At 72.3% G+C, this 55,849-nt stretch carries 52 protein-coding genes, 1 tRNA gene and 1 pseudogene (1 of these 54 cut by a window edge); 35 read left to right on the plus strand and 19 right to left on the minus strand.

Going from position 1 to position 55,849, the window contains the following annotated elements; translation table 11 throughout:
- Positions 1–649: 649 nt before the first annotated feature.
- A complete protein-coding gene (locus tag ACZ6R6_RS37405; RefSeq protein ID WP_470101552.1) occupies positions 650–1,240 on the minus strand; it encodes a TetR/AcrR family transcriptional regulator in 591 nt (196 codons plus the stop codon).
- A 78-nt stretch (positions 1,241–1,318) separates the two neighbouring features.
- On the opposite strand from ACZ6R6_RS37405, the gene ACZ6R6_RS37410 reads away from it, so the two are divergent.
- Complete coding sequence (locus ACZ6R6_RS37410) at positions 1,319–2,326, plus strand: hypothetical protein (protein ID WP_470101554.1); 1,008 nt, start codon at positions 1,319–1,321, stop codon at positions 2,324–2,326.
- Positions 2,327–2,457: 131 nt separating this feature from the next.
- On the opposite strand, the gene ACZ6R6_RS37415 is transcribed toward ACZ6R6_RS37410, so the two are convergent.
- Entirely contained in the window at positions 2,458–2,676 is a 219-nt protein-coding gene (locus ACZ6R6_RS37415) for a hypothetical protein (protein WP_470101556.1), read from the minus strand.
- Positions 2,677–3,149: 473 nt separating this feature from the next.
- On the opposite strand from ACZ6R6_RS37415, the gene ACZ6R6_RS37420 reads away from it, so the two are divergent.
- From ACZ6R6_RS37420 to ACZ6R6_RS37430, 3 genes and pseudogenes are all read left to right on the plus strand, one after another.
- Positions 3,150–3,584: a VOC family protein gene (locus tag ACZ6R6_RS37420; protein WP_470101558.1), complete on the plus strand. Its 435-nt coding sequence runs from the start codon at positions 3,150–3,152 to the stop codon at positions 3,582–3,584.
- Between the two features lie 351 nt (positions 3,585–3,935).
- Complete coding sequence (locus ACZ6R6_RS37425) at positions 3,936–4,442, plus strand: nucleotidyltransferase domain-containing protein (RefSeq protein ID WP_470101560.1); 507 nt, start codon at positions 3,936–3,938, stop codon at positions 4,440–4,442.
- Between the two features lie 193 nt (positions 4,443–4,635).
- Positions 4,636–4,908: pseudogene (locus tag ACZ6R6_RS37430) on the plus strand (HNH endonuclease); the annotation flags it as partial.
- Between the two features lie 201 nt (positions 4,909–5,109).
- Here ACZ6R6_RS37430 and ACZ6R6_RS37435 read toward each other — a convergent pair.
- Positions 5,110–6,378 (minus strand): ADP-ribosylglycohydrolase family protein, encoded by a 1,269-nt coding sequence (locus tag ACZ6R6_RS37435; RefSeq protein WP_470101562.1) that lies wholly within the window; start codon positions 6,376–6,378, stop codon positions 5,110–5,112.
- Positions 6,379–6,673: 295 nt separating this feature from the next.
- Between ACZ6R6_RS37435 and ACZ6R6_RS37440 the strand changes: the two genes are divergently transcribed.
- The 10 genes from ACZ6R6_RS37440 (at position 6,674) to ACZ6R6_RS37485 (ending at position 16,035) form a co-directional block, all read left to right on the plus strand.
- Positions 6,674–7,183 (plus strand): cupin domain-containing protein, encoded by a 510-nt coding sequence (locus tag ACZ6R6_RS37440; RefSeq protein ID WP_470101564.1) that lies wholly within the window; start codon positions 6,674–6,676, stop codon positions 7,181–7,183.
- A 194-nt stretch (positions 7,184–7,377) separates the two neighbouring features.
- A complete protein-coding gene (locus ACZ6R6_RS37445; protein ID WP_470101566.1) occupies positions 7,378–8,052 on the plus strand; it encodes a DUF998 domain-containing protein in 675 nt (224 codons plus the stop codon).
- 120 nt (positions 8,053–8,172) lie between these two features.
- The gene (locus ACZ6R6_RS37450; protein WP_470101568.1) at positions 8,173–8,544 is read left to right on the plus strand and encodes a DUF1801 domain-containing protein; all 372 of its coding nucleotides are present in this window, start codon (positions 8,173–8,175) and stop codon (positions 8,542–8,544) included.
- Between the two features lie 485 nt (positions 8,545–9,029).
- Complete coding sequence (locus ACZ6R6_RS37455; protein ID WP_470101570.1) at positions 9,030–10,070, plus strand: ABC transporter substrate-binding protein; 1,041 nt, start codon at positions 9,030–9,032, stop codon at positions 10,068–10,070.
- Positions 10,071–10,138: 68 nt separating this feature from the next.
- Positions 10,139–11,005 carry an ABC transporter permease gene (locus ACZ6R6_RS37460; protein ID WP_470101572.1) on the plus strand — a complete coding sequence of 289 codons (867 nt, stop codon included), beginning with the start codon at positions 10,139–10,141 and terminating at the stop codon, positions 11,003–11,005.
- Positions 11,002–11,721, plus strand: a complete 720-nt coding sequence (locus ACZ6R6_RS37465) for an ABC transporter ATP-binding protein (RefSeq protein WP_470101574.1) — start codon at positions 11,002–11,004, stop codon at positions 11,719–11,721. The genes ACZ6R6_RS37460 and ACZ6R6_RS37465 overlap by 4 nt, the downstream gene beginning before the upstream one ends.
- A gap of 37 nt (positions 11,722–11,758) precedes the next feature.
- The gene (locus tag ACZ6R6_RS37470; RefSeq protein ID WP_470101576.1) at positions 11,759–12,853 is read left to right on the plus strand and encodes an ABC transporter substrate-binding protein; all 1,095 of its coding nucleotides are present in this window, start codon (positions 11,759–11,761) and stop codon (positions 12,851–12,853) included.
- On the plus strand, positions 12,853–13,995 hold the full coding sequence (locus ACZ6R6_RS37475; RefSeq protein ID WP_470101578.1) for an LLM class flavin-dependent oxidoreductase: 1,143 nt from the start codon (positions 12,853–12,855) through the stop codon (positions 13,993–13,995). The genes ACZ6R6_RS37470 and ACZ6R6_RS37475 overlap by 1 nt, the downstream gene beginning before the upstream one ends.
- Entirely contained in the window at positions 13,985–15,136 is a 1,152-nt protein-coding gene (locus ACZ6R6_RS37480) for an LLM class flavin-dependent oxidoreductase (protein ID WP_470101580.1), read from the plus strand. Before ACZ6R6_RS37475 ends, ACZ6R6_RS37480 begins: the two co-directional genes overlap by 11 nt.
- Complete coding sequence (locus tag ACZ6R6_RS37485; RefSeq protein WP_470101582.1) at positions 15,133–16,035, plus strand: ABC transporter substrate-binding protein; 903 nt, start codon at positions 15,133–15,135, stop codon at positions 16,033–16,035. Before ACZ6R6_RS37480 ends, ACZ6R6_RS37485 begins: the two co-directional genes overlap by 4 nt.
- Positions 16,036–16,304: 269 nt before the next feature.
- On the opposite strand, the gene ACZ6R6_RS37490 is transcribed toward ACZ6R6_RS37485, so the two are convergent.
- Positions 16,305–17,066, minus strand: a complete 762-nt coding sequence (locus ACZ6R6_RS37490) for a hypothetical protein (RefSeq protein WP_470101584.1) — start codon at positions 17,064–17,066, stop codon at positions 16,305–16,307.
- 126 nt (positions 17,067–17,192) lie between these two features.
- On the minus strand, positions 17,193–17,996 hold the full coding sequence (locus ACZ6R6_RS37495; RefSeq protein ID WP_451931545.1) for a helix-turn-helix domain-containing protein: 804 nt from the start codon (positions 17,994–17,996) through the stop codon (positions 17,193–17,195).
- 179 nt (positions 17,997–18,175) lie between these two features.
- On the opposite strand from ACZ6R6_RS37495, the gene ACZ6R6_RS37500 reads away from it, so the two are divergent.
- From ACZ6R6_RS37500 to ACZ6R6_RS37520, 5 genes are all read left to right on the plus strand, one after another.
- Positions 18,176–18,574: a TOBE domain-containing protein gene (locus ACZ6R6_RS37500; RefSeq protein ID WP_470101586.1), complete on the plus strand. Its 399-nt coding sequence runs from the start codon at positions 18,176–18,178 to the stop codon at positions 18,572–18,574.
- Between the two features lie 113 nt (positions 18,575–18,687).
- Entirely contained in the window at positions 18,688–19,458 is a 771-nt protein-coding gene (gene modB, locus ACZ6R6_RS37505) for a molybdate ABC transporter permease subunit (protein ID WP_470101705.1), read from the plus strand.
- The gene (locus ACZ6R6_RS37510) at positions 19,455–20,483 is read left to right on the plus strand and encodes an ABC transporter ATP-binding protein (protein WP_470101588.1); all 1,029 of its coding nucleotides are present in this window, start codon (positions 19,455–19,457) and stop codon (positions 20,481–20,483) included. The genes modB and ACZ6R6_RS37510 overlap by 4 nt, the downstream gene beginning before the upstream one ends.
- Positions 20,484–20,586: 103 nt before the next feature.
- The gene (locus tag ACZ6R6_RS37515; RefSeq protein ID WP_470101589.1) at positions 20,587–20,865 is read left to right on the plus strand and encodes a type II toxin-antitoxin system Phd/YefM family antitoxin; all 279 of its coding nucleotides are present in this window, start codon (positions 20,587–20,589) and stop codon (positions 20,863–20,865) included.
- Positions 20,862–21,137 (plus strand): type II toxin-antitoxin system RelE family toxin, encoded by a 276-nt coding sequence (locus tag ACZ6R6_RS37520; protein WP_470101591.1) that lies wholly within the window; start codon positions 20,862–20,864, stop codon positions 21,135–21,137. Before ACZ6R6_RS37515 ends, ACZ6R6_RS37520 begins: the two co-directional genes overlap by 4 nt.
- A gap of 60 nt (positions 21,138–21,197) precedes the next feature.
- Here the strand turns inward: ACZ6R6_RS37520 and secA2 are convergent, their stop codons facing one another.
- Positions 21,198–23,411, minus strand: a complete 2,214-nt coding sequence (gene secA2, locus ACZ6R6_RS37525) for an accessory Sec system translocase SecA2 (RefSeq protein WP_470101593.1) — start codon at positions 23,409–23,411, stop codon at positions 21,198–21,200.
- 162 nt (positions 23,412–23,573) lie between these two features.
- Here secA2 and ACZ6R6_RS37530 point away from each other — a divergent pair, with 162 nt between their 5' ends.
- On the plus strand, positions 23,574–24,725 hold the full coding sequence (locus ACZ6R6_RS37530; protein WP_470101595.1) for a lactate 2-monooxygenase: 1,152 nt from the start codon (positions 23,574–23,576) through the stop codon (positions 24,723–24,725).
- Positions 24,722–25,513, plus strand: a complete 792-nt coding sequence (locus tag ACZ6R6_RS37535) for a class II aldolase/adducin family protein (RefSeq protein WP_470101596.1) — start codon at positions 24,722–24,724, stop codon at positions 25,511–25,513. The genes ACZ6R6_RS37530 and ACZ6R6_RS37535 overlap by 4 nt, the downstream gene beginning before the upstream one ends.
- A gap of 125 nt (positions 25,514–25,638) precedes the next feature.
- Here ACZ6R6_RS37535 and ACZ6R6_RS37540 read toward each other — a convergent pair whose 3' ends face one another.
- Both ACZ6R6_RS37540 and ACZ6R6_RS37545 read right to left on the minus strand, forming a co-directional pair.
- Positions 25,639–26,046, minus strand: a complete 408-nt coding sequence (locus tag ACZ6R6_RS37540) for a hypothetical protein (RefSeq protein WP_470101598.1) — start codon at positions 26,044–26,046, stop codon at positions 25,639–25,641.
- 197 nt (positions 26,047–26,243) lie between these two features.
- On the minus strand, positions 26,244–27,137 hold the full coding sequence (locus ACZ6R6_RS37545) for a DMT family transporter (protein ID WP_470101600.1): 894 nt from the start codon (positions 27,135–27,137) through the stop codon (positions 26,244–26,246).
- A gap of 311 nt (positions 27,138–27,448) precedes the next feature.
- On the opposite strand from ACZ6R6_RS37545, the gene ACZ6R6_RS37550 reads away from it, so the two are divergent.
- Positions 27,449–27,811: a VOC family protein gene (locus tag ACZ6R6_RS37550; RefSeq protein ID WP_470101602.1), complete on the plus strand. Its 363-nt coding sequence runs from the start codon at positions 27,449–27,451 to the stop codon at positions 27,809–27,811.
- 73 nt (positions 27,812–27,884) lie between these two features.
- Here ACZ6R6_RS37550 and ACZ6R6_RS37555 read toward each other — a convergent pair whose 3' ends face one another.
- Complete coding sequence (locus ACZ6R6_RS37555) at positions 27,885–28,931, minus strand: aldo/keto reductase (protein WP_470101604.1); 1,047 nt, start codon at positions 28,929–28,931, stop codon at positions 27,885–27,887.
- 94 nt (positions 28,932–29,025) lie between these two features.
- Between ACZ6R6_RS37555 and ACZ6R6_RS37560 the strand changes: the two genes are divergently transcribed.
- Positions 29,026–29,463, plus strand: coding sequence for a MerR family transcriptional regulator (locus tag ACZ6R6_RS37560; protein WP_470101606.1), 438 nt, complete (start codon positions 29,026–29,028; stop codon positions 29,461–29,463).
- A 185-nt stretch (positions 29,464–29,648) separates the two neighbouring features.
- Positions 29,649–30,509 (plus strand): DMT family transporter, encoded by an 861-nt coding sequence (locus ACZ6R6_RS37565; RefSeq protein ID WP_470101607.1) that lies wholly within the window; start codon positions 29,649–29,651, stop codon positions 30,507–30,509.
- Here the strand turns inward: ACZ6R6_RS37565 and ACZ6R6_RS37570 are convergent.
- Positions 30,506–31,660: an FAD-dependent oxidoreductase gene (locus ACZ6R6_RS37570; RefSeq protein ID WP_470101609.1), complete on the minus strand. Its 1,155-nt coding sequence runs from the start codon at positions 31,658–31,660 to the stop codon at positions 30,506–30,508. The two genes, ACZ6R6_RS37565 and ACZ6R6_RS37570, sit on opposite strands and share 4 nt — an antisense overlap.
- A gap of 73 nt (positions 31,661–31,733) precedes the next feature.
- Here ACZ6R6_RS37570 and ACZ6R6_RS37575 point away from each other — a divergent pair, with 73 nt between their 5' ends.
- Positions 31,734–32,306, plus strand: coding sequence for a TetR/AcrR family transcriptional regulator (locus ACZ6R6_RS37575; RefSeq protein WP_470101611.1), 573 nt, complete (start codon positions 31,734–31,736; stop codon positions 32,304–32,306).
- A gap of 24 nt (positions 32,307–32,330) precedes the next feature.
- On the opposite strand, the gene ACZ6R6_RS37580 is transcribed toward ACZ6R6_RS37575, so the two are convergent.
- The gene (locus ACZ6R6_RS37580) at positions 32,331–32,912 is read right to left on the minus strand and encodes a GNAT family N-acetyltransferase (protein WP_470101613.1); all 582 of its coding nucleotides are present in this window, start codon (positions 32,910–32,912) and stop codon (positions 32,331–32,333) included.
- A gap of 182 nt (positions 32,913–33,094) precedes the next feature.
- Between ACZ6R6_RS37580 and ACZ6R6_RS37585 the strand changes: the two genes are divergently transcribed.
- The 3 genes from ACZ6R6_RS37585 to ACZ6R6_RS37595 all read left to right on the plus strand — a co-directional run bounded on the left by ACZ6R6_RS37585 (position 33,095) and on the right by ACZ6R6_RS37595 (position 36,753).
- On the plus strand, positions 33,095–34,309 hold the full coding sequence (locus tag ACZ6R6_RS37585; RefSeq protein ID WP_470101615.1) for an acyl-CoA dehydrogenase family protein: 1,215 nt from the start codon (positions 33,095–33,097) through the stop codon (positions 34,307–34,309).
- Positions 34,310–34,353: 44 nt separating this feature from the next.
- A complete protein-coding gene (locus ACZ6R6_RS37590; protein ID WP_470101617.1) occupies positions 34,354–35,529 on the plus strand; it encodes an acyl-CoA dehydrogenase family protein in 1,176 nt (391 codons plus the stop codon).
- Positions 35,530–35,661: 132 nt separating this feature from the next.
- Positions 35,662–36,753, plus strand: a complete 1,092-nt coding sequence (locus ACZ6R6_RS37595; protein ID WP_470101618.1) for an acyl-CoA dehydrogenase family protein — start codon at positions 35,662–35,664, stop codon at positions 36,751–36,753.
- 132 nt (positions 36,754–36,885) lie between these two features.
- Here the strand turns inward: ACZ6R6_RS37595 and ACZ6R6_RS37600 are convergent, their stop codons facing one another.
- Together ACZ6R6_RS37600 and ACZ6R6_RS37605 are read right to left on the minus strand one after the other, a co-directional pair.
- Positions 36,886–38,328: an MFS transporter gene (locus tag ACZ6R6_RS37600; protein WP_470101620.1), complete on the minus strand. Its 1,443-nt coding sequence runs from the start codon at positions 38,326–38,328 to the stop codon at positions 36,886–36,888.
- Between the two features lie 607 nt (positions 38,329–38,935).
- Positions 38,936–39,526 (minus strand): TetR/AcrR family transcriptional regulator, encoded by a 591-nt coding sequence (locus tag ACZ6R6_RS37605; protein ID WP_470101621.1) that lies wholly within the window; start codon positions 39,524–39,526, stop codon positions 38,936–38,938.
- A gap of 207 nt (positions 39,527–39,733) precedes the next feature.
- Between ACZ6R6_RS37605 and ACZ6R6_RS37610 the strand changes: the two genes are divergently transcribed.
- Entirely contained in the window at positions 39,734–40,474 is a 741-nt protein-coding gene (locus tag ACZ6R6_RS37610) for a nuclease-related domain-containing protein (protein WP_470101623.1), read from the plus strand.
- A gap of 16 nt (positions 40,475–40,490) precedes the next feature.
- On the opposite strand, the gene ACZ6R6_RS37615 is transcribed toward ACZ6R6_RS37610, so the two are convergent.
- Both ACZ6R6_RS37615 and ACZ6R6_RS37620 read right to left on the minus strand, forming a co-directional pair.
- Positions 40,491–41,861 carry a vWA domain-containing protein gene (locus ACZ6R6_RS37615; RefSeq protein WP_470101624.1) on the minus strand — a complete coding sequence of 457 codons (1,371 nt, stop codon included), beginning with the start codon at positions 41,859–41,861 and terminating at the stop codon, positions 40,491–40,493.
- A 130-nt stretch (positions 41,862–41,991) separates the two neighbouring features.
- On the minus strand, positions 41,992–42,843 hold the full coding sequence (locus ACZ6R6_RS37620; protein WP_470101626.1) for an AAA family ATPase: 852 nt from the start codon (positions 42,841–42,843) through the stop codon (positions 41,992–41,994).
- Positions 42,844–42,944: 101 nt separating this feature from the next.
- On the opposite strand from ACZ6R6_RS37620, the gene ACZ6R6_RS37625 reads away from it, so the two are divergent.
- Positions 42,945–43,021, plus strand: a tRNA-Lys gene (locus ACZ6R6_RS37625).
- Between the two features lie 178 nt (positions 43,022–43,199).
- Here the strand turns inward: ACZ6R6_RS37625 and ACZ6R6_RS37630 are convergent.
- Genes ACZ6R6_RS37630 through ACZ6R6_RS37640 form a run of 3 tightly spaced genes read right to left on the minus strand, consistent with a single transcriptional unit; the run spans position 43,200 to position 47,955 of the window.
- Positions 43,200–45,506, minus strand: a complete 2,307-nt coding sequence (locus ACZ6R6_RS37630; protein WP_470101628.1) for a hypothetical protein — start codon at positions 45,504–45,506, stop codon at positions 43,200–43,202.
- Positions 45,503–46,525, minus strand: a complete 1,023-nt coding sequence (locus ACZ6R6_RS37635) for a hypothetical protein (RefSeq protein WP_470101630.1) — start codon at positions 46,523–46,525, stop codon at positions 45,503–45,505. The genes ACZ6R6_RS37630 and ACZ6R6_RS37635 overlap by 4 nt, the downstream gene beginning before the upstream one ends.
- Positions 46,522–47,955 carry a hypothetical protein gene (locus ACZ6R6_RS37640; protein WP_470101632.1) on the minus strand — a complete coding sequence of 478 codons (1,434 nt, stop codon included), beginning with the start codon at positions 47,953–47,955 and terminating at the stop codon, positions 46,522–46,524. Before ACZ6R6_RS37640 ends, ACZ6R6_RS37635 begins: the two co-directional genes overlap by 4 nt.
- A gap of 261 nt (positions 47,956–48,216) precedes the next feature.
- Here ACZ6R6_RS37640 and ACZ6R6_RS37645 point away from each other — a divergent pair, with 261 nt between their 5' ends.
- A complete protein-coding gene (locus ACZ6R6_RS37645) occupies positions 48,217–49,617 on the plus strand; it encodes a DUF4407 domain-containing protein (protein ID WP_470101634.1) in 1,401 nt (466 codons plus the stop codon).
- A 9-nt stretch (positions 49,618–49,626) separates the two neighbouring features.
- Positions 49,627–51,165, plus strand: a complete 1,539-nt coding sequence (locus ACZ6R6_RS37650) for a protein kinase domain-containing protein (RefSeq protein WP_470101636.1) — start codon at positions 49,627–49,629, stop codon at positions 51,163–51,165.
- 74 nt (positions 51,166–51,239) lie between these two features.
- Here ACZ6R6_RS37650 and ACZ6R6_RS37655 read toward each other — a convergent pair whose 3' ends face one another.
- Positions 51,240–51,848, minus strand: coding sequence for a TetR/AcrR family transcriptional regulator (locus ACZ6R6_RS37655; RefSeq protein WP_470101638.1), 609 nt, complete (start codon positions 51,846–51,848; stop codon positions 51,240–51,242).
- Between the two features lie 52 nt (positions 51,849–51,900).
- Between ACZ6R6_RS37655 and ACZ6R6_RS37660 the strand changes: the two genes are divergently transcribed.
- From ACZ6R6_RS37660 to ACZ6R6_RS37670, 3 genes are all read left to right on the plus strand, one after another.
- Complete coding sequence (locus ACZ6R6_RS37660) at positions 51,901–52,857, plus strand: GNAT family N-acetyltransferase (RefSeq protein WP_470101640.1); 957 nt, start codon at positions 51,901–51,903, stop codon at positions 52,855–52,857.
- Between the two features lie 122 nt (positions 52,858–52,979).
- Positions 52,980–53,435, plus strand: coding sequence for a S26 family signal peptidase (locus tag ACZ6R6_RS37665; RefSeq protein ID WP_470101642.1), 456 nt, complete (start codon positions 52,980–52,982; stop codon positions 53,433–53,435).
- A gap of 60 nt (positions 53,436–53,495) precedes the next feature.
- Positions 53,496–55,849 carry the 5' portion of an AfsR/SARP family transcriptional regulator gene (locus tag ACZ6R6_RS37670; protein ID WP_470101644.1) on the plus strand. Its footprint extends 658 nt past the window's final position, so only the first 2,354 of its 3,012 coding nucleotides appear in the window; the start codon lies at positions 53,496–53,498; its stop codon lies off the right edge, out of view.

Below are 55,849 nucleotides of genomic sequence, written 5' to 3' on the forward strand. Positions count from 1 at the left end.
CCAGGCCAGCCATCCATGCCTGAAGGTCCTCGGCGGTCACCACGCTCGACATACGGTCAGACTAAGGCATCACAATATGTTGTTGTAGTACTAGGCCTGGTCCCGTTGCCGGGTCTAAGCCGAGCGCACAGAGACGGTCATCACCAGGCCCGAGGGCTGCGTCTGCCCGCTGCAGGTGGTCATCTCCAGCTACGGTCACCAGGGCCACCGCCGGACGCTGCCCGAGCGGGGCCGCCTGGCGCCTGACGTTAGCCGGCTGTAGCACCCGGCCACCGTGCGGCCGCAGCAGCGGGAGCGCCGGGCCGACCTCAGCTCACCCCTGGGGCAGAGGTCAGGTGCTCATCATCGAGAGGCGCAATCTATCTGCTGGAACGCAACAGATGGCGGCTGGTGGGGACATCCTTACCGACAGGCCGTATTAGGCATATGGCGTGGCTCCACTGCATCCCGTGATTCCAGGGGCCCTTCGCTGGCCGGCGGCTGAACGCGTGCGTAGGTGGCGTGCACAGCCGCCGGTCAGGCCGCCCCCACGACCAGGACGTCCACTGTCTGCATACCCTGCGACGCTGGGCGCGCCGTGCCCGCCGGGGCGACCGTTTGCACGGTACGCGCCCGATACCTCCACAGCACCGCCACGCCCAGGACCGTCTCAGACCCGGGTCCCGGCGCCGATACCGCCGACGATCAGGTCGGTCAGCGCCGTGACCGCGTCCGCGACGGTGACCCGCCCCCGGTTCAGCTCCGCGGCGATCGCCTCGGCCGCGCCGAGTGCGCCGGCGCAGCGCAGCCGGAGAGCTTCCGGCGTGAGGCCGGAGTAAGGCAGCAGCGCGGCGGCCATCAGGTTCGTGTAGTCGTCGAGCAGTTCGCGCTCGATCGCCTCCATCTCCGGGTTGCCCTTAAGCGCGGCGGAGACGGCATTCCACTCCGGCATGTCGGTGGCGCAGGCGAAGTAGGCGGCGCTCAGGACGCGGGCGATCTCGCCGGGCACGGCCGGGGCATCTCGCAGGGCCTCCTCCGACGCGGCCCGGTGTCGTTCGTCGAGCCGCTGGTAGAGCGCGATCAGCAGGCCGGGACGGGTGCCGAAGTGGTCGTAGACGATCGGCCTGCTCACTCCGGCCGCCTCCGCCAGGCTGAGCAGTGTGAGGCTGTCGGTGCCCTGGGCGCGCACGATCGTCAGTGCGGTGTCGAGCAGCTGCTCCCGCCTGGCTTGCTTGGACAGCCGGGCCGATCCCGTGGTCATCGTCCTCCCTTGCGTTGCCACCCAGCATAAGCTACAAAATGTAAGTTACAGAATGTAGGTTAGCGAGAGGACATCACCGTGGAGCACTCGGTACTGATCATGGGCGGCTCGGGGCAGGCGGGCGCGGGAACCGCCGCCGTCCTGCGCCGGTGGTATCCGGAACTACCACTGACGATCGCGGGCCGCGATCTCGGCCGCGCCCGCCGGGTCGCCGGCGAGCTCGGCGCCGCGACGGCCGTGACCATCGATTTGCAGCGGAGCGACCTCGGCCTCCGAGGCGCCGACGGCTACTCGGCCGTCGTCGCGGCGCTGTGGGACAGCCATCTGCACGGACTGCGTTACGCCCAGGACCGCGGGCTGCCGTACGTCAGCATCTCCAGCGGTCTGATCGACATCGGCCCCGAGGTCGTCGCGGGCGGTCAGCGGGCCGGCGCGGCGCCGATCCTGCTGGCCAGCCACTGGTATGCCGGGCTCGTCGTCCTCGCGGTGCTCGGCCTCGCCAGGGAGTTCGACCGGCTCGACACCATCGAGGTCGGTGGCGTACTGGACGAACAGGACAGCGGGGGGCCCGCGGCGATGACGGACATGGCACGCCTGCTGGCCGCCACCTCGGCGGGACACGTCCGCCGCGACGGCGTCTTCCGCTGGGTCAGCGGCGCCGACGCGCGGACGGAGGTCACCAGCGTCGACGGCACCGTCCTGCCCGCCCAGATCGTCCCCATCCTCGACGTGCCGAGCCTGGCTGTCGCGACGGGCGCGCCGAACGTCCGCTTCGCGTTCGCGATCGGCGAATCCGCGGGTCGGCGCCGCGGCGGACCCGCTTCCACTGAGATCAGGATCGACCTCGAAGGCGTGGATCGCGCGGGCGCGCCGCTCAGGACGAGCCGCTACCTCCTTCACCCGGAGGGGCAGCGCCCCCTGACGGCACTCGGCGTCGCCCTCGGCGTCGAACGGCTGCTCGGCCTGCGCGGGGACGCCGTGCCGCCCGGCATCCACACCCCCGAGGCGTTGATCGACCCCGCCTACGCGGCCGAGCGGATGACGGAGATCGGCGCCACCTTCGCCGACGCACGAGACGATCGCTGACTCCGCAGATCGAGATTCGCGGACGGCGCACCCATGAGATGATCTAGTTCATGATGGGTCTGTCAGGCACGGGTCGCCCTGCCGGGCCCCATCGGGGTGGATGAGGCCCACACCCGGCTGATCTTCGGCGATCAGCCGGCCAGCGCCTGCAGCGGACGTTCTCGCTGTTGCTTGGTCAGTCCGCCGACCCGGCGCTTCTCAACCACCCTCGACACGGCCATCAGCGCCGCGACCCGCGCCGACTCGTAACCGGGAACTGCTCGAAGGACCTGTGCCACCCGGGTCTTCTTCACCAACTCCTTGCCGCTACGGCCGAACACCTCCGCCACGCTGGTCGTACCGGACTTCACAGCGGCCAACAGCGCGCTACGCGCCGTGTGTTCGCGGACATTCAACTTGAGGACGAACGCGTCATTCAGGGTGAGGACGTGTAGGGGTCTCGGTAGTAATGGCGGCATATCCGTTGGAAATTTCTTCATTGCTACCGGAACCCCAGGGGGCGCGGCAGCGCTATGCCCGCTCAACGACCGTGGCGGGAGGTGGCAGGGCGCTGGAGCTGTTGCTCGGCTACTGCGGCGTCGACGTCGCTGCTCGAAGCGTGGATCCCCCGAGGGGGGACGCGGGTCTGGACATTGCAGGAGATGGAGCATCTTCGGGCCACGTGGATCGTGTCCGGCTTTACCGGCCGCAGAAGCTCGTGAACCGGCTCTGAACTGCGACGATTCATAGAATTCATGTCCACGACGGTCGGTCAACGTTCTTCGGGTGATCACGAGCACTGGTGACGGCGGTAGCTGTCAGCGGTGTGCAGTACGGTCCTGTCATGGCAGCCAAAATCGATCTGACCCTCGATTGCGCTAACGCACAACTCCTCGCCGATTTCTGGAAGACGGCACTGGGCTATATTGACGAGCCGCCGCCTGCTCCCTTCAAAACCCGCGAGGAGTGGCTCGCGCAGTTTGACCTGCCGGAGGACGAATCCGAGGACGACGGGGCGTGGCTCTGCGATCCCGACGGCGTCGGCCCCCGCCTCTCCATCCTCAAGGTCTCCGAACCGAAGACGGCGAAGAACCGGCTTCATATCGATGTTCGGGTGCCGGGACACGGCAGTGCCGGTGAGCGGTGGGCGCGGATCAAGGCGGAGTCTGAGCGGCTGGTGAAGGCGGGCGGGGCCGTCCTGCAGGAGTTCGACGGGCACCACGTTGTGATGGCCGACCCGGAGGGCAACGAGTTCTGCGTCGCCGTAGCCTCGGCCTGAGGCTGGCAGAGGCAGGGAGACTCCTCCAGCACGGGCGCACATGTCCCGAATCGCTCCGCAGCATACTGACCTCGATCGCTTTCTCGACCAGCATCACGAGATGATGAAGCGCTGTGATTTTGTTGGTGCGAACGGGCAGCGCTTGTAGGTGAGTTCTGGCAGCGGTTGAAGATCAACAGCGGACGAAATGTTGGTGAGAGATAACAGCGCCCGTTCCGCCGTGATCAAGCGGAAGCGGGCGCTGGGCGGTCTTTAGCCGATGCGATGGTGGGTAACAATGCGGGATCTAGCGCGGCCCTCGAAACCTCCCAGGGCCCCAGCCCAGGTCGGCGTGCCCATTACGCTGTACACGTGAACGCCGACGAAGTCCTCGCGATCTACAGCGACCTCGCCGCCGAGAATGTCCCTGTCTGGATCGATGGCGGGTGGTGTGTTGACGCACTTCTCGGCAAGCAGACCCGCGAACACGCTGACCTCGACATCGCCGTCGCCCGTGAGCACGCGCAGCGTCTCAAAGAGTTGTTCGCACGGTGGGGTTACGTGCTGCAGCCACGACAGGACGCGACTGACTGGAACTACGTCGTTGCGGCCGGCAGCGGCAGCACGGTTGATGTCCACGTGTTCGAGTTCGACGACCAGGGCAACAACACGTACGGGATCGAGTACCCCAAGGACTCCCTGACGGGCACGGGTGTCATCGCCGGGCAAGAGGTGCGGTGCATCGCTGCTGAATGGATGTTCAGGTTCAAGACGGCGTACACGCCCAAGGATAAAGATCTTGAGGACGTTCGTGCTCTCGGCGAAAGGTACGGGTTCGGGGTCCCTGCCACACATCGCCGCCCTGCGCCCCGGCTCTGAACCGCGCGCGTACGCTTCGGGTAGCCAACGCCCGTTCCACCGTGATCAAGCGAAAGCGGGCGCTGGGCGGTCTTCACTGGACAGAGCTGATGTTGTGTCTAGTCAGCCCGTCAGCCCGTCAGCGCTGAGATTCCATGATCGTTCTCAGTGCTAACGGCTGTCCGCAGGTTCCTCAACCCCGTACTGGGACCCCGCCTTTGAGGGCCCCGACGACCTGGCCAACGGGCTGTGCCTGTGCGCCATCCACCACAAGCTGTTCGACAAGGGCGTGCTGGGCCTGACAGCAGAGCGCACCATCACCGTCTCGGCCAGGTTCGTCGGCCGGTCGGCCTCGGCACGGGACATGGTGCTGTCTCTGGCCGGACGGCCCGCCCGCGACCCGCAGCCGGGCATGGACGCCGTGGAGCCCGGCCACATCGACTGGCACGGCCGCCAGGTCTTCCGCGCGCCCGCCCGGAGCGCCTGAGCATCGGGCGCGTCGGCAGGAGCCTGGTCGGCTTCACGGTTCACACCGTCGAGGAGCCCGGCACGTCGGCGGAGAACCGGCTCGACCGGATGCGGTACCGCCCCGGACCGATCACCGTGACCGGCCGGATCTCCCTCCACGGCCGCGACCTGCGGAGCTCGCACGGCCGCAACCCGCGGAGCTCGCCGGCCGCGGTCGGGGTCAGCCGCCGGGATACTTCTCCAGCCACGCGTCCGTGACCCGGTGCCCCTCGGCGGACCGGGCCACGAAGTCGTCGGCGAGTCCGGCGATGGTCTCGCGGCCTTCCAGGTGGGCGAGCCAGTCGGCGGGGAGGGCGGTTTCGCCGTGGAGGGCTCCCAGGAGGTTGCCGCAGACGGCTCCGGTGGAGTCGCTGTCGCCGGAGTGGTTGACCGCGAGCAGCAGCGCCTGCCGGAGGTCGGCGGGCCCGGGGTGCACCAGGGCGCAGTAGACCGCGATGGCGAGGGCCTCCTCGGCGACCCAGGCTCCGCCGAGCGACTCGACCTTCTCCGGGCTCGGGTCGCCCTCCGCCGCGAGGGCCACCGCGGCGCGCAGCGCCCGGCTGGTCTCCTCGTGGCCGGGGTAGGTCTCCAGCAGGTCCGTCGCCTTCCGTACGGCCCGCGGGAGGGGCTCGCCCTCCATCAGGAAGTGGACGGCGGCGGCGAAGGCGCCGGCGGCGAGGTAGCCGGTGGGGTGGCCGTGGGTGATCTGGGCGCACCGGGCCGCCAGCTCGAAGGCGTGCCGGGCGCCGCGCGGACGGAGCCCGAAGGGAGCCGAGCGCATGACCGTCCCGCAGCCCTTGGAACCGGAGTTGACCGGTCCCGGCTCGCCGAGGGGCGCGGGGACGGCGGCCCGGCCGTGCCGCAGGCCGGACAGGCAGGCGTTGCCCGGGGCCCGCCGGGAGTAGAGCCACCTCTGCTCGCGCAGCCGGCCGGTGCGGAACCCGCCGTCCCTCGGGGAAGCGCCGTTCACCGGGGAGACGCCATCCGTCGGGGAAACGTCGTCCGCCGGGGGAGGGGAGGGGTGCTGCTGGGTGTCCAGCCAGCGCAGGTAGGCCCGCCGGACGGCGGCGACCTCCTCCCGGATGGACGGCTCTTCCATGGTGGTCCCGTCTCCGTGGGCCGGTCTGCCTGCGGCGGTCCCGCCTCCGCGGGCCGGCTCTTCCACGGTGGTCTCGTCTCCGTGGGCCGGTGCGCCTGCGGCGGTCCCGCCTCCGCGGATCAGCCCCTCCACGGTGAACAGCGTCATCTGCGTGTCGTCGGTGATCAGGCCGATCCTGCCGCGCCAGTCGGCGACGGGCCCGGTCAGGCCCGCGGCGCCGTACTGCCTGCGGATCCGCTGGATCGACTCGAATTCGACCGGGGCTCCCAGCGCGTCGCCGAGGGCGCCGCCCAGCAGGCAGCCCCGCACCCGGCCGCGGTAATCCGGCAGGTCATCGCTGGAACGGTGCACGGTCGCAGTCCTCCGGCTCCCGCCGGGGACGGGCGGGGCGTCTGTCGTCGGTCAGGGGATAACAGGTTGAAAGTGATCGGAGTAAATCGGCGTATGTGCGGAACTCTACGGCCGGAGTGGTGTTCACGGTGTTGGACTGGCCGACCTGTGAACGGCTGAACCCGCGGCGCTCTGTGAACGGCTGAGTCCAGACGGACCGGTGAACCGTTGAAGTCGCCGCAGCCCGCACATTCCACGCCGGGCGCCGTATCAGGCGTGCCGCGGGCCGTACTCCGGATGAGTCCGAGGAGCTGAGATGTCCTATCCACCACCCCGCTACTCCGGCGACAAGGGCGAGGTCAACGCGGTGTTCAGGCCCGCCGGTACCCCGCCCGACCTGGTGTCCGAGCGCATCGTGACGGCCGGACCGGCCGTGAGCGCGGGTACGGCGACCCACTACCTGGCCACCACCGCGTCCACGGGCGGCGAGTTCGGCCTCTACCGGGTGGACATGGGGCCGGAGCCGGGCGGGCCGAGCACCCACTTCCACAGGACGATCTCCGAGTCGTTCTTCATCCTGTCCGGGACGGTGCGGCTGTTCGACGGCGAGCGCTGGACCGACGCGACCGCCGGGGACTTCCTCTACGTCCCGGTGGGCGGGCTGCACGCCTTCCGCAACGAGTCGGGCGAGCCGGCGTCGATGCTGATGCTGTTCGCGCCGGGCGCGCCGCGCGAGGGGTATTTCGAGGGGCTCGCCGGGCTGGCGCAGCTCGGCGAGGAGGAGCGGGCCGAGTTCTTCGTCCGGCACGACAGCTACTGGGTCTGAGGGACGGGGACGGCGCGACCCCGGTCATGAGCGCGCCGGACGAGGCCAGGCGGCCGGCCGGGCGGGCGCTGTCGGAGGCGGCGACGGGCCGGATGGCTTATGCGACAGGGAATGGTGGCATTCCCTGTCGCATCTCCGGATCGACGTATGGGTGAGAACCGAACAAGACGGACCCGAGAAAGGCACCGGCCACCATGACCGCCATCCAGATCCCCGCCGCCACCCCCACCACCGCGTCGGCCGCCTCGGCCGCCACCGGTTCCCTGCTCACCTGCGCGGCCGTCGCGGCCCCCCTGTGGACCATCGTCTCCCTGGCCCAGGCCGCCACCCGCGAGGGCTTCGACCTGACCCGCCACCCCCTGAGCGCGCTGAGCAACGGCTCCCTCGGCTGGCTGCAGATCACCAACTTCATCCTCGCCGGCATCCTCACCGTCGTCGGAGCCGGCGGTTTGCGCCGCGCCCTGCCCGCCACCTCCGCACGCACCTGGGCACCCCGGCTGATCCGGATCAACGGCATCGGCATGATCGCCTCGGGAATCCTCGTCATGGACCCCGCCGACGGCTTCCCCACCGGCACCCCCTACGGCATGCCCACCGCACTCACCTGGCACAGCTACGGCCACATGGCCGCCGGCTCCATCGCCTTCGCCGCACTCATCGCCGCCTGCTACATCCTGGGCCGCCACTTCAACCGCACCGGCGACCGCGGCCACGCCATCGCCTCCCACCTCGCCGGCACCGCTCTCCTCCTCGGCAACGGCTGGGCCATGACCGGCGGCAAGGCCGGCTCCCTGACCCTGGCCGTCGGCGCCATCACCGCCATGCTCTGGATCTCCACCGTCGCCGCCCGCTACCGCCGCAGCCTTTGAATCCCCTGCCGGAGAGCCCGCGGCAGCCTCTGGATCCCCTCGCCGGACAGCCCGCCGCAGGCACCGCCGGCACCGGCCGCACCAGCCCCTGAATCCCGCATCACCAGGAAGGACACCGACATGGCCAAGTTCGCCACCGTGCAGGACTACCTCGCCTCCCTCCCCGAGGCCCAGCGCCAGATCACCGACAAGCTCCTGCCGCTCATCGAGGCGGCACTGCCGGGGGCCGGCGCGGTCTGGCAGGGGCACCCGGTGTGGAGCCTCGGCTCGGCCCCGGGAAAGTCCCCGGTCTGCTACGTCAAGGCGTACTCCGCCTACGTGACCTTCGGGTTCTGGCGAGGCCAGGAGATCGCCGACCCGTCCGGCCGCCTCGAATCCAACGCGCGAGCGATGGCCGGTGTGAAGCTCCGCACCCCGGCCGACATCGACTCCGACCTGTTCACCGCCTGGCTCCACGAGGCGCGCGACCTGGAGGCGCCGACCGGCGACTGACTCGGAGACCGACTCGGAGACTGACCCGGAGACGACCAGCGACCGCCCGGAGACGGGGTGGCGGCGGAAGAGCGCCGGATGAACGGGAGGACCGTTCATCCGGCGCTCTTCCGCGTCCGGGTTCAGGCGGTGGACACGGGCGGGCGACGGCCGGGGACGGTGTCAACATGCGGGCCGGGACTTGACTTGGATTAAACCTACCTGAAATATAGGAAATGTGCCGCATGTCCCCCTGACCCTCCGGCGGGTCGTCGACTTCATGCGCCTGGACAGCAGCCTCTGTCCGTGAGGGCGCTCCGTCTCCCGCGCCGAGCCTCCGCCTCCACCGTTCCCGCGTGCTCCGCACGCGTCCCGCACCTCCTCAGCGCGTGCTCCGCAGGTCTCCTGCCTGCTCTCCGCACGTTTCACCTCGCACGCCCGCAGCACGTCAGCACCGTCCCGGGCATGCGCGTCCTCACTCTCGGATCTTTAAGGGGCCAATCATCATGTGGACATCTCGTCGACGGACGCGCGCCGCCGTCGTGGCCGCGGCGCTCTCGCTCACAGCCCTCACCGCGGCCTGCGGGGGCGCCGACACCGGCAGGACGACGGCGGTGGCCGCCGCGGGAGGCAAGGCGGGCGGGGCCGTACTGAAGATCAAGGATCCGGGGAACGCGGGGCCGCTGGCGGTGGCGAAGAAGGAGGGGATCCTCGAAAAGCGGCTGGCCGAGGTGGGGGCCACGGTGGAGTGGGGTGGATCGTACGCCTCGTTCACGGCGACGATCGACGCGGTCCGCTCGGGGTCGGTGAACGTGCTGGAGGGGGCCATCTCGCCGGTCCTCGGCTACCTCGCCAACAGCAAGGACATCAAGATCTTCTCCTTCACCGACCCGGTGACCGACCCGGCCGCGCCGCAGACCGACGGGCTCGTCGTCAGGCCCGACAGCCCGGTCCGGAGCGTCAAGGACCTGGTCGGCAAGCAGGTCGCCGTCAACAAGGGCGGGCGCGGGGAGTATCTGCTGCTGCTGGCCCTCCAGGAGGCGGGGATCCCCGCAGACCAGGTCAAGCGGGTATACCTCAACCCCGACCAGGGCGCCTCGGCCTTCGCCACCGGCAAGGTGGACGCCTGGTGGGCCATCGTGCGGGCCTACCCCGAGGCGGTGGCCAAGGGGGCGCGGGTCATCGTGCACGGCCGGGACCTCAAGGACCAGGACCTGAACATGCAGGCCGCCCGGACCGAGCTGCTCCAGCGGCACCCCGAGGCGGTGCGCGTCTACCTCAAGGTCCTCCAGGAGCTCACCGCCGAGGCCAAGCAGAACCCGGAGAGGTTCCAGAACGTCTTCCTCACCCAGGGGCCGACCGCCGTCTCCGGACCCCGGCTGGCCGAGGAGGTCGCCAAGGCCAGGTACGCCAACGTGCCGCGGCCGGCCACCGCCGCCGACGGCGCGTTCGTGACCGACGTGGCCGGGATCTTCCAGAAGTACGGCGTGCTGCCCACCGCGGTGAACCCCGGCGACGTCATCTTCACCCTGAAGCCGGCGGCATGACCCTCGAAAAGGTCCCCCGGCCGGCCCCCGCACCCCTGACGGGAGAAGCCCCCGCCCCGGAGGCTCCCGTGCGGGCAGGGGCTCCCGCCGGGCGGCGGGCCGTCGTGGAGCGGGGGCGGCAGGCGCCGTCGGCGCTCGAAACGCCCCGCTACCTGGGGGCGCGCCGCCGCCACCCCGGTGTCTCCGTCGCCATCAGGGCCGCGGTCCCGCTGCTGCTGGTCGCCGCCTGGTGGTACGGCACGGACAGCGGGGCCATCCCGCCGGTCGTCCTCGCCGGACCCGGCGCCGTCCTGGGCGCGCTGGGCGAGCTGGTCGCCACCGGCCAGCTCGGCGACTACCTGCTGGCCTCGGCGCGGCGGGCCGGGCTGGGCGTCCTGGCCGGCGGCGGCCTCGGCCTGCTGCTCGGCGTGGTCGCGGGCCTGTCGGTGCTGGGCGAGGAGCTGGTCGACCCGGTCATGCAGATGAAGCGGGCGGTGCCGTTCCTCGCCCTGGTCCCGCTGTTCATCTCCTGGTTCGGCGTGGAGGAGACGTTCAAAGTGGTGCTGATCGCGGTCGCCGCGGCCGGTCCGATGTACGCCTACTCCTATCTGGGCGTCCGCGGCGTGGACCGCAAGGTTCTCGAGGCCGCCCGGGGATTCGGGCTCACCGGTCCCCGACTGGCCCTCGGGGTGATCATCCCGACCGCGCTGCCGAACATCCTCATGGCCCTGCGCATCTGCCTGTCGGTCTCGCTGACCGGCCTGATCGCGGCCGAGCAGATCGGCGCCACCGAGGGCATCGGCTATCTCGTCACCCTCGCCCAGCAGTACTACCGCAGCGACTACATGGTCCTGTGCATCGTGATCTACGCGGTGCTCGGTCTGGCGATCGACCTGGCCATCCGGGGCGTCGAACGGCTGGCCATGCCGTGGCGCGGGCAGGTGGCGGCCCGATGAGCGCCTCCACGGCCACCGGCGCCGCCGTCGGGATCAAGGGACTGCGCAAGGCGTTCGGCGTCAAGACCGTCCTGGCCGGGATCGACCTGGAGATCGGGCGCGGGGAGTTCTTCGCCCTGCTGGGGCCGAGCGGCACCGGCAAGACCACGCTGCTGAGGATCCTCGCCGGGCTCGAACTGCCCGACGCGGGGACCGTCCTGGCCCCGCGCCGCCGTACGACCGTCTACCAGGAGCCACGCCTGGTCCAGGCCCGCAGGGTGCTGGCCAACGTCACCCTCGGGCTGCCCCGCTCGGCCCGCGAGGCGGGTCTCGCCGCGCTGGCCGAGGTCGGTCTCGACGGGTACGGCGGGGCGTGGCCGGCCACGCTGTCCGGCGGGGAGGCCCAGCGGGTCGCCCTGGCCAGGGCGCTCGTCCGGGATCCGGAGCTGCTGCTGCTCGACGAGCCGTTCGCCGCGCTCGACGCGCTGACCCGGCTGCAGATGCAGGAGCTGGTCGCCGAGCTGTGCGAGCGGCACCGGCCGGCCGTCGTGCTCGTCACGCACGACGTGGACGAGGCCGTACGGCTGGCCGACCGGGTCGTGGTGCTGCGGGAGGGCTCCTTCGCGGTGGAGCAGCCGATCGACCTGCCGCACCCCCGTGACCGCAACGACCCCGATTTCATCGCGCACCGGCGCCTCTTCCTGTCCCACCTCGGCGTCACCGGCGCCCCGCACTGAAGCGCTCGCGAGCGCTTCCGAAGCACGGAGGAATCACATGTCAACGATCGAGAAGATCTGGTTCACCCGCTGCCCGGTGCCCACCGCCAGCGGCCTGGCCTACAACCTGGGCTGGCTCCACGAGGAGTTCGGCGAGGTCGGGGTCCTGCAGGACGCCGGGCCGGAGCTGGCCGAGCACCACTTCGACCACCGTCTCCTGGGGCTGTTCCGCGAGGGCGGGAACGTTCCCGCGCTGGCCGCGCGCTCGGAGGGGGCGAGGACCCGGCTGATCGGGCTGACCTGGATCGAGGAGTGGCAGTCCATCCTGGTCCGCCCGGACTCCGGCATCACCGGCGCGCGGGGCCTGCGCGGCGCGCGGATCGCGCTGCCGCGCTGGGCGGGGACGCGGGCGCGGAGCTTCCCCCGGGCGATGGCCCTGCACGGGATCAAGGGGGCGCTGTCGACGGCCGGGCTCACCTTCGACGACGTGACGTTCGTCGAGGTGGACCAGCCGGAGTCCGAGGTCGGGCGGGACGGGGCCGGCCGGGCCTGGTCCTGGCCGGGGATCAGGGAGCTGGCCGGCGGCGAGGTCGACGCGGTCTACGTGAAGGGGGCGCGCTCGGCCGAGCAGGCCAGGGAGGTGGACGCCGTGGTCGCGGTGGACCTGGACGCGCACCCGGACCTCCGTACCCGGGTCAACAACGGCACCCCGCGGCCGATCACCGTGCACGAGGACCTGCTGGCCGACCACCCGGACCTGGTGGTGAACTTCCTGACCCAGACCCTGCGCGCCGCAGACTGGGCGGGGGGCAACCTGGAGGCGGTGCGGGGCTTCCTGGAGGCCGAGACCCGCTCCGGAGCCCGGGGCGTGGCCACCGCCTACCGGGGTGACTTCCACAAGAGCCTGCACCCGGACCTGTCGCCGGAGCGGCTGGGCCTGCTGAAGGTCCAGAAGGACTTCCTCCTGCTCCACGGCTTCCTCGCGGCCGATGTGGACATCGACTCCTGGGTGGCGCACGAGCCGCTGGCCGCCGCCCGGGAGCGGCTGGCCTGGCAGTCCGGCGAGCTGCCGGACGGGCTGTCGGTGCCGTCCCAGGGCGGGGGCGGCCGCGGGCCCGGCGCGGCCCCCGAACTCGACGGGGCGGCGCTCTGATGGCCAGGTTCCTGATCACGCTGCCCAGCCGGGAGCACGGCGGGCGCGGCGCGCGGCCGGACTTCCCGGGCCCCGTCACCGACCTGCGGCGCGCCTACGGCCCGTTCGACCACCTGGCCCAGGTGGGCAGGGCCGCGGAGATCGCGGCCTTCCACGGGGCCCTGGCCCCCTTCGACCCCGCGGGGGAGGAGTCCCTGGTCGTGGCGGCGGGGGTGCTCCGGCAGAGCCGCTGGCTCCGGGCGGTCGCCGAGTTCCACCCCGGCATCGCCACCCCCGTCTACGCGGCCAAGGTCTCGGCCTCCCTGCAGCGCTTCTCCGCCGACCGCCTCGACTGGAAGCTCGCCGTCGACCTCGACCGGGGCACGGCCCGCGCGCAGGGCGACTTCCTGGAGGGACCGGACCGCTACGCGCGGGCCGAGGAGTTCCTCACCGTGGCCAAGGGCGTCTGGTCCGAGGAGGGCTACACCTACGAGGGGCGCTTCTACCAGGTGCTCGCGGGCGGGTTCCAGCCGCCGCTCGCCGGACGGCTCTTCCCCAGGATCCACCTGTCGGGCACCTCGAAGGAGGCCCTCGAACTGTCCGCCCGCCACGCCGACGTGCACGTCTTCGACCCGGAGGACGACATCGAGGCCGCCGGGCTGCCCGGGGTCGCCTACGGCCTGCGGATCCCGGTCCTCGCCAGGGACGACGACGACGAGGCGTGGGAGGCGGCCCGCCGCCTGTGGCGGCGCGACGGCGGGACGGTGGCCACCCTGCCGGACCCCGACCCGCGGACCCGGCTGTGGCGGGGTTTCGCGCCGTCGCGGCCCGCCCGGGAGGCCGGGCCCGCCGGGCCGTCCGGGGCGTCCGGGCCGTCCGAGGCGGAGGCGGCCGGTTCCCTCGGGACGGCGCTCCTCGGCCCCTTCACCACGGGGGCCACCCGGTACACGCCGGCGGAGACCGCCGGGCTCCCGGGGACCGGCGGTCCCTTCCGGAGCGGGCTGGTGGGGTCGTTCGAGACCGTCGCCGCGGGGATCCGGGACTACATCGACCGGGGTGTCGGCGTCTTCTTCCTGGAGGCCGCGCCGTACATCGAGGAGACCTACCGCCTGGGCGAGCGGCTGCTGCCGCTGCTGGCGAAGGAGAGCGCTCATGTCCGTTGACATCTACTGGCGCATCGGGACGCACGGCGACCAGCCGTCGCTCCGCAGACGGGTCGCCAGCCGGGGGGAGTGGGCGCGGGTGGTGCCGGGCAGTCTGGCCCCCGGCGTCCGCGACGGGCAGCGGGACGGCTACAGCTACGTTGAGCACATGGGCGACGTCGCCCGCGCCTCGGAGCTGTCGGGGTTCGTCGGCGGGCTGCTGCCGTCCTTCCCCAACACCGACGATCCCTGGGCGGCGGCGGCGACCCTGGCCAGGGAGACGACGACCTACCGGTTCATGATCGCCTTCCAGCCCGGGTTCCTCCACCCGGTGCAGGCCGCGCGCATGTCGGCCAGCCTGCAGCGGGCCACCGGCGGCCGGGTCGTCTACAACGTCATCTCCGGCGGCGGCGGGCCCGACCAGCTCTGGTGGGGCGACAAGGTCGGCCACGACGACCGCTACGCGCGGACCTCGGAGTTCCTCGACGTGCTCAGGGGCGTCTGGGACGGCGGACCGTTCGACTTCGACGGGCGCTTCTACCGGGTCGAGGGGGCGGGGCTGCCGGAGGGGCTCGCCGGGCAGCCCTTCCCGGAGATCTACTTCTCCGGCTCGTCCAGGGCGGCCATCGACGCGGCCGGGCGGCACGCGGACTACTACCTGTCCTGGCTGGAGCCGTTCCAGCCGCTGGCCGAGAAGTTCGACCAGGTCAGGGCCAACAGCGACCGCACGCCCAAGTTCGCCGTCCGCGTCGACGTGCTCGCCCGGGAGACCGAGGAGGAGGCCTGGGACGAGATCCGCCGGGGCTGGGACAACATCGACCCCACCGTGCTCCGCGGCGCCACCGGCGACTCCATCGGCTGGCAGCGCAGCCAGTCGTTCGTCACCGGGACCATCGGCGGCCCCCGCGACCTGGAGGTCACCCCCAACGTGTGGGGCGGCTTCCACCTGCTGCGCGGCGGGCCGGCGTTCGGCCTGGTCGGCAGCTACGAGCAGGTCGCCGAACGGCTGGACGAGCTGATCGGCCTCGGCGTCGGCGCCTTCATTCTCGCGGGCGTGCCGCACCTGGAAGAGGCCTACCGGGTCGGCGAGAACGTGCTCCCGCTGCTGCGCGGCCACGACCTCCGTATCGGATCACCACTACTGGAAGGGACCCCCTCATGAGCGTCCGAGTTGGATATTTCCCCCACAACAACTCCCTGTGGGTGCTGCGCCACCGCGGCATCCTGGAGCGCGCCATCCCCGACGTGGAGTGGGTGGACCTGCGCTCCCTCCCGGACGGCGACAGGCCCGCGCCGACCGACGGGCTGCCCTCGGTCCACGGCGACCACCTGTTCGACGGCGGCTACGACTTCATCGGCACCGGCTCCACCCCGCCGGTCACCGCCCAGGGCAAGGGGCACGACATCGTCTACGTCGCGGTCTCCGGCTCCCGGCACGAGAACGGCAGGCTGGTGGTGCCGGAGGACTCGCCGATCACCTCCCTTGAGGACCTGAAGGGCAGGAGGGTCGCGCTCGGGCACGGCTCCTGGCAGACCACGCTGCTGCTGTTCGCCCTCGACAGGGCCGGTCTGAGCTGGAAGGACATCGTGCCCGTCGACGCCGGTACCGACGCGGGGGCGCTGCTGCTCAACGGTGAGGTGGACGCGTGGGTCGGCTCCTACCCCTCGCTCAGCAAGGTCGAGGCGCAGGCGCCGGTCCGCGAGCTGGTCGCCACCGACGGGCTGTTCAGCCACCGCTCGCTCTGGTTCACCCGGCGTGACTTCGCCGAGGGACGGCCCGCGGAGCTCGCCGCGATCGTCGCCGCCCTCCAGGAGTCCGACGCCTGGGTCCAGGAGAACTACCGCGAGGCGGCCGAGCTGTTCGCGGCCGACGACGGCGGCGACGTCGACCACTGGGAGAACGCCCTGCGCAAGCGGCCCTTCGGGCTCAACCCGGTCACCGAGGAGTTCGTCGCCGAGCAGCAGCGCGCCGCCGACCTCTTCCACGCCAACGGCCTCATCGACCGCGAGGTCACCGTCGCCGACGCCGTCGACCCGGAGCTCGCCAAGCTGATCAAGTGACGGGCTCCGCCCCGGGCCGGTGGACCCGGACCGACACGTCGGCCGGTCAGCGGCACCTGGACCCGTTCGTGCACGGGCCGGTAGCGGAAGGAGGGCATCGCGCCGACGCGCACGCGTCCCTGGTGGAGGCCGTACGGCGGGGCGACGCCGAGCAGGCGGCCAGGGTCATGGGGCAGGAGGTGAACCTGATCCTGGGCCTGCTCAGGAAGGCCGGAGCCACACCCGGCTGGCTCCGGGCCGGCGGGTGGGAGGTCCGCCGGCGGGCCGGCTCACGGTCTGGCCGACGGGCGGCCGGCCACGAAGTTCTGGAAGCCGATCTTCACCCGCTCGATCGGGTCCCGGATCTTCTTCTCCCGCCACTCGGCCCTGCGCAGCTTCCGCGAGCCGGGCCGGTAACGCCGCCGCGCCCAGGGCGAGCCGGGGCGGGCCAGCCGGACCGCGCCGACCATGGCCAGCGGGGTGAGGTAGATCCCGAGCAGGCCGGTCCAGATCTTCCCCTTGGCCAGGCTGACGAGCGACAGCAGCGTGTTGCCGCCGACGATCAGGGCGATCTCGGTGCGGGACAGGACCTTGCCGTCCGGGCCGGGGGTGAGCACGTCGCCGAGCTCCAGGGGGCTCGCGCCGAGCAGGGCCAGGCCGCACAGCGCGACGGCGACGAACACGGCGTCCACCGACAGGCGGCCCTGCTGCGTCCAGTAGACGTCTTCGAGATGGAGCACCAGCGCGAACTCGTCCAGCACGAGCGAGGTCCCGACGCCGAAGAGCGCGGCGAGCAGCCCCGCCGAGACCGAGGTGCTGTCCTCCACCGCCAGCCCGCTGATCCCGCCCACGCACATGAGGACCAGGCCGAACACGACGTGGTGGATGTGCATGCCGCCGGGCGCCACGTTCCCCGGCCACCATCTGACCTGGGCCCGGATCAGGCGCACGCTGATCCGGATGAACAGGAACGTGACGATGAAGGAGACGAAGAAGCAGAACAGCCGGAGCTTCCCGGCCGCCACGATCTCCGTCGAGAACCATGCCCACATGGCGCCCCCGCAGTCGTGAAAAGGGGGACTCCGGGCAGGTTATCAACCTCCGGCCGGGGTCCGGCCCGTCCGGGGCGGCGGGGAACCGGGCCTCGTCGCCGACGGCCCGGGCCCCGGTGGGGGCGCCTAGTCCGGGTGGTGCTGGTGCTGCAGGTAGGCGGCGGTCTCGGGGTTCGCCGGGAAGTACGCCTCGATGGCCAGCTCGGCGACGGTGATGTCCAGCGGGGTGCCGAAGGTCGCCATCGTGCTGAAGAAGGCGAGCTCCCGGTAGCCGCGGCGCAGGCGCAGGGGGATCACTATGTCCCCGGGGCCCGGCCGCTCTATCTCGGGCTCCGGCTGGTCGCAGGGGTAGCCGTCCAGCTCGCGCCAGAGCGCGTCCAGGTCGGGGTCGGCGGTGAGGCTGATCTGGCGGCGCAGCCGGTGCAGCAGGTGGGCGCGCCATTCGCCCAGGTTGATGATCCGCTGGGCCATCCCCCGGGGGTGCAGGCTCAGCCGGAGCACGTTGACCGGCGGGACGAGCAGCTCCGGTGCGACGCCGCGCAGCAGCACGCCGGTGGCGGCGTTGCGGTCCACCAGGTTCCAGCCCTGGTCCACGACCACCGCCGGGTAGGGCTCGTGACCGCTCAGCACCTGGCCGAGCGCCTCCCTGACCGACGCCATCTGCGGCGAGTTGAGCGGCGTCTCGGCGTAGACCGGCGCGAACCCGCCGGAGAGCAGGAGGTGGTTGCGCTCGCGGAGGGGGAGGTCCAGCTCCTCGGCGAGGTGCAGGATCATGTCCCGGCTCGGCTTGGACCGGCCGGTCTCCACGAAGCTCAGGTGCCGGGTGGAGATGTCGGCCTGGATGGCGAGATCCATCTGGCTCATCCGCCTGCGTTCCCGCCACTGGCGCAGAAGTTCACCGACCGGCCGGGACGCGCTGGTGGAGGTCACGAATCACACGATAATCGGCGTTGATCTGTAAAACCATTACCGTCCATGTAATGGGAACCGTGATGCCCCCGGTCCGGATCCGCCATGGCAGATGCGAGCCGCCGGCAGCGGGATGCCTCACACCTTCTGAGGTATGCGCCGGTCAGGGGTGGAAACTGCGGGGGATAGGGTGATGGACTGTGATGACGTTCCGGATCAGCGAGGCGGCGGCACTGCTCGGGGTCAGCGCCGACACGGTGCGCCGCTGGGTCGACGCCGGACGGCTGCCCGCGCGGCGTGACGAGCACGGACACCGCCTGATCCCCGGCACCGAGCTGGCCGCCTTCGCGCGGGCCCAGTCGGGCCGCGACGAGCAGGGCGGCAGCGCCTCCTCCGCGCGCAACCGCTTCAGGGGGATCGTGACCGAGGTGGTCAAGGACACCGTGATGGCCCAGGTGGAGATCGCCGCGGGGCCGTTCCGGGTGGTGTCCCTGATGAGCCGCCAGTCGGCCGACGATCTCGGGCTGGAGCCGGGCGTGGTCGCGGTCGCGGTCGTGAAGTCGACCACCGTCGTCGTCGAAGTGCCGGAGACCCCCTGACCACTGGAGATCGCGTTGAGACTGACCCGGACGGCGCCGGCCGGGGAGAGGGCCGGGCGGTCCGCCGCGCCGGGCGGGAGAAGGGCCCGGTGAGGGAGCGGGCGCCGGGGCGGATGCCGTGGGTGCTGGCGGTCCCGGCGGTCGCGGGGCTGGTGTTCCTGGTCCTGCCGCTGGCCGGGCTGCTGGTGCGGGCCCCGTGGCCGACGATGGGGCGGCGGCTGGCGCAGCCGCAGGTGCTGGAGGCGCTGCGGCTCTCGCTGGTCACCGCGACCCTCGCGACCGCGATCTGCCTGCTGCTCGGGGTGCCGCTGGCCTGGCTGCTGGCCCGGGGCGACCTCCCCGGCCGGCGGCTGGTCCGGGCGCTGGTGACGGTGCCGCTGGTGCTGCCGCCGGTGGTCGGGGGCGTGGCGCTGCTGCTGGTCCTCGGCCGCAACGGGCTGGTCGGCCGGTGGATCCACGAGACGCTGGGGTTCTCGCTCCCGTTCACCACGGCGGGGGTCGTGGTGGCCGAGGCGTTCGTGGCCATGCCGTTCCTGGTCATCAGCGTGGAAGGCGCACTGAAGGCCGCCGATCTGCGGTTCGAGGAGGCGGCGGCGACCCTCGGTGCCTCCCGCTGGCGGGTGTTCACCCGGGTCACCCTGCCGCTGGTCGCGCCGGGCATCTCGGCGGGGGCCGTGCTCTGCTGGGCCAGGGCCCTGGGCGAGTTCGGGGCCACGATCACCTTCGCCGGAAACTTCCCCGGCCAGACCCAGACCATGCCGCTGGCGGTCTACCTGGCGCTGGAGACCGATCCCGAGGCCGCGATCGTGCTGAGCCTGGTGCTGCTGGCGGTCTCCGTGGCCGTGCTGGCCAGCCTGCGGGAACGGTGGGTCGGCGCATCATGATCGGGAGCAGGTTGGTCGTCGAGAGGCAGCGGTTCCGCCTCGACGTCGAGCTGGAGGCCGCCCGGGGGGAGACGGTCGCCCTGCTCGGCCCCAACGGCGCGGGCAAGACCACCGCGCTGCGCGCCCTGGCCGGGCTGCTGCCCCTCACCGGCGGGCACATCGACCTCGACGGCGAGCCGATCCACCGGCTGCCCGCCGAGCGGCGGCCGATCGGCATGGTGTTCCAGGACTACCTGCTGTTCCCGCACCTGTCGGCACTGGACAACGTGGCCTTCGGGCCGCGCTGCCAGGGCGTGCCGAGGAAGCGGGCCCGGCAGCTCGCCCAGGAGTGGCTGGAGCGGGTCGGTCTCGGCGAGCACGCCGCCGCCCGGCCCCGCGAACTCTCCGGCGGCCAGGCCCAGCGCGTCGCCCTCGCCCGGGCCCTGGCCGTACGGCCCCGCCTGCTGCTCCTGGACGAGCCGCTGGCCGCCCTCGACGCCCACACCCGCCTGGACATCCGCGCCCGGCTCCGCCACCACCTGGAGGATTTCGAGGGGGCGGCCGTCCTGGTCACCCACGACCCGCTGGACGCGATGGTCCTGGCCGACCGCCTCGTCGTGATCGAGAACGGCCGTGTCGTCCAGCAGGGGGCGCCCTCGGCCGTGGCCCGCCACCCCCGCACCGAATACGTCGCCCGCCTGGTCGGGCTGAACCTCTACCGGGGGGTCGCCGACGGGCACGCCGTACGGCTGGAGGGCATCACCCTCAACGCGGACGAGTCCAACGCCGGCCCGGTCTTCCTCGCCTTCCCGCCGTCCGCCGTGGCGCTCTACCGCAGCCGCCCCGACGGCAGCCCGCGCAACCTCTGGGAGGCGACGATCGCCGGGGTCGAGCGCCACGGCGACCACGTGCGGGTGCTCCTGGCCGGCCCGGTCGAGGCCGCCGCCGACGTCACCGCCGCCGCCGTCGCCGAGCTGGACCTGCGCCCGGGCGGACGGGTCTGGGCGGCGCTCAAGGCCACCGAGACCCACGCCTACCCCGCCTGAGCGCGGGTGACGGCCTGCCCCCCGCGCCGTCCACGCCCTCACGGTTGGCGCGATCAGCGTGGTCGCCTGACAGTGAGGCCATGTGTTGCCTATAATTATGTACATGACTGTTCTTCCTCTGGCCGACGCCCGCGCCCGGCTGTCGGGCATCGTGGAGTCCGCCGTCAGCACCCACGAGCGGTTCGAGATCACCCGCAACGGCGTCCCCGCGGCCGTGCTGCTGGCCGCGGACGACTACGAGATGATGCGCGAGATGATCGAGATCCTCGCCTCCGCCGAGACTGTGGCCGCCATCCGCGAGGGGCTTGCCGATCTGGAGGCGGGACGCACCCACTCCCAGTCCGAGGTGGAGGCCCTCCTACGCCGGACCGGTCGCCTGTGAGCGAGCGGTACGCACTCCACCTCACCCGCCGCGCCAGGCAGGATCTCGCCGAACGCCTGCCGGCGAAGGTCGTGCCCGCGGTCTGGGAGTTCATCACCGGTCCGCTGCTGGACAATCCTCACCGGGTGGGCAAGCCCCTCGACGAGCCCCTCGCACCCCAATGGTCCGCGCGCCGGGGGGACTACCGGGTCCTGTACCTGATCGACGACGGCCGGATCGTGGTCCAGGTGATCACTGTTCAGCACCGGGCGGACGCCTACCGATCGCGTTAGCCCGAGCGCCCTCTCCGCCGGGCCATGACCGGCCGTGGGCCGGCCGTCGGCGGGCGGAGGTCAGCGGCGGCGGCGGACCTTGGTGGTCAGGCGGTTGAGGATGCGCTCCCACTCGGTGCCGAAGGGGTTGTCCTGGACGAGGTAGGTCCAGGTGGCGGTCGGGCGGTTGAGGCCCGCGCCGTCGAGGTCGAGGCCCCCGGAGGTGATGGGGGCGGTCTCGAAGGTGGCGATCGAGCGGGACTCGATCTCGGCCAGCATGCGTTCGTAGGCGGGCTTGGCCTCCTTGTTGAACTCGTCGATCGGGCTGAGGCGGCCCAGGGCCCGCAGGTGGATGCCCTCGCGGAGCTCGCCCAGGTAGGCCAGGTGGTCGGCCCAGCAGCGGTCGAGGTGGAACAGGACGATCTGCCGGGCGGCCTCCTGGAGCACCTCCGCGCCGACCTCCTCCTCCAGCTCGGCCCACCGCTCGGGGACGGCCCCGGCGAGCGCGTCGGCGGCCGAGCGGCCGCGCAGGGCCTTCTCGCGGAGGCCGAGGACCAGGCTCCGGTGGTGTTCGAGGAGGCGGGTGTAGCGCCAGGTGTTGCGGTGGATCTCCATGTTGACGCCCTCGGCGACGCGCTGGGCGTGGCCCACGAGGACCTGGTCGGGCACGCCCTTGGCGTACTCGTCGGCCACGTAGTGGGTGATCAGATCGTCCTCGCCGCTCACGAAGAAGACCGAGCCGCCGGGGTCGCCCTGGCGGCCCGCGCGGCCGCGGAGCTGGTCGTCCAGGCGGCTGCTGGCGTGCCGGCCGGAGCCGATGACATACAGCCCGCCGAGCTCGTCCACGCCCTCGCCCAGGCGGATGTCGGTGCCGCGCCCGGCCATCTGGGTGGAGACCGTGATCGCGCCGCGCTCCCCGGCCCTGGCGATGATCGACGCCTCCTCGGCGTCGTTCTTGGCGTTGAGGACCACGCACTCCAGGCCGCGTCCGCTCAGCGTCAGGGAGAGCCGCTCGGACTCGGCCACGTCCAGGGTGCCGATCAGGATCGGCCGCCCGGTCGCGTGCACCTCGACGATCTCCTCGACCAGTGCGCGGTCCTTGTCCATCGCGTACTCGAAGAGCCGGTCGGGCGCGTCGGACCGCACGCACGGCCGGTTGGACGGGACCACGGCCACCTTGAGGTCGTAGAACTCGCGGAGCTGGTCGCCGACCGCGACCGCCGTGCCGGTCATGCCGCACCTCTCGGGGTAGCGGGTGATCAGGCCCTGGACGGTGATCGAGTCGAGGATCTCGCCGGTCTCCGAGGGGGACAGCGCCTCCTTGGCCTCGACCGCGGCTTGCAGGCCGTCCGGCCAGCGCTGCAGCAGCGCCACCCGGCCCCGGGAGGGGTTGATCAGGTGGACCCTGCCGTCGCGCACGATGTAGTCGACGTCCTTGGTCAGCAGGGCGTGCGCGTGCAGGGCGAGGTTGACCTCGGTCAGCGTGGCGGCGTCGTCGTAGAGGGTCAGGCCCAGCGCCTGCTCGACGGTGTCGATGCCCTTGCCGGTCAGGTGGACGTTGCGCGCCTGGTCGTCGAGCTCGTAGTGGTATCCCTTGACCAGCTGGCGGACCAGCGCGGCCATCTCCGGCACGGCGCCGCCCGGGTCGGCGGCCCCGGCCAGCACCAGCGGCACCCTGGCCTCGTCGACCAGCACCGAGTCGGCCTCGTCCACCAGCGCCACGCCCGGCTCGGGCACGACCAGCTCGGCCACGTCGGTGCGGGTCCGGTCGCGGAGCACGTCGAAGCCGATCTCGCTGACCGACCCGTACGTCACGTCCTTGGCGTAGGCGGCCCGGCGCTCCTGCGGGGTGGAGGACTCGGCGATCCAGCCGACCGACACGCCCAGCGACTCGTACAGCGGGCCCATCCACTCGGCGTCGCGCTGCGCCAGGTAGTCGTTGACCGAGATCACGTGCACCCGCTTGCCCTGGAGGGCGTATCCGGCGGCGGCCATGGCCCCGGACAGGGTCTTGCCCTCGCCGGTGGCCATCTCGGCGACGTTGCCCGACAGCATGGCGAGCATGCCCACGAGCTGCACGTCGTAGGGGCGCAGGCCCAGCGTGCGGCGCGCGGCCTCGCGCACGATCGCGCAGAACTCGGCCAGGTCGTCCACCGAGGGCTCCGGCAGCTCGGCGAGCCCCTTGATCCGCTCCTCCCGGGCCCCGGCGGACGCCACGGTCCGCTCGAAGGGCACCAGGTCGATCGAACCGGGACGCTCCAGGAAACGCCTGATGAGCTGAGTTATCGAGGCCACGTTCCCTCCAACGCCCGTTTCCGGGACCACGTTCCCGCTGTCGGACCACCGTACCGACCTGATGGATCATCCGTCCCGAGGGACTGATGGGCAAGCCGCACCCGGTGCGCCGGATTCGGTCTGAATATGGACATGCGGCGCGGAGCAGAACAGGCTGGGGCTGTGGCCTTCTCTGACTACCAGTACGAGATCTACCTCAACGGGCTGGCCGGCCTGCGCCCGCCGTACCCGACGGACGTCGCCGGGCTCGAACAGGCCGCCAGGCGACATCTCGCGGCCGAGCCCTACGGGTATGTGGCCGGTTCGGCGGGGACGGGGGCGACCGAGCGGGCCAACCGCGAGGCGTTCGACCGGTGGCGGATCGTGCCCAGGATGCTGCGCGACGTCTCGGTCAGGGACCTGAGCACGGAGCTGTTCGGCAGGACCTACCCGGCGCCCGTCGCGCTCGCCCCGATCGGCGTGCAGTCGATCGTGCACCCGCACGGCGAGCTCGCGACCGCCAGGGCCGCCGCCTCGCTCGGCGTCCCCGCCGTGCTGAGCACCGCCTCCTCCCACACCCTCGAAGAGGTCGCCGAGGCCGGCGGGCCCCGGTGGTACCAGCTCTACTGGCCGCACGACGACGAGGTCACGCTCAGCCTGCTCGACCGGGCGGCCAAGAGCGGCTACGACGCCCTGGTCGTCACCCTCGACACCTGGACCCTGGCCTGGCGGCCCACCGACCTCGACCACGCCTACCTGCCGTTCCTGCGCGGCACCGGCCTGGCGATCCCGCTGTCGGACCCGGTCTTCAGGTCCCGGCTGGAACGCCCGGTCGAGGAGGACCTGAACGCGGCGATCCTGCGGTGGGCGCCGATGTTCCACGGCCGCTCCCACACCTGGGACCGGCTCTCCCTGCTCCGCGACAACTGGGACGGGCCGATCGTCCTGAAGGGCGTCCAGCACGTGGACGACGCCCTGCGCGCGGCCGACGCCGGGATGGACGGCGTCGTCGTCTCCAACCACGGCGGCAGGCAGGTCGACGGCGCCATGGCCTCGCTGGACGCGCTCCCCGCCGTCGCCGCCGCCGTGGGCGAGCGGCTGACTGTGCTGTTCGACTCGGGGATCCGCACCGGATCCGACGTCCTCAAGGCGCTCGCCCTCGGCGCGCGCGCCGTGCTGCTGGGCCGGCCGTACGTCTGGGGTCTGGCGGTGGGCGGCGAGGAGGGCGTCCGCCACGTGGTGCGGAGCCTGCTCGCCGACCTCGACCTCACCCTCGGGCTGGCGGGCCACCGCACGCCCGCCGACCTCGACCCGTCCGCCCTGGAGGCACGATGAGCCTGTCCGACCTGCAGCCGATCCCCACCGACCAGCTCACCTTCCGGCTGCCGCAGAAGTTCGAGACCGTGGAGGAGGAACGCCGCCACCGCCAGGAGCGCCTGGTGGCCGCGCTACGGCTGTTCGGCCGGTTCGGCTTCGAGGAGGGCGTGGCCGGGCACATCACCGCCCGGGACCCCGAGCACACCGACCACTTCTGGGTGAACCCGTTCGGCATGTCCTTCAAGCACATCAAGGTCAGCGACCTCATCCTCGTCAACCACGAGGGCCAGGTCGTCGAGGGGCGCTACCACGTCAACCAGGCCGCGTTCGCGATCCACGCGATGGTCCACCAGGCCAGGCCCGACGCGGTCGCCGCCGCGCACAGCCACTCGGTGTACGGCAAGGCGCTGTCGTCGCTGGGCGGCCTCCTGGAGCCGCTGACCCAGGACGCGTGCGCGTTCTACGAGGACCACGGGCTGTTCGACGACTACACCGGCGTGGTCGTGGAGACGGAGGAGGGCCGTCGCATCGCCCGGGCGCTCGGCTCCTACAAGGCTGTCATCCTGCGCAACCACGGCCTGCTCACCGTCGGCGACACCGTGGACGCCGCCGCCTGGTGGTTCATCACGATGGAGCGCTCGTGCCAGGCCCAGCTCCTGGCCAAGGCCGCCGGGCCGACGGTGCCGATCGACCATGAGAACGCCAAGCTCACCCACGGCCAGATCGGCAACGACCTGGTCGGCTGGATCAACTTCCAGCCCCTTCACGACCAGATCACCGCCGCAGAGCCCGACATGTTCGGCTGATCCGCCGGTTTTCGCCGGCTCCTTACTCCGGCTCCGTCCCTGGCCCCGGACACGGGGCCGGGGACGGAGCCTGGAGCTCCGGGCCCGGCGTTTCTCCGGCCGCCTTTACGGACGGCGAGGGGGATTCAGTCGACGTTCTCACAGAAGGCGATGTGACCGGCGTTGTATCCGTCCACCCAGCCCTTTCTGTCCCAGTCGGCTGATCCGTCGTAGGTGAAGCTCTTCCCCTTGCCGCAGTCGTTGCCGGCCTCGAAGAAGCCCTTGCGGTAGGCCTCCCAGTACGCCTCGGGCTTCTCCCCGGCGGGCGGCTGCCCGGTCGGTTCCGTGGTCGGCTCCGTCGTCGGCGCCGTGGTCGGTGCCGTGGTCGGGGTGGTGGTCGGTTCCGGGGGCGGGACCGCGACCTGCGGGACGCCCGCCATGACCGCCTGCGCGGAGGCGGGGGCGGCGGAGAACGGGGAGATCGCGCCCGCTCCGAGGACGGAGGCCGTGAGAAGTGCCGAGCTGATCAGCATCAGGCGCCGTCTGTCGTTCATGGCGTCTCCTTTCTGATCGGGCCGCCGGCGGAGACCGTCCGGCGGCCTGGTCTCTATGTCACGATATGAGCGAAATTGTCAGGAAAAAAAGCGATTATTTGATTGTTGTCTTTCTCTTGGACCAAACATGGATGGCCTGATTTCCCTCCTGCCGTTTGGTTTATTTCTTCGACAAAAGGAAAACCGTGAATTCGCTGTTATAATGTGCCGGCCGGGTCAACGGTCCCGCGCTTCTCGCCGAAGGTGAGCAGGCCGACGGAGACGAGCAGCAGGACCGCGCCCGCGACGGCCTGCGGGGTGAGCCGCTCGCCGAGCAGGAGCACCCCGATGACCGCCGCGCCGACCGGCTCCACGAGGCTGATCACGGCGGCCGTCGTGGCCCGCACCGCGGCCAGACCGGCGAAGAAGAGACCGTAGGCCAGGGCCGTCGGGACCGCGCCGAGATAGGCGATGATCACCGACGAGGCGAGCAGGTCGCCCTGCGGCGGCAGACCCTGCGCCAGCGCGAGGGGGAGCAGGCACAGGCCCCCGACGACGAAGCCGCCCATGGCGGTGGCGTAGGGGCCGTCGGTGGAGGCGCGGTTGAGCAGGGTCACGCCCGCGTAGCCGGCCGCCGAGAGCAGCGCCCAGCCGACGCCGGCCATCGAGAAGGTGGCCGACCCGCCGTCGAGGGTCAGCATGGCCAGGCCGGTCAGGGCGGTCGCCACCGCGCCGAGCCCCGCCGAGCCCAGCCGCTCGCCCAGCAGCACGCGCGCGCCGGCGGCCACGAGGACCGGTGTGGCGCCTATCGTGATCACGGTCGCCACGGCCAGGCCGGACGCGGCGATCGCCGCGAAGTAGGCCGTCTGGTAGACGGCCATCGCCACACCCGTGACCACGGTCCGACCGAGACCGCCCGGGCGCCCGAGGCCGAACAGGCGCGAGGCCAGCAGGAGCATCACCGCGCCGGAGGCGAAGCGCCAGAACGAGACGGAGACGGGGCCGAGGCCGCCCGTCTGGTGGAGCAGCGCGCCGGCGGCGCCCCCGGTGCCCCAGGCGGTCGCCGCGATCGATACGTACAGCAGGCCCCGCTGCACGGAGACATGCGTCATGGAGATCTCTCCAGATGAGGTGGTTGTCGTCAGGCCGCACGTATGCGGGCGTCAGCCACCCACCGGACCACCCGGATCCGGTTGTCAGGAGAGAGGACCGCCCGCTATCGGGCGGCGGGCGGGGACATGATGAGCGTCGTCACGGGACGACCATAACGGGGCTGCGGCCGTGGCGACCAGTGGTTATCCGCCGGTACGGCGGGCCCGCGCGACGGCGGGGGAGGGGCTTTCGGGCGGTTCGGCGGGGCCGTTCCGATGTCCGCCGATGAACCTGACGTCACCTGTCAGGTATGGGCGCCACGATGGGGACCATGACGACGACCGCACAACTCATCGCCGTGACCATCGACTGCGCCGAGCCCAAGCGGCTCGCGGAGTTCTACGCGGCGGTCCTCGGCTACGAGGTCCAGTACGCCGAGGACACCTACGCCGGCATCGGCGACGGCACGACGAGCATCTACTTCCAGCAGAACACCGACCGCAGGCCGGCCGCCTGGCCGGGCCCCGACAAGCAGTTCCACCTCGATGTCCGGGTCCCCGACCTGGACAAGGCGGTCCAGGACTATCTGGAGCTCGGGGCCACCAAGCCCGACTTCCAGCCCGGCGAGGGGGGCTGGGTCGTGCTCGCCGACCCCGAGGGGCATCTGTTCTGCGTCTGCCCGCCCCGGAGCTAGCTCTTCCGCCGCGTCGCGGGAGGCGGACGACCGTGGAGCGGCCGGGGCCGCTCCACGCGGCCTCGCCGTACGGCTAGGCCGCGGAACGGTCGGCGGGCGGGCGGCGGCGGGCGGCGGCGTCCAGCGCCGGCGAGCGCCAGGAGCCGTCCGGGTGGTAGGCGTTGGTCCCGGGGGGAACGATCTCGTCGATCCGGTCGAGGGTCGCGTCGTCGAGGGTGAGCGAGGCGCCCTTCAGCAGCGACTCCAACTGGTCCATCGTCCGCGGTCCTATGATCACCGAGGTGACGGCGGGATGCGCCACGGTGAAGGCCACGGCCAGTTCGGGCAGCGAGCAGCCGATGCCGTCCGCGACCTCGACGAGCCGTTCGACGATGTCCAGCTTGGCGACGTTCACGGGGAGCGAGGGATCGAAGCGCGCCGGCGTCAGCGCCGCGCGGCCGGTGGTGAGATCGACGGGCCGCCCCTTGCGGTACCTGCCGGTCAGGAAGCCCGAGGCCAGCGGGCTCCAGGTCAGCACCCCCATCCCCAACCGCCGGCAGACCGGCAGCACGGAGGTCTCGATCCCCCGGGCCAGCAGCGAATACGGCGGCTGCTCGGTCCTGAAGCGCATCAGGCCGCGGCGCTCGGCGACGTGATGCGCCTCGACGATCTCCTCAGCCGGGAACGTGGAGCAGCCGAAGGCGCGGATCTTGCCCTGGCGCACGAGATCGCTCAGCGTGGAGAGCGTCTCCTCGATGTCGGTCGTGTGGTCGGGGCGGTGGATCTGGTAGAGGTCGATCCAGTCGGTCCGCAGGCGCCTGAGGCTCTCCTCGACCTCTTTGACGATCCAGCGCCGGGAGTTGCCGCCGCGGTTCGGGCCCTCGCCCATCGGGAAGTGCACCTTGGTGGCGAGCACGACGTCGTCGCGGTGGCCGCGCAGCGCCTTTCCCACGATCTCCTCTGACTCGCCCGCCGAGTACATGTCCGCGGTGTCGACGAAGTTGATCCCCCGGTCGAGGGCGGTGTGGATGACGCGGACGCATTCGTCGTGGTCGGGGTTGCCCGCGGCGCCGAACATCATGGCGCCCAGGCAGTGGACGCTCACTTCGATGCCGGTGCCGCCGAGGACGCGGTAGCGCATGGTCATGCTCCCTCAGCAGTCGTGGATGGGGGTGATCACGCGGCGTACTCTAGGTTCTAGAGTCGGCTCTAGGGCAACCTCTAGTCTGTGGGGCATGCCTGAGGCCGCACCGGATCTGAGCATCGGACAGGTCGCCGAACGCACCGGCCTGAGTGTGCACACGCTGCGCTTCTACGAACACGAAGGCATCCTGGCCAGTCCCGTGCGACGGGGACCCGGCGGGCGGCGCCGTTACGCCGAGAGCGACGTGGAGTGGCTGCGGCTGTGCGTCATCCTCCGCGCCTCCGGCATGCCCCTCCCCGCGATCCGCCAGTACACCGACCTCGTCCGGCAGGGATCCGGCACCGAGGCCGAGCGGCTCGCGCTGCTGCGCCGGCACCGGGAGCGCGTGATCGCCCAGATCGGCGAACTGACCCGGTGCCTGGACCTGATCACCTTCAAGGTCGGGGTGTACGAGGACCACCTCGGCTCCGAGGCGTGCGGAGACCGCCTCGGACCCGGTCCCGCCGAGCATGTGTGCGGCGTGCCGTAGGCGATGAGGCCGCCGTCGCCGCGCCGGGCGGCCGGAGGGTGGTCCGAAGGAGACGCCTTCCACCCCTGAAAGGACCCTGGATCTGGCTTGGGCGGCCCGTTACCCACTCGCCGGGCGCTCTAAGCTTGCGGGATGACCCAAGTGCCGTTTCTTTACGTATGCCCGATCATCCCTGGTGGGTGGCGATGACTTGGGTCGGGATGACGATCGCCCTGGTCGGCGCGCTGGGCTACGCGCTGGGCGCGGCGCTCCAGCAGTTCGAGGCGGTCTCCGAGGGGGCCTCGCTCAAGCTGATGAGGCGGCCCCGGTGGTGGATAGGCGGTGTGATCGGGTTCGCCGGGGCGTCCCTGCACGCCGTCGCGCTCAGCTTCGCGCCGCTGGTCGCGGTGCAGCCGATCAGCGTGGCGACGCTGGTGTTCGCCGTGCCGCTGGCCGCGATGCTGCACGGCAGGCGGCCGCACCGGGCTGAGATCATCGGGTCGGTCGCGGTGGCCGTCGGCCTGCTCGGCCTGATGCTGCTCGTCCCCGCGCACGCCGTGACGCCGCACATGACGGACCGGGAGGCGTTCGGCTTCCTCGGCTGCGTCGGGCTGGTCGTGCTGCTGGCGCACCTGGCCGCGCGGAAGGCGGGGGGCTCGGCCAAGGCGCTGCTGCTGTCGATCGGCGCCGGTGTGGTGACGGCCAGCGTGTCCACCTTCGTCCGGGTGGTGGGCGGTAACCTCAACGGCGACCTGAGCAACCTGCTGAGCTGGTTCACGGTCGCGATCCCCGTGCTGCTGATCTGCGCGGTGGTGCTGCTGCAGAAGTCCTACGCGGTGGGCTACTTCGGCATCGCCTACGCGACGGTGCAGGTGGTCGACCCCATCACCTCGATCACGGCCGGGGCGCTCCTGCTCGACGAGGCGATGCCGACCGGCCTGTCGAACGTGATCCCCGCGCTCTTCGCCGCCGCGCTGCTGGTCTGGGGGACCATCACGCTGGGCCGGCTGTCTCCGGACCACGGCACCCACGCCTCCACCCGGGAGACGGCCTCGCTCCCGTCCTAGGGCGCGGGCGGGGTCCAGCTCATCACCTCGTCCATCGCGACGGTCATCCGGCCCGGGGCCAGCCGCCAGGCGAGCGCGATCGTCATGTCGCGCAGCCGTACGGCGAGCGGGTTGCGGATCTGGGTGGCGCGGCAGATCGACGCGGACCGGGCCACGATCCCGGAGGTCCGCTCCAGCCGCGCGGCGGTGTAGCCGGCCGGTCCGGCGGCGCCCCGGTCCGCGAGGTGGGCCAGCACGACCGCGTCCTCGATCGCCTGGCAGGCGCCCTGCCCCAGGTTGGGCGTCATGGGGTGGGCGGCGTCGCCCAGCAGCACCACCCTGCCCCTGTGCATGGCGGGCAGCGGGGTGGCGAGATGGTGCACGTCGTTCCTGAGCACGTTCTGCGGTGCGGCGGCGGCGAGCAGCGCCGGGATCGGGTCGTGCCACCCTCCGAACAGGCGCAGCAGCTCGGCCCGCTGGTCGCCGCCGTCGCCTCCGCCGGCCGGGACCGTGTCGGTGGCGTAGCAGTAGACCAGCCCTCCGGCCAGCGGCATGACCCCGAAGACCTTGCCGTCGCCCCAGCTCTCCGAGGTCTGGTCCGGGACGCTCCCGCAGGGGACGAGCACCCGCCAGCTCGTGGTCCCGGAGTAGCGCGGGCCGGGGTGGCCGGGGAACAGCGCGGCCCTGGTGGGGGAGTGGATGCCGTCGGCGGCCACCACCAGCTCGGCCTCCACCACCTCGCTCGCGGCTCCGGTCCCGACGGTCACCCGGCCGGTCTCCGGGTCCACCTCCTTCACGGTGCTGCTCAGCCGGACCGTGCCGGGGGCGAGGCGTGCCGAGAGCGCGTCCACCAGGTCGGCGCGGCGCAGCAGCACCACGGAGTCGCCGCCGTACCGGGCGGTGGTGGCCTCGTTGGTGGTCCTGATCAGCCATCGGCCGTCCGCGCGCCGTACGCCGCCCTCGCCCCGGACCGCCGACAGCTCGCGGATCTCGTCGCCGACGCCGATCGTGTCCAGTGCCTTGAGCGCGTTGGCGGCGACGGCCAGCCCGGAGCCGACCGGCTCCAGGGACGGCGCCCGCTCGAACACCGTCACCTCCCAGCCTCGCCGCTGCAGTGCCACCGCCGCCGTCAGGCCGCCGATCCCCGCCCCGATCACCGCTGCACGCGCCATTACCTGCTCCCTCACTACGGATGTAGTGGACGTTACTACGCCTGTAGTTCAACTACAAATGTAGTATCGCGGGGTGAAGTCTCAGCGTGCCGAATCCGTCGCGGAGGCCGCCATCACCCTGCTCGCCGAGCGGGGCATGCGCGGCCTGACCCATCGGGCGGCGGACGAGGCGGCCGGGCTGCCGCCGGGGTCGACCTCCAACCTCGCCCGCACCCGCTCGGCGCTGCTGAAGCTGGCCCTTGAGCGGCTCGCCGAGCTGGAGGTCGCCGCGTTCGGGGAGATCTTCGCCGCCGCGTCGGACGGCCTGGGCGCGCTGGACGCGCTCGCCGAGGTGACGGCCCGGGTGCTGTGGACGCAGCTGACCGTCGACCGCCGCCGGACGGTCGCCCGCTACGAGCTGGCCCTGGAGGCCACCCGCCGCCCCGAGCTCCGCAAGGTCTATGACCAGGTGGGGAGCCGTTTCCGTGACCCCGCGGTGGCGATCCTCACCGCGGCGGGGTCGTCGGATCCGGTACGGCACGGCCGCCAGATGGTCGCCTACGGCGAGGGTGTGATGTTCGACGCCATCATCGGAGCCGGGGCGGAGCCGACCCTGGACGATCTGCGCCTCGGGGTCCGGGAGCTGCTGAAGGGGATGCTGGGGTGACCTCCGGTGCCGGCTGCCCGGCCGTCACCGCGCCAGCAGGCGGGCGCGGTGGGCGGGCCACTCGTCGTCGAGGATGCTGAAGTAGGTTGTGTCGCGCCAGGTGCCGTCCGGGCGGCGGCGCTGGCGGCGCAGGACACCCTCGTGCAGGCCGCCGATGCGCTGGATCGCCGCCTGGGAACGGGTGTTGAGGATGTCGGTCTTGAGCTGGACGCGGTTCACCCGGAGCTTGTCGAAGGCGTGGTCGATCAGCAGGATCTTGCAGGCGGTGTTGACGGCCGAGCGCCACACGGCCCTGCCGTACCAGGTCCAGCCGATCTCGATGCTGTCGGCGTATCCCGGAGTGTCGATGTAGGTGGTCCAGCCGACCGCGCGACCGGTCTCCTTGAGGATCACCGCGAACGGCACGTGCTCCCGGTCGCCGATCAACCGCTCCGCGACGCTCTCCAGCTCCTCCTCGCTGCGCGGTGCGGGGGGCGAGAGCCAGCGCCACACCTCCTCGTCGCCGCCGGAGGCCAGGAACAGGTCGGGGACGTGGGCGAGGGTCAGCGGTTCGAGCCGTACGACGTCGTCTTCGAGGGTGACGGGATCGGGCATGTGCGCGGTCATGGAGGTGACTGTAGGCCGGTCGGCGGAGCCGCCAGAAGGTCCACTCGGGGGCGTGTCCCCGGCGACCACTTCGCAGGCCGGCGCGGTGGCCGGCCCCGTCTCGCGGGCGGGGTGCGCCGGGAGGCGTGTCGACATCCATACCGTCCGGTCGGTACGCTCCTGGGAGACCGTGAGGAGAGCCCATGGATTTCGCGTTCGACGCCACGACCGAGGAGCTGCGGGGGCGGCTGCTCGACTTCATGGATGAGTGCGTCTACCCGGCGGAGGAGGCGTTCGAGGCCCAGGCCGCCGGGAGCGGCTGGGCCGTCCCCCCGCTGATGGAGGATCTCAAGCAGGAGGCGCGCGGGCGGGGGTTGTGGAACCTGTTCCTGCCGGGTGAGCACGGCGCCGGGCTGACCAACCTGCAGTACGCCCCGCTGGCCGAGATCATGGGGCGCTCGCCCCGCCTCGCCCCCACCGCGACCAACTGCGCCGCTCCCGACACCGGCAACATGGAAGTGCTGTCCATGTTCGGCGACGAGTGGCAGCGCAAGGAGTGGCTGGAGCCGCTGCTGCGCGGGGAGATCCGGTCGGCGTTCGCGATGACCGAGCCGGACACCGCGTCGTCGGACGCCACGAACATCGCGCTGTCGATCGCCCGGGACGGCTCCGAATACGTGATCAACGGCCGCAAGTGGTTCGCCTCCGGGGCGATGAACCCGGCCTGCAGGATCCTCATCGTGATGGGGAAGACCGACCCGGAGGCATCCTCCCACCGGCAGCAGTCCATGGTCCTGGTGCCGCGTGACACCCCCGGGCTGGACATCAGGCGGGGCATGCACGTGTTCGGCTACTCCGACGCCGACCACGGCGGCCACGCCGAGATCGCCTTCGACGACGTCAGGGTGCCGGTGGACAACCTGATCGGCGAGGAGGGCGGCGGCTTCGCGATCGCCCAGGCGCGTCTCGGGCCGGGCCGGATCCACCACTGCATGCGGCTGATCGGCATGGCCGAGCGGGCCGTCGAGCTGATGTGCGCGCGGACCCTGTCGCGGACCGCGTTCGGCGGGCCGATCGCCCAGCAGGGGGTCGTCCAGGACTGGATCGCCGAGTCGAGGGTGAAGATCGAGCAGCTCCGCCTGCTCGTGCTGAAGACCGCCTGGCTGATGGACACCGTCGGCAACCGCGGCGCCCACACCGAGATCCAGGCCATCAAGATCGCCACTCCGCGGGAGGTGGAGTGGATCCTGGACAAGGCCATCCAGGCCCACGGCGCCGGAGGCGTCAGCCAGGACTTCCCGCTGGCCGCCCTCTGGGCGGGCGCGCGGTCCCTGAGAATCGCCGACGGGCCCGACGAGGTGCACAAGCGCTCCCTCGCCTACCGCGAGCTCAAAAAGCACATGACTCCCCGCGGCTGAAGCCGGGGATCCCCGCCCCCACACCTGTGACGAAGGGAACGTTCGTGGCGTTGGACGACAAGACGATCAGGGAGCGCGCCGCGGCGTTCCTGGCCGCCGGGCACGACCCCGGGCGGCGGCTGGAGTTCCTGCGGGCCCGGTTCGACGCGGGACTGGCCTGGGTGCACTTCCCCGAAGGGCTCGGCGGGCTCGGCGCCCCACGGGAGCTGCAGAACGTGGTCGAACAGGAGCTGGCACGGACTCCGCAGCCCGACACCGGCGTGCAGGCGATCGGGCTGGGCATGGCCGCGCCGACGATCCTGGCCTTCGGCACCGAGGAGCAGCGCAGGCGGTTCCTGCGCCCGCTGTGGACGGGCGAGGAGATCTGGTGCCAGCTGTTCAGCGAGCCCGGCGCCGGCTCGGACCTGGCGACGCTCGGCACCAGGGCGGTCCGCGACGGTGACGAGTGGGTCGTGGACGGGCAGAAGGTGTGGACCTCGGGCGCCCACCACGCCCGCTGGGCGATCCTGGTCGCCCGGACCGACGCGGACGTGCCCAAGCACCGGGGGCTCACCTACTTCGTGTGCGACATGCACGCCCCCGGCGTCGAGGTCAGGCCGCTCCGGCAGATCACCGGGGAGGCCGAGTTCAACGAGGTCTTCCTCACCGGCGTACGGCTCGGCGACGATCTGCGGCTCGGCGAGGTCGGCGACGGGTGGCGGGTCGCGCAGACCACGCTGATGAACGAACGCGTGGCGATCGGCGGCGCGCCGGTCCGGCGGGGCGGCGGCATGGTCGGCGTGGTCGCCGAGACCTGGCGGTCCCGGCCCGAGCTGCGCACCCACGACCTGCACCAGCGGCTGCTGCGGCTCTGGGTGGAGGCGGAGGTGACGCGGCTGGCCGGGGCGCGGCTGCGCGAGCAGCTGTCGGCCGGGCAGCCCGGACCGGAGGGTTCGGGCATGAAGCTCTCCTTCGCCTCGCTCAACCAGGCGCTGTCCGGGCTCGACGTGGAGATGCGCGGGGAGGAGGGGCTCGGCTACGACGACTGGACCTTCCGCCGCTCCGACAGCGTGGACTTCTTCGGCCGGGGCCCCGGCTACCGCTACCTGCGCGCCAAGGGGAACTCGATCGAGGGCGGCACCTCCGAGATCCTGCGCAACATCGTCGCCGAGCGGGTGCTCGGCCTGCCGTCCGAGCCCCGCGTCGACAAGGACGTGCCGTGGAAGGACCTGCCCCGGTGACAGGGGCCGGCGCGGCCGCGCGGCGGACGGGGAGCGGTGAGCGACGGTGACATGGAGCGAGCTGGACGTGGTGAGCGCAGTGACCGTGCGGGACGGACGGATCGCGTGGCGGATGAGGAGTGGTGAGCGACGATGACGCTGCTGTACACCGAGGTCGAGGAGGAGCTGCGGGCCTCCGTGCGGGGTCTGCTCGCCGACCGCTGCGGCCCTGACACGGTGCTGAGGCGGGCCGAGTCCGCCGTGCCGTACGACATGGACCTGTGGAAGACGCTGTCGCGGGAGATCGGGGTGGCGGGGCTGCTCGTGCCGGAGGAGTACGGCGGGGCGGGGGCGTCGGCGCGGGAGGTCGCGGTGGTGCTGGAGGAGCTGGGGCGGGCGGTGGCGCCGGTGCCGTTCCTGACCAGCTCGGTGCTCGCGACGGCGGCGCTGCTGCGGGTCGGCGAGGAGGACCTGATCCAGGAGCTCGCCTCCGGTGAGACCACGGCGGCGCTCGTGGTGTCGCTGGCGGCCTCGCCGTACCGGCCGCTGCCGGAGACCGTGACCGTCACCGACCGGGGGACCCTGAACGGGGTGGTCCGGTCGGTGGCCGGCGCGGACGTGGCCGACGTGCTGCTCGTCCCGGTCGGGAGGGCGCTCTACCAGGTGGCGGCCGAGCACGCCCGGGTCGAGGTGGCGCCGTCGCTGGATCTGACCCGGCCGATCGCCACCGTCACGTTCTCCGACGCCCCGGGTGAGGCGATCGGCTCTCTCGACGTGCGGGAGGTGCTGTCCTTGGGGGCGGGGCTGCTCGCCTCCGAGCAGCTCGGGGTCGCCGAGTGGTGCCTGGAGACGACGCTCGCCTACATCAAGGAGCGCCACCAGTTCGCCCGGCCGGTCGGGTCGTTCCAGGCGATCAAGCACCGGATGGCCGACCTCTGGCTGGACGTGGTGCGCGCCCGCGCGGCGGCGAGGAACGCCGCCGACCTGCTGGCGGCGGTCCCGTACGGCGCGGCGGCGGTCGAGGCGGGCGAGCTGGCGGCGGCGGTGGCCAAGTCCTGGTGCTCGGAGGTGGCGGTGCGCGTCGCCGAGGAGAGCGTGCAGCTCCACGGCGGGATCGGGATGACCTGGGAGCACCCGGTGCACCTGTATCTCAAACGCGCCAAGTCCACCGAGATCGCGTTCGGCGCTCCCGGCGCCCATCGGGACGCCCTGGCGGTCCTGGCGGACCTGCCCGCCCCCGGCTGACCCGCGCCCCTGCCCGTCCGTGCTCCGTCCGGCCCGCGCCGGCGCGACGGCCCCCGGCACGGAGCCGGGGGCCGTCGCGGGGAGATCGGGGTACGGCCGGCATCCCCGGCCGGCCGTACGCCCGCGGGCCGGTCAGTGGACCGGGTCCGCGTCCTCGCGCGCCTGCCTGGGCAGGAGGAAACCGGCCAGGAAGGTCAGCGCGACCATCCCGGCGACGACCCAGAAGGTGCTCTGCGCGGCGGCGGTCGGGTCGCCTTCCATCGCGCCGAAGAAGACGGTGCCGAGCAGGGCCACCCCGAGCGCCGCGCCGACCTGCTGGAGCGCGGTGAGCGTGCCGGAGGCGGAGCCGGTCTCGTGCGGCTCGACCCCGGCCAGCGCGATCTCGAAGTAGGGGCCCATGATCAGCCCGGACCCCAGGCCGGTGACGAGCAGGGCCGGGGCGAGCAGCCAGGGGCTGACCTCGGGGCCGAGGAGCAGCAGGAGGGCGACGACGCCGGCCGTCATGATCACGGCGCCCGCGTGCAGCACCCGGCGGCCGTGCCTCCTGACCGCCTGCATGGCGCCCATGCCGATGATCATGCCCACGGAGAGCGGGACGCCGGCCAGGCCGGCCTTCAGCGGGGTGTAGCCGAGGCCGAGCTGGGTGTAGAGGTTGAAGACGAGGCCGAACCCGCTGAAGGCGGAGAAGTAGATCGTTCCGGTGAACATGCCGCCGATGAACGCCCGCTTGCGGAACAGGCTCGGCGCGATCAGCGGGTCGCCGCCCCTGCGGTTGCGGCGCGACTCGTACCAGCCGAAGAGCGCGAACACCGCCATGGAGCCGGCCATCATCACGAACGTCCACGCCGGCCAGCCGTGCTCGCGGCCCTGGACCAGCGGGAAGACGATCAGCAGCGAGCCGAGGGAGGCCAGGAGCGCGCCGGGGAGGTCGAGCCGGAGGGCCCGGGCCGGGCGGCCGGTGGGCAGGAACCTCATCGCGGCCAGCACCGTGACCAGGCCGATCGGCAGGTTGATCAGGAAGATCATGCGCCAGCCGGTGCCGAACAGGTCGGCGTCGACCAGCCAGCCCGCCAGGATCGGCCCGCCGATCGCGGACAGTCCCATGATCGGGCCGAACGCGCCGAAGGCCACCTGGAGCTCCTTGGGCGGGAACATCTCCTTCATCATGCCGAGCCCCTGCGGGACCATGGCGGCGCCGAACAGGCCCTGGACCACGCGGGCGGCGATCACGGTCTCCGGCGAGACGGAGACCGCGCAGAGCAGCGAGCCGATCACGAAGCCGGCCGCGCCGATGAGGAACATCCGCTTGCGGCCGACGATGTCGCCCAGGCGCCCGCCGGTGAGCAGGCCGGCGGTCATGGCCAGCGTGTAGGCCACGCCCAGCCACTGGATCATCGAGGTCCCGCCGCCGAGGTCGGCCTGCATCGTCGGGCCGGCGATGTTGGTGACGGTGGCGTCGAGGAGCTCCATCACGGAGCCGGCGAGGATCACGAAGAGCGCCGGCCAGCGCCACCTGTACGGCGCGGGCCCGGCGGCCTCCGCTGCCTCAACCGGGCGGATGTCGAGGGTGGTCATTGCTCCTCCAGAGCCTGTCGTTCGGGGGATGCGTGAACGCTGCGGGGGATCGCGGGAGGGGGTTCCGCGATCGCGCGCGGGCCATTGAATGGAACTGTTCGTTCCGTTCCATAATAGTAGAACGGAATGATTCATTCCATATTTTTCCGAGGAGTCTTCCGGCCCTACCGGCCGGACGTCCCGACCCGGATCCCCGCTGCGGTCACGTGGACCACACTAGGGTTCTTGTAGGTCATCTCCTGGCCTAGATGACCGGCGCACGGAGGATCTGTGGGGCGGGTGTTCGAGGATTCCGAGAATTCCGAGGTGAGGACGCCTGGCGGTTCCGGCCGGAATACGCGTGCGGACGCTCAGGGCCTCACGCTTGCGGGTCGGGCGCTCGGGGCCCCCGCTTGCCGGTCGGTCGGGCCGTCTGGGCACGGCCGGCCCCGGCGCGGCCGCCGGGTCGGCTGTTCTGCGGGGTGTCGAGCACTGCCTGGCCGGGCCGGCCTGGTCGAGCCGGCCGTCACGGGCCTGGAACAGGCGCTGCGCGGCGGGGCGCCGTCGCAGTCCGTCCGTGGTGGGCCCGTCGGCGACGCGGTGCGCCGCGGCTACCAGGGCGGGCGGGTCACTTCGGGCGCAGCGAGGTGAGCAGCAGGTCGGCGAAGTGCTCTCCGACCTCGGCGCCGGACAGCGCCCCCTCCGGGCTGTACCAGGTGCCCAGGTGGTGGACCGAGCCGAAGAAGAAGTCGACGACCATCTCCGCCGGGGTGTCGGTCCTGAAGGTGCCCTCGCGCTGGCCCTCGGTCACCAGGTCGCGGAAGCGCTCGTGGTAGCGGCGGCGCTCGGCGCGGACGCTTTTGCGGGTGTCGGGGGCGAGCAGGTGCATGGAGCGGAAGAAGATCTTGGAGTCGTCCAGGTTCTCCACCGTGGTCCGCACGACGTCGGCGGCGGCGGCGTGCAGGCGCTCGGCCACCGGGCCCGGCCCGTCGGCGAACCGGGTGAGCCGCTCCATCTGCATGCGCAGCACGCGCCCGTAGATCTCGTGGAGCAGGTCATCCTTCGAGTCGAAATAGTGATACATGGCGCCCTTGGTGACGCCGGCCGCTGTGACGATCTCCTGCACCGAGGTGCTCTCGAAGCCCCGCTCGGCGAACAGGCGGGTGGCCTCGCCGAGCAGGCGCTGCCGTACCGGCTCCTGGTCCTGGTCCTGACTCATCTGCCCCCCAATGTGTGGTGCGGTAAGCATACCGACTGGTCGGTTAAGGCATTGGCCGGGTATCTGGGTTGTGTTAGTTACGTCACCTTCGGATGCCTGGAGCCCCCGCTTGGGTATTTCATGATTGAGGGATCTTCAGCGTTGCAGATCCGCCTCCTTGCCACCAACCGACCCTGGGGGTTCGCTGTGCCCGGCGGATCAATCTACGTGACGCCAGACGACCAGGTTCACGGCCTGTCACCCCAGGTCATGTACGAACAGTTCTGGCTCAAGGAGGCCGACCAGCGCCGGAAGATGCGCATGGTCAAGGCGGCGGCGGGCCTGGTCGTGGGCATCCTGCTCGCCTACCGTTTCGACCTGCCCGCACCCCCGGCGGTCGGGCTCGCGGCCGGCCTGCTGGTCGCCGGCGCGGACATGTTCTGGGCGTGGTACTCCTACGAGGCCACCGCCGTCTGGCGCGGCCGGCGCCGGGGCGAGGTCATCACCGGCAAGCTGCTGCGCCGCAAGCTCCGCAGGCTCGGCTACCAGGTCCTCGACGGCCGCGCCGTGCCCGGACAGGCCTCGATCGACCATCTCGTCATCGGCCCCGGCGGCATCTGGGTGGTCGACAACGAGGCGTGGGACCCCGAGACCGAGATCGCCCGCTACGGCGACCGGCTCTTCCTCGGCGAGAAATACGGCACGAAGGTGGCCAAGGCGCTCGTCGACGCCTCCGAATCGCTGGCTCAGGTGCTCTCCCGGGAGTCGGGCATCCCCGTCACGATCGAGCCGCTGCTCGCGGTGCACGGCGGGCGGCTCCGGCGGACGGTCACCGCCGAGGGGCTCACCCTGCTCAAGCCGCGCCTGGTGGCCCGGTGGATCGTGCGCGGGCCGCGCGCGGAGTTCGACGAGAGCCAGGTGGAGCTGCTCGCCCGCACCGCCGCCCGGGTGCTGCGCCGGATGCGCTGAACCCGGACCGGCCGGTTCAGGCGAGCTCCTCGACGAAGGCGGCGAGCTGGACGACGTTGCGGCATTCGCGCATCGGGACGATGCCGCCGTAGGCCGTGGCCAGCGAGTCGCCGGTGTCCCACTGGCTCACCGGCTCCGGGTTGAGCCAGTGGGCGTGCCGGGCCTGCCGGCTCAGCCGTCGCAGCGTCTCCAGCGCGGGCGGCTGGTAGTTGGACCGCGCGTCGCCCAGGATCAGCAGGGACGTCTTCGGGCCGACGGCGTCGCCGTACCGCTCGGCGAACCGTTCGAAGGCGTTGCCGTAGTTGGTCCGGCCGAACCGCACCATGTCGGCCTCCCGGGTCAGCCGGGTCATCGCCTCCACCACGTCGGCGCCGGGGACGAAGAAGCGGGTGATCTCGTCCACGGTGTCCACGAAGCCGAACGCGCGGACCTTGGCGAACTGCTCGCGCAGCGCGTAGGTCAGCAGCAGCGTGAAGTGGGCGAACGAGGCGACCGAGTCGCTGGTGTCGCAGAGGATGACCAGTTCGGGCCGGTGCGGGCGGCGCGGCCTGTTGAAGGTGGTCAGCGGCACCCCGCCGGTGGACAGCGAGGCCCGCACGGTCCGGCGGAAGTCCAGGCGGCCCCGGTGGCCGAGCCGGTGCTTGACGGTCAGCCGGGTGGCCAGGCGGCGGGCGAGGGGGTGGACCTCCCGGCGCAGCCTGGCCAGGTCGGCCCCGGTCACCCGGAGGAAGTCGAGCTGTTCCAGCGGCGGCCGCACGGCCGAGCGCGCGATCCGCTCGATCCCGGAGTCCTCGGCGATGCGGCGGCGCACGTCGGCGGAGACGGCCTCCTCGAACCGCCTGGTGTTCTCGCCGATCCGCTGCCGGGCCACCTTCTCCGCCAGGCCGCCGCGCTCCTGGCCGGCCAGCACCTCGGCCAGCAGCCGGGCCATGAGCGTCTCGGGGGACAGCGCCCGCAGCACCGGGTAGGAGAACCAGTTCTGCCGGCCGGGGGCCGCGGGCTGGCGGCCGAAGCGCTCCACCATCGCCCGGGCGAAGTCGTTCATCCCGTCGGCGCCCAGCAGCAGCTCGGCCAGCCGGTCACGGAGCTCGGCGACCGCCGCGGTCTCCGGATCCAGCTCATCGGCGTACGGACCGTCTTGCGGGCGCGGGCCGTACAGGCCCGTGGTGGCGGCGGGGAACCACAGGTCGAAGAGCGTGTCGAAGCCCGGGCGGTGCGAGGGCCGTTTGACCAGGGTCGTGGCGTAGGCGGCGCGCAGCGACTCCCGCTCGGCCAGGTCGATCACCTGCAGCGCCCGGGCCGCGTCCAGCCCCTCGGCGAGCGAGACCGGCAGCCCGGCCTCGCGCAGGGCGTGCACGAAGCCGACGTGCCGGTCGAGCAGGCTCACCTCCCGCCCCCCGCCCCGCCGGCCGGGCCACTCACCGGGTTCCCCGCCCCCAGGGTCCGGCCGCGCACAGCGTCTCCCGCTCCCCGGACCGGGCCGCTCACGGGGGTGCCCGCCTCCCGCGCCCCGCCGCTCACAGGGCCAGCTCCTTGCGCGCCCGGGCCTGGTCGGAGGCGTGCTTGAGCACCACCCCGAGGGTGGCGGCGACCGTCGCCTCGTCCAGTTCGGTACGGCCCAGCGCGAGCAGCGTGTTGGCCCAGTCGACGGTCTCGGCGATCGAGGGCGCCTTCTTCAGTTCGAGCGCGCGCATCGTGGCGACCGTGCGCGCGAGCTGCTCGGCCAGGGCCGCCTCGATCTCGGGCACCTGCGCCAGCACGATGTCGCGCTCGCGCTCCGGCGTCGGATACTCCAGGTGCAGGTAGAGGCAGCGCCGCTTGAGCGCCTCGGACAGCTCGCGGGTCGCGTTGGAGGTCAGCACCACGTACGGCCTGCGCACGGCGGTGACCGTGCCGAGCTCGGGGATCGTGACCTGGTAGTCGGAGAGGATCTCCAGCAGCAGGCCCTCCACCTCGACGTCGGCCTTGTCGGTCTCGTCGATCAGCAGGACCGTCGGGGCCTCGGACCTGATCGCCCGCAGCAGGGGCCTTTCGAGCAGGAACTCCTCGGTGAAGATGTCGTCCTGGGTGGCGTCCCAGTCCTGGCCGGTCCCGGCCTGGATCCGCAGGAGCTGCTTCTTGTAGTTCCACTCATACAGCGCGCGGGCCTCGTCGAGCCCCTCGTAACACTGCAGCCGGACGAGCCGGGCCCCGGTCGCCGCCGCCACGGCCTTGGCGAGCTGGGTCTTGCCCACTCCCGCCGGCCCCTCGGCGAGCAGCGGCTTGCCGAGCGCGCCGGCCAGGAAGACCGAGGTCGCGATGGAGTCGTCGGCGAGGTAGTCCACGGCGCTGAGCCGCTCCCGGGCGTCGGCGGGCGAGGGGAACCACATGTGCACTCCCAGTACAGGACCGAATGTTGTTCTACCATAGCGGTTCGCCGTTCTCCGTTTCGGAGCCCTCCGGGAAGTGCGCTATCCTTCAAGAGCTTCACGCGCCGCTAGCTCAGTTGGTTAGAGCAGCTGACTCTTAATCAGCGGGTCCGGGGTTCGAGTCCCTGGCGGCGCACCAGCACGAGAGCCCAGGTCGCACAGCCGGCCTGGGCTCTCGTCATTGGACGGCCCTGAGACCGTGTCCGGCGGCGAGAATGAGGGCCGCCGCTCCACGGCGGAGGTCCTGCGACTTCACGGGCGGCAGGGCGTGGCGGCAGGGCGCGTGCTCAGAAGTCGCGTGGTCAGGCGCCGCGTGCTCAGGAACCGGGCGAGGCCGGCGCGGACGGTGGGTGCGGCGGGTGCGGGTGCGGCTCGATCCTGGTCGGCAGCCGTATCGCCAGCAGGAGGGCCAGGAACCCGGCGGCGCCCCCGGCGGCGACCAGGGAGAGGGCGGGCCAGAAGGGGTCCCCCCCGTCGCTCTCGGGGCCCCCGGCAAGGGGGACGGCGTCGGACGGCGGCAGGGCCGACTCGACCAGCCGGGCGGCCGCCGTCACCGGGGAGTCGAAGTCCTCCGATGCCAGCCTGCCGGGGTCGACGGACCGGGCGACCGTGTCCAGCGCGTCGCGCAGCGCCTGGCCGACGGCCTGGTCGCACAGAATGAGCAGCGAGCGGCCCGGCAGCCCGGCGAGCGCTTCCGATCGGGGATAACCGCTGTCGCGGGCGGCCTCGCGGGGCACGACGGCGGCCTGCACCGCCTTGTCCCGGAGGGCGCGCAGCGGGTCGAGCGCCGGGACGGTCTCCAGACGCAGCCAGGGATGGCGCTGCCGCAGGGCCCGCTCGGGCCCCTCCCCGGAGGGCCCCTTCCGGGGGGCGTCCGGCACGGAGATTCGGACCTCCTCGTCAGGATGCGCGAAGGCCGCCGTCAACTTCTCCGGGCTGATCAGATCGATGTCGTAGACCAGGACGTCCTGGTCCGGGACCGGGATGGCGGCGACCGCGGAGAACCCGTGCGCCGCCAGCGGATTGGCGGGCCACGTCGGCAGGGCGCCCGAGAGGGCGGGATCGGTGGGAGGGATCTCCATGAGGACCACGGCCGGTTCCACGGCGGGCGCGGTCACGGCGGGGGCGTCGCTCAGCCGGATCTCGGCCCGGTGGCCCGTCCGCCGGACGGCCTCGGCCACGAGGTTCCTGGCGAACTCGTTCTCCGGCCCGGACGGGGCCTGGACGACGACCGTGCCCGGTGCCGCCCCGGCCGCGCTCCCCTCGGCGAGGGGATCGCCGCCCGGAGCGCGCAGCATCGCGACGACACCGGCGCCGATCAAGGTGATGGCCAGCGTCGCGAACGCCACGACCATGGTGACCTTGCCGTGCAGGCCCCAGCCGGGCCGTCTCCCGCGGTCGGCCTGTTCCAGCCCGCCGAGCGCGGTCCGCATCGAGGGCGGCACAGCGCTCAGGGCGGCGCCCGGCACAGTGCCCGGGGCCGGGCCCGCGGCGGCCGCCGGCCGGTAGGGCACGGTCGCCGCGGCGGGCGTGGCCCGGCTCTCGGGCACGACGTCGGGCACTGTGCCGAGCGCGCCTGCGGCCGGCCCCTCGCCGGTGCCCCGGCGCGGCCACTTCCATAGCTTGCGTACGGGTGAGGTCGGCCGCGGCTCACCCGGTCCCGGGGCCGGCGGGGCCGGCAGGGCCGCCTCGGGTCCCGGGGCGCCTCCTCCCGGAGCCGGCTCACGCTCCTTCTTCCACCACACGCCGGTGGCGGCGTGGGGCCGCAGTTCGGGATAGCCGGAGTGTTCGAGCAGCCGCACGGCGTCCGGCAGGTCCTCGGGGCCGAACGACAGCGGATTGGTCAGCCCGGCGAGCCCCCGCAGCATGTCCGCGAGCCGGACGTCGGGCCGGGCCAGCAGGCTCAGGCACACGTTCGCCGGGCCGTCCTGCCAGGTGATCTCCGCTCCGTGCCCCCACCGCACCTCGTAGGCGTTCTCCGGCGCGTGCCGCGCGAAGGACAGTCTGATCTTGTGCCGGGCCGTGCTGCTGGTCCAGGTCGCCGCGGTCAGCCTCGTCCGCATGCCGTACGGCAGGAGCGCGGCGACGGTGTCCAGGAAGCGCAACCGTTCGATCATGGGGACCCTGTCCGCGCCCACCACGCAGACGGGCCGCCCGGTCAGCAGCAGCGCGGCGGCGCACCGCGCGTCCGGCCCGGGGGCGAGGGCCGTGGGGTCGAACTCCGGCACGCGTACGGCCAGGGGAGGGGACGGGGTCACCGGCAGGCCCACGAGGGCGTGGTAGAGCGCCTCGTAGGACACCTGATGGACGGCCAGCTCCTGGTAGGGGACGTAGAACCAGCGGGTGTAAGCGATCTTGCGGTTGGTGGCGTCGCGGTGCCCCGACCACTCCTGGGCCGCGAGCACGATGTGGTGCGACACCTGCTCGCGCTCCCTGGTCGCCGCGACCGCGATCGTCACCTGGGGCAGATCCGCCGAGAGACCCGTGGCATATCTGCTCCTGATCTCCTCGAAGACCTCGGGCCCGAGGCGGTCGTCGCTCCAGGAGAGCAGCTCGTAGTCGTCGTGGGCACCGGGCCGCTTCCCCTCCAGTGCCCACTCGAATCCGATCTCGCGGCCGGTCACGAGACCTCCGTCGCCGGCCGGACCGCGGCGAGCCGCTGCCCCAGCCAGAGCATGGGCTCCACCACGTTGATCGGATGCAGCTGCCCCCGGATGCGTGAGTCCTCGTCCGCCTCTCCGGGGACCATGTTCTGGAAGTCGTCCCAGTCGAAATGCTTCGTGCGCCGGTCCACGTAGAAGCCGATCGAGGACGTGGCGAAGAAGCGGATCCGATCGGGGTGGAAGAACTGGTCGAGCGCGTTGAGCACCATGTCGGCGTTGCCGCTGGCCGACACCTGGCACAGCTCGTGGAACAGCTCCCGCGCGTCCTCGCTGGCCACCCGGGGCAGCCGGTACGGATCGTCGACGTCCGCGGTGAGCAGCCGCCGCTTCTCGGCCGTCTCCAGCACCCGGGGGTCGTCGAACTTGGTGACGCACACGGCGATGTGGTGCGGCAGCTTCCCGTCGGCGAACTCGCCGGCGACGAGCATCCGCTCGGCGAGCCGGGCGAGCGGGGCGTGCATGTGGTCGAAGGCGTCCCCGAAGGTGAACTCCCTGATCGGGTCGAACAGGAAGACGATGCCCCGGCTCCGCTCGAGATTGTCCAGCAGCTCCTGCCGGCGCGGGTCTCCCGAGAGGTCCGGAGCGCTCGGGCCGCCCGCCGGACGCCGTCCCGTACCGAACAACCCTCCGGGAGCGTCGACCATGCCGATGCCTATCCGGGTCGGCGGCCCCGGCTTGGCCTTCCTGCCCCAGAAGCCGGGCTTGCGGAGAGTGGGGCCGATCAGCGTCCAGTGATAGCGCTCCAGGGCCATGCTCGCCTCGGGGAACACCTTGCCCCGCAACAGGGCGTTGGTCTTCTCGATCAGGTAGTCCGACGACGCGGGATCGGATCCGACGATCTTCCAGTCATCGTTTCTCCTGGTCAGGGCGATGAACAACGCCGCAAGCAGGGTGGTTTTGCCGCTGCCGGGAGCGCCCCACATGGCGATGTTGTGATCGGGGCGTTCCCGGCTCGGGTCGGGCTGCATGCGCGTCGTCACTCCGTCTCGTCGAGCAGGGGGAACGGGAGATGCACGGGGGAGGGGGCGACCAGGCCGAGATCGGCGGCCAGGCCGCGCACGTCCACCGCCTCCAGATGGGCCAGGGCCGCCGCGCCGATCCGGTGCCACGCCTGGTGCGCCTGGTCGGCGGGCTGGTCGCAGATCGCGCCCAGCACCGTGCCCTGCCGCTGCCGCAGGGCGGCGATCAGCTTCCGCCAGTCGTGCCGGTGGGGGCAGGGCAGGATCCTGGACTGGTCGGTGCGGGCCGGGTGCGGCGGGCGGCCTCCGACCGTGAGGATGACGGCGGGCGTCGGATCCGCCCGGCCGAGCCGTTCGGCCACCACGGCGAGCATGTCCTCGAGCTGCGCCGCGTGGGGGTGGTATGGGTATCCCCTGGCCACCGCTCCCCGCTCCTCCAGCGCGCCGAGCGCGTTCAGGGCCTCTCCCACGCCGGCCTCCCAGGCCGCGACCCGCACCGGGAACTCCGGCGCCGACGGGTCGTACGAGTGCGCCGCGTAGGCCAGGAGGGAGACCCGGAGCCGGCCGCCGATCTCGCCGGAGGCAGAGCTGATCATCTGACGTGCCCGGCTCAGCCGCTCCGCGACCTGGTCGTCCGCTCCGCAGACCTCCACCGCGCAGACGAGATGCGCCGGGCCGGTGCCCTCCGGCAGCCGGTCCGGCAGCGCGGCGACGAGCTGATTCCACTCCCGGGGGTCGGGGGAGAGCGTGGGCAGGCCGGTGAACCGCACCCGGCCGGGCCGTATCAGCTCGGCGGTCACCTCATACCGGCCGGGCGTGACCGGGGCGGACTGGACCGACAGCAGCCGCGGCTCCGGACCCTGCCAGGTGACCACGGCGAACGCGGTGCCGTGCGCGCCGGCGGCCGCACAGCGGAGGGCGACCCGGACCCGGGCCCCCGGGCGGGAGCCGAGGGGGAACAGCTGCCTGCTGGTCAGCCGAGGCCGGCTGGTGTCCGGGTCGACGAGGACGACGACCAGCTCGTACGACCTGGTCAGCGGGTCGTCCGCCATGACCTCCCGGACCCGTGGGGCGATCGGGGCTTCGGTCCGCAGCACCTGCGCGGCCGGATGCGCCGCACGCAGCCAGGCGAGGGCCTGCTCGACCTTCGGATCGGCGGAGGAGGCGGCCAGGAGGATCACGCCGGCGGAGGACAGGGCGGCGCGGGTCGTGCGTAGCACGGCCTCCCGAGTCCCGGCCGGATCGGTGTCCCACCCGCGTTCGCCCGCGAGGCCCGGCCAGGTCGCCGACCAGCTCCGGCCGCGGGGGCAACCGTTGTCGTCCCGATGGAGCAGGAACGTGGTGAGGCCGTCGGCGGCGACCTCCACCAGGGTGAGGCGTTCGGTGTCGGCGAGATCGGCCAGGGCCTGGGCGATCGCCTTCCTGCTCAGATCCCTGTCGGGCTCCGGCACGAGGAGTCCTCCATAGATATGTCGTATTAGCTGTGCTGCGTCACCGGTGTCCTGATTAATCGGCGTATATGACGTTAGGGGGTATTGCTGGGGCGAGGGGTTGCGTCGAGATCCCTCGATGAAATTCTATCGGGTATCTGTAAATGCGATATTGGGCGCCTATGATATCCCCTCCGGATGATTGGCGCTGATATCCCCTCCGGGGGCCGGCACCGTTCCAATCGGCGCCGACGCGGTGAGACTCCCTTCCCGAGGAGGAGCATGAGACGTTTCCTGAGCGCGCTGTCCGCGGTTTTGGTCACACTGTCAGGGGCGCGGCCCGAGGTTCTCCGGACGTGCCCGACCGAACGCGGCAAATTCGAGGGCATCGGGGGCGCCGTCCTCACCACGAGCGTGCTCGCCTTCGTCTCCATGACGTTCGCCCTCAACAGCACGCTCGGCGTCAACATCGTCCTCGCCGTCGCCACCGCTCTGCTGTGGGGCCTGGCGATCCTCAGCCTTGACCGGTGGCTCGTCTCCACCATCAGGGCCGACGCGCCGAACCGCTGGGCGCTGGCCGTGCCGCGCGTCCTGGTCGCCGTCGTGCTCGGCCTGGTGATCTCCACTCCTCTGGTGCTGCAGGTCTTCAAGGCCGAGATCGACACCCAGATCGCCGAGATGAAGCAGCGGCGCGGCGACGCCTTCGCCGTACAGCAGGAGCAGGGCGCGGTGGGGAAGGGGGTCGACCAGCTCCGCAAGGAGGTGGCCGAGCTGCGCCAGGTGATTTCCTCCGGCGGCGACGTCCCCCTTGACATGGAACGCGACCCGAAGATAACGGCACTGTCCGCCCAGCGCGCCGATGAGCAGAAGCAAGCGGACAAACACTACAAAGAGTGGCAGTGTCAGCTCTATGGTGGCCCAAACTGCATTAAAAAGGGCAATGGTCCACTCGCTCGGGAGAGCCAGCGCGCGTACGAAAAGGACAAGGGGCGCATCGAGCTGCTCACCCGGCAGATAGAGGACCGCAAGCGGGAGCTGAACGCGACCGGGGAACAGGCCAAGAAAACACGGCTCGCCGCCGCCGAGGAGGCTCTGCCCAAGGTCCAGCGCCAGCTCAACGCCGCGGTCGAGCAGCAGGCCGGGATCCAGCGGACCTTCGACGAGGACAACCTGGCCACCGACGGGCTGCTCACCCGGCTCCGGGCGCTCAACGAGCTGACCGGCAAGGACCTCACCCTCAGCCTGGCCCGGCTGCTGCTGTTCGCGCTGTTCCTGCTCATCGAATGCCTGCCGGTCGCGGTGAAGCTCATGCAGCGGCCCGGCATCTACGAGAAGGCGCTCGCGCTCGCCGAGCGCCAGGAGCTGGACGGCATGCGCGAGAAGTTCGGCATCCGCGCCGGGGCCCGGTCCCGGCCGGCGGAGCCCGGCGGGTCGGACAGCGTCTGGCGCATCTGGTCGCCCCGGGAGGACGCGCCGCGACGGCCCGGCGCCGCCTTCGGAGAGGAGGCGGGGCCTCCCCGGGGACCGAACGACACCCAGGTCGAGCCGGCCGACTCCGGCTACGAGTACGGGCCCCTGGAGGACCAGGTCCTGCGCGGCATGCCGGACACCCGCATCCTGCGGAGGCCAGGACCGGGGGCGGAGCGCTCGGGTGGGATCGAGCTGCTCCCCGACGAGGACTGAGGCCACCGGATGACGGCACGGATCGTCGGAGGCCGGTACGAGCTGAGGTCCCGGCTCGGCAGGGGCGGCATGGGCACGGTGTGGCTGGCCTGGGACCGGACGCTGCGGCGATCCGTCGCGCTCAAAGAGATCCTGCTGGCGCCGCACGGCGAGGACACGGCCGTACGGCGGGAGAGGGCGCTGCGCGAAGCGCGTGCCGCCGCGCGGATCCGGCATCCGGCGGTCGTCGACATCTACGACGCCTTCATGGACGACGGATCGCCGTGGATCGTCATGGCGTACATCGAGGGCACGCCGCTGGACCGCCGGATCGAGCAGCAGGCCCTCTCCCGGCGGCAGGGCCTGTCCGAGCGGGAGATCGCCCGGGTCGGACGCGAGGTGCTGGCCGGCCTGTCCGCCGTGCACGACGCGCAGGTGCTGCACCGGGACGTCAAACCGGCCAACATCGTCGTCGATCCCGGTGACCGGGTCTTCCTGGTCGACTTCGGGATCGCGCGGATCTCCGGGGAGGGCGGCCTCACTTCGACCAACATGCTGCTCGGAACCGTCGATTTCATGGCGCCCGAACGGATCGACGGGCACGTGGTGGGGCCGGCGTCGGACCTGTGGTCGCTGGGAGTGACGTTGTTCTGCGCGCTGGAGGGCTACTCGCCGTTCCTCCGTGCCGGCCTGATCGAAACGGCGCGGGCGGTCACCGCCGGGCGTCCTCCGCGCTTCCGGCGACCGGGTCCGCTCGCCGACGCGATCGCCGGCCTGCTCGTCACCGACCCCGCCCGGCGGATGGGGGCGGCCGAGCTGGGGCGGCGGCTGGACGCGATCCTCGCGGGCCCGCCGCCGCGGCCCCCTAGACCGGCGCCGCGGTCCCATGGACGGGAGGAGTCGGAGCGGCGCGCCGGCCCGGGAACGGGCCGGGAGGCGCGGCGCGGACACGGCGCGCGCGGCTTGGGGCCGGTCCGAGACCCGGTCCGAGGTCCGGCCCGAGACCCGGCCCGAGACCCGGCCCGGGATCCGGTTCGGGATCCGGCCCGAGGTCCGGTCCGGGATCCGGTCCGGGCGGAGAAGGGCCGCGACGGCACCAGCCCGCTGCTCGACCGGCCCCGCCAGGAGGCCGCCGCCCTGCTCGGCTCGATGGAGCCGAAGGCCGCCGGGCGGCTCCTGGACGGCGCGGCGGAGGCGCCGGGCACGGCCGCCGAGGTGCTGGCGCTGCTGCCGCTGCCGCGAGCCGCGCGGGTGATCGACCACATGAGCCCGCATCGGGCGGCCAGGCTGGTGGGCGCGATGCCCCCCAGCCGGAGCGCGAGCATCCTGGCGCACACGGATGACCGTGTCACGGCCGCTGTCCTCGGCGCGCTCGGCATCGTCCCCGCCGCGGTCCGCCTGGTGGAGGCGATGACGGTGCGGCGCGCCTGCCGGGTGCTCGGATACGTGCCGCCCGCCGTCGTCGCGGGACTGCTGTCGGCGACCTCGGACGGCCGTGCCGATCGGCTCCTCGACGGGCTCGGCCGCGCCGTACGCGACGAGATCGCCCGCCTGACCGGCGGAGCGTGACGGCGTCGGCGCCGCGGTCCCTCGCCGCCGACGCCGTCGCCACGCCCGCACGCCGTGCGATCAGCGCCCGGCGGTCAGGCGGGCCGCCCGGCGCCGGTGGCGAGGGTGGCGAGGAAGTCGTCGACGAGCTCGATCTGGTGCTCCGGCGGGAACCTCTCCGGGGCGAAGAGCGCCTGCACCACCAGGCCGTGCGTGAAGGACAGCGCGGTCGTCGCCAGTCGCTGCGCGTCGGCCCGGGCGGGCAGCTCGCCCAGGCGCCGCGCGTCCTCGATCGCGGTGCACAGCACCGCGCGGATGCGGTCGTACCGGGTGGCCTGCGCGGTGAAGAGCGCGGGGTCGGAGAGCGCCACGTCCCAGGAGCCGACCCAGATCCGGTTCATCGCCACACCCTCCGACGTCAGCGGGAGGATGTCGAGCAGGTGGGCGCGTAGCGCGGGCAGCCCGCCCGCGGGCGCCTTCAGACGCGGGCGCTGCCGCGTGCGTGTCTCCAGGATGTCGAGGGCGTGGGCGATCAGCTCGTGCTTGCCGGCGAAGTAGTGCGTGACGAGCCCGGTGGAAGCCCCCATGGCCGCCGCGACCGCGCGCAGGGTGAGGCCGGCGAACCCGTGCTCGGCGAGGACCCGCCAGACCGCCTCGGAGACGTCGTGGCGGCGGGCGTCGTGGTCGGTGCGGGCGGGAGTCATGGCCCACTAGCCTACATACCGAACGTTTGTTACGAACCCGACCGGAGGTCCGATGTTCGCTCTCCCCCTCACCGCCCGCGCGGAACTGCGGCCGCTCGAGCCGTGGCTGGCCGAGGAGTTCCTCGCCAATCTCGACCGGGCGCGTGAGCACATCTCGCCGTGGGTGTCGCCGACGTTCGTCGCCACCGACCTCGCCGAGGCCCGTGCGGTGCTGCGGCGCTACGCCGACAAGCGGGCACAGGACGCGGGCGGCATCTGGGGGATCTGGCTGGAGGGCACACTCGTCGGCGGCGTGCTGTTCGTGTCGTTCGACACCGCGCTGGGCGTCTGCGAGGCGGGCTGCTGGCTCGAACCCGGCGCGGAGGGGCACGGGCTGATCACCCGCGCCGTCGGGCGGATCCTCGACTGGGCGGTGGGGGAGCGCGGCATCCAGCGCGTCGAGTGGCGGACCGTCGCCGGCAACGTGCGCAGCGTCAACGTCGCCAAGCGGCTGGGCATGACCTGCGACGGCACGCTGCGGCAGGTCTACCCGGGCGAGGGCCGGCGCGTCGACATCGAGGTCTGGTCGGTGCTCGCCGACGAGTGGCGCGCCCGCGGGGCGCGGGCCGCTGCGGACAAGGCCGAGATCGACGGGCTGACGGCGGCCTTCTTCCGCCTGTTCACCAACGCGGACGGCGCCCGCCCGGACGTCGGCGCGATCCACCGGCTCTTCGTCCCGGACGGGATCATCGTCAAGGGCGGGCCGCAGCAGGAGGTCTACAGCCTGGACTCGTTCGCCGAGCCGCGGCAGAAGCTGCTGACCTCGGGCGAGCTCACCGAGTTCGCCGAGGAGGAGACCTGGGAGCGCACGGAGATCTTCGGCGACGTCGCGCAGCGGCTGTGCCACTACCGTAAGCGCGGCGTTCAGGCCGGCCTGCCGTTCACCGGGACGGGGACGAAGAGCATCCACTTCCTGCGCACGCCGGAGGGCTGGCGGATGACCGCCCTCTCCTGGGACGACGACCGCTAGCGGGCCGCCCGCCCGGAGACGGCGGCGGAGACGGAACTGTTGACAGACACCACGTCAGTGGAGATCGTTTCCCGTGAGCGGATCGGCCCTCCCCGGGCCGGCGGCGGAAGGACGCGGTGACGTTGATCGTTCGTGGACTGGTTGCCGGTGCCCTCGCGCTGGCCGCGGGCGCCCTGTGGGCCCGCCGGCGCTATGTGGTGGTCACCGTCAACGGGATGAGCATGGCTCCGACGCTGACCGACGGCGACCGCGTCCTGGTGCGGCGGCGACGGATCGGCCAGGTGGGGCAGGGCGACGTCGTCGTGCTGGAGCCCCCCTCCGATCCCGCCGGCGGATACGCGCCCGGACCGCCCGGGGCGGACGGCCGGCGCTGGAACATCAAGCGGATCGCCGCGCTGCCCGGTGACCCGGTGCCCCAGGGGATCGCCGCCGGTGACGGCGTGGCCCACGTGCCCCCCGGGACGCTGGTGGTCCTCGGCGACAACCCGGACAGCATCGACTCCCGGCAGCGGGGGTTCTTCCCCGCTGACCGGCTGCTCGGCGTCGCGCTGCGCCGGCTGGGAGGACCGGCCCTGTAGCCGGTGTCATGGCGGCTGCCGGGGCCGGTCGACACGGGGGCCGTCGAGGAAGGCAGGACGATGTTGTTTCGACTCCTCGGCCCGGTGCGGATCCAGGACGGCGACTCACCCGTACGGATCACGGCGCCGAAACAGCGCACGGTCCTCGCCATGCTGCTCGCGCGCGCCGGCTACGTCGTCCCGGTCCGGTCGTTGGTGGCCGAGGTGTGGGACGAGCCGCCGCGCTCGGCGGTGGCGAACCTGCGCACCTACCTCATGCAGCTGCGCAGGCTGCTGCCCCCCTCCGCCGACCCGGCCGTCGAGCGGCTGGTCACCTCGGACGCCGGCTACCTGCTCCGGGTCGCGCCGGCCGAGTTCGACCTCTTCCAGTTCGAGGCGCTCTCCGCGCACGGCCGCCAGGCACTGGCCCGGCGGGACCTCGTGACGGCTCAGGACGCCTACACCCGGGCGCTCGCCCTGTGGCGGGGCAGGGCGGCCGAGGACGCGCCGCTGGGTCCGACCCTGCGCGAGGTGGTCGCCCGTCTCACCGACCAGTATCTGAGCGCGACGGAGGAGTACACGGAGATCCAGCTCGCGCTCGGCAGCCCCATGGCGGCGGCCGAGCGCCTGCGCGAGCTGATCGGACAGCACCCCCTGCGGGAGCGGCTGTACGGCCAGCTGATGGTGGCCCTGTACCGGTGCGGTGACGTCGTCGGCGCGCTGGACGTGTTCGCGATGGCCCGCCGGACCCTGGCCGACGAGCTCGGGCTCGACCCCGGACCCGAGCTGCGCCGCCTGCACCAGGCGGTGCTGCGCCGGGACGGGGACCTGATGACCCCCGCCGTCCCTCCCGCCGTGCCTGTCGCCGTCTCCCCCGCCACGCCGCCGGCCGGGGACGGCTCCGTGACCGGGTGGCCGGAGAACGGGCAGGCCGGGAACGGGCAGGCCGGGAACGGGCATCCGCGCCCGCGCCAGCTGCCGCGGGAGCCGGCGCTGTTCGTGGGCCGGTCGGCCGAGCTCGCCCGGATGCTCACCGCGCTGTGCGCGGACCCGGAGCCGGGCGCGACCCCGCCGGTGCTGGCGCTGCACGGCCCCGGCGGCGTCGGCAAGTCGACACTGGCGCTGCGGGCGGCGTACGCCGTGGCCGGCCGCTACGTCGACGGCCAGCTCTACGCCGATCTGCAGGGGTCGAGTCCGGGCCTGCCGCCGCTACAGCCCGCCGAGGTGCTCGGCCGTTTCCTGCGGGCCCTGGGGGTGCCCAACGGCGAGGTTCCCGCGGCTCCGGCGGAGGCGGCCGCCCACTACCAGTCGTTGCTGGCCGACCGGCGAGTCCTGGTCGTCCTCGACAACGCCGTCGACGCCGCCCAGGTGGCGCCGTTGCTGCCGGCGGGCGGCGGCTGCGCGGTGCTGGTCACCAGCAGGGCGGCGCTGACCACCATGGACGCCGTGCCGATCGTTGTCGAGGTGCTCGACGAGGCGGACTCGGTGCGGATGCTCGGGCTGCTGGCGGGTCCGTCGCGAGTGGACGCCGAGGGCGCGGCCGCGGCCGACATCGCGCGCCGATGCGGTTATCACCCGCTGGCACTGCGCATCGCCGGCGCCCGCCTCGCCGCCCGCCCTGACTGGTCGCTCGCGCGGTTCGGCGAGCGGCTGCGCAACCAGCAGCGGCGGCTGGACGAGCTACAGGCCGCCGACCTGGCCGTCCGGTCCTGTTTCGAGGTCAGCTACGGAACGCTGGCCGGCGGCGCGGGCCCCGCCCGGGGCGCGGCGGCGCGCGCCTTCCGGCTGTTCGGCGTGCTCGACGTGCCCGAGGTCAGCATCGGGCTCGCCGCCGCGCTCCTCGACGTCGATCCGGAGGCGGCCGAGACCACGCTCGACGAGCTGACGGAGGCCCGCCTGCTGGAGCCGGTCGGCGACGGGCGCTTCCGCATGCACGACCTGCTGAGGCTGTTCGCCGCCGAGCTGGCCGTGGCTCACGATCCGGCGGACGACCGGGCACGGGCCGTCCGGCACGCCCTGGACTGGTACCTCGACCTGTGCGGGCAGATGAACGATCTGGTGCAACCGCACCTGCGGTCCAGGGCGGGCCCGCCGGGCGGGCGGGACGCCGGGGTGACCCTGCGGAGCCCGGCCGAGGCGGTGCGGTGGTTCGAGACCGAGCTGCCCTGCCTGGTCGCTGCCGCCATCCAGGCGGCCGGGGAGCCGGAGACGGCCCGTTTCGTCACCGAGCTGGTGCCGTTGGTCAGGTCTCTGGCGACGAAGTGCGGATACTGGCAGGAGCTCGAGACCGTCGTCCGGCTCGCCGTCGAGGTGGCGCGGCGGCACGACGACCGGATCGGGGAGGCGTCCACGCTGGCGACGCTGGGGGTGGTGGAGTGGCGGATCGGCCGGATCGACGCCGCCCGCGGGTGCATGCGCCATGCGCTCGGGCTCTG

This window comes from Streptosporangium sp. NPDC048886 (assembly GCF_055586905.1).

Coding starts and splice junctions, on each gene's coding strand:
- ACZ6R6_RS37650 (WP_470101636.1), top strand. CDS start 49,627: ATGACGGCACGGATCGTCGGAGGCCGGTACGAGCTGAGGTCCCGGCTC.
- ACZ6R6_RS37655 (WP_470101638.1), bottom strand. CDS start 51,848: ATGACTCCCGCCCGCACCGACCACGACGCCCGCCGCCACGACGTCTCC.
- ACZ6R6_RS37445 (WP_470101566.1), top strand. CDS start 7,378: ATGACCGCCATCCAGATCCCCGCCGCCACCCCCACCACCGCGTCGGCC.
- ACZ6R6_RS37580 (WP_470101613.1), bottom strand. CDS start 32,912: ATGACCGCGCACATGCCCGATCCCGTCACCCTCGAAGACGACGTCGTA.
- ACZ6R6_RS37485 (WP_470101582.1), top strand. CDS start 15,133: ATGAGCGTCCGAGTTGGATATTTCCCCCACAACAACTCCCTGTGGGTG.
- ACZ6R6_RS37405 (WP_470101552.1), bottom strand. CDS start 1,240: ATGACCACGGGATCGGCCCGGCTGTCCAAGCAAGCCAGGCGGGAGCAG.
- ACZ6R6_RS37535 (WP_470101596.1), top strand. CDS start 24,722: ATGAGCCTGTCCGACCTGCAGCCGATCCCCACCGACCAGCTCACCTTC.
- ACZ6R6_RS37565 (WP_470101607.1), top strand. CDS start 29,649: ATGACTTGGGTCGGGATGACGATCGCCCTGGTCGGCGCGCTGGGCTAC.
- ACZ6R6_RS37600 (WP_470101620.1), bottom strand. CDS start 38,328: ATGACCACCCTCGACATCCGCCCGGTTGAGGCAGCGGAGGCCGCCGGG.
- ACZ6R6_RS37560 (WP_470101606.1), top strand. CDS start 29,026: ATGCCTGAGGCCGCACCGGATCTGAGCATCGGACAGGTCGCCGAACGC.
- ACZ6R6_RS37420 (WP_470101558.1), top strand. CDS start 3,150: ATGGCAGCCAAAATCGATCTGACCCTCGATTGCGCTAACGCACAACTC.
- ACZ6R6_RS37455 (WP_470101570.1), top strand. CDS start 9,030: ATGTGGACATCTCGTCGACGGACGCGCGCCGCCGTCGTGGCCGCGGCG.
- ACZ6R6_RS37550 (WP_470101602.1), top strand. CDS start 27,449: ATGACGACGACCGCACAACTCATCGCCGTGACCATCGACTGCGCCGAG.
- ACZ6R6_RS37470 (WP_470101576.1), top strand. CDS start 11,759: ATGTCAACGATCGAGAAGATCTGGTTCACCCGCTGCCCGGTGCCCACC.
- ACZ6R6_RS37585 (WP_470101615.1), top strand. CDS start 33,095: ATGGATTTCGCGTTCGACGCCACGACCGAGGAGCTGCGGGGGCGGCTG.
- ACZ6R6_RS37595 (WP_470101618.1), top strand. CDS start 35,662: ATGACGCTGCTGTACACCGAGGTCGAGGAGGAGCTGCGGGCCTCCGTG.
- ACZ6R6_RS37490 (WP_470101584.1), bottom strand. CDS start 17,066: ATGTGGGCATGGTTCTCGACGGAGATCGTGGCGGCCGGGAAGCTCCGG.
- ACZ6R6_RS37605 (WP_470101621.1), bottom strand. CDS start 39,526: ATGAGTCAGGACCAGGACCAGGAGCCGGTACGGCAGCGCCTGCTCGGC.
- ACZ6R6_RS37510 (WP_470101588.1), top strand. CDS start 19,455: ATGATCGGGAGCAGGTTGGTCGTCGAGAGGCAGCGGTTCCGCCTCGAC.
- ACZ6R6_RS37465 (WP_470101574.1), top strand. CDS start 11,002: ATGAGCGCCTCCACGGCCACCGGCGCCGCCGTCGGGATCAAGGGACTG.
- ACZ6R6_RS37645 (WP_470101634.1), top strand. CDS start 48,217: ATGAGACGTTTCCTGAGCGCGCTGTCCGCGGTTTTGGTCACACTGTCA.
- ACZ6R6_RS37660 (WP_470101640.1), top strand. CDS start 51,901: ATGTTCGCTCTCCCCCTCACCGCCCGCGCGGAACTGCGGCCGCTCGAG.
- ACZ6R6_RS37440 (WP_470101564.1), top strand. CDS start 6,674: ATGTCCTATCCACCACCCCGCTACTCCGGCGACAAGGGCGAGGTCAAC.
- ACZ6R6_RS37545 (WP_470101600.1), bottom strand. CDS start 27,137: ATGACGCATGTCTCCGTGCAGCGGGGCCTGCTGTACGTATCGATCGCG.
- ACZ6R6_RS37480 (WP_470101580.1), top strand. CDS start 13,985: ATGTCCGTTGACATCTACTGGCGCATCGGGACGCACGGCGACCAGCCG.
- ACZ6R6_RS37620 (WP_470101626.1), bottom strand. CDS start 42,843: ATGTGGTTCCCCTCGCCCGCCGACGCCCGGGAGCGGCTCAGCGCCGTG.
- ACZ6R6_RS37515 (WP_470101589.1), top strand. CDS start 20,587: ATGACTGTTCTTCCTCTGGCCGACGCCCGCGCCCGGCTGTCGGGCATC.
- ACZ6R6_RS37570 (WP_470101609.1), bottom strand. CDS start 31,660: ATGGCGCGTGCAGCGGTGATCGGGGCGGGGATCGGCGGCCTGACGGCG.
- modB (WP_470101705.1), top strand. CDS start 18,688: ATGCCGTGGGTGCTGGCGGTCCCGGCGGTCGCGGGGCTGGTGTTCCTG.
- ACZ6R6_RS37540 (WP_470101598.1), bottom strand. CDS start 26,046: ATGAACGACAGACGGCGCCTGATGCTGATCAGCTCGGCACTTCTCACG.
- ACZ6R6_RS37475 (WP_470101578.1), top strand. CDS start 12,853: ATGGCCAGGTTCCTGATCACGCTGCCCAGCCGGGAGCACGGCGGGCGC.
- ACZ6R6_RS37555 (WP_470101604.1), bottom strand. CDS start 28,931: ATGCGCTACCGCGTCCTCGGCGGCACCGGCATCGAAGTGAGCGTCCAC.
- ACZ6R6_RS37450 (WP_470101568.1), top strand. CDS start 8,173: ATGGCCAAGTTCGCCACCGTGCAGGACTACCTCGCCTCCCTCCCCGAG.